Raw genomic sequence first — 50,220 nt, forward strand, 5'->3', positions numbered from 1 at the left:
GTTCCCCTCGCACCTGCGTAAGGCGATCATCATCCGCGACACCTGCTGCATCAAATGCGGGACCCGCGCCGGCTACACCCACGTACACCACATCAACTTCTGGGCTGAGGGTGGTCCCACCGATCTGGACAACGGATGCCTGCTGTGCCCGGCCTGTCACACCCAAATCCACCACGGCGACTGGCAGATCATCCTGGGCGCCGACCGCCACCCCTGGCTCATCCCACCAGCCTCGATCGACCCGACACGCACACCGCTACCCGCCTACAACCGACGCACCCTGACCCTCGACGACCGCATCGCCGCATGACCCAAACGCGGGCCGGGCGGAAGGCTTCGCCACGCCCCGGCGCTCAGCATACGAGGATGCGAGTGCGCCGAACGGCACCCAGCGGTCGGCGCGGCCCGGCCGACACGGCTCAACCAGCGCACACCCGCGGCCCGCCCGAACCTGTCGGTACCCGGTGATACAACAGCCTCAGCCAATGAAGCAGAGTCAGCCACCCAAACCTGTGTAACCCACTGACGCGCAGCACATTCCAGCGAAGCACATTTCCCGCGCACCCGACCCGTCGGGACCGCGCACGCACCTTGAGAACTCCATAGTGTGAACTGTGGGCCGACGCCAGTGGTTGCCTGCCGGGACAACAACTTCCGGCAGGCAACCCCAGCGGGCCGCGCCCCTCGCTCAGCCGGCGGAAGCGGTGCGCACCACCATCTTTCCGGTGTTGTCGCCGCGCATCAGGCCCAGGAACGCATCTACCGCGTGATCGATGCCATCGACGACGGTTTCGTCATGGACCACATCGCCATTCGCGATCCACTGCGCCATCTCGCCGGTGAACTGCGGCAGCTGGTCGAAGTGGTGACCGACGGTGAAGCCCCGGAGTGTCAGGCCGCGCGTGATGATGTTCGCCATGTTCGACGGCCCCGGAGTGCGTTCGGTGCTGTTGTACTGGGCGATGGCACCGCACAGCGCCGCGCGGCCGCCGTCGTTGAACGAGTCCAGAGCGGCCTCGAGGTGCTCACCGCCCACGTTGTCGAAGTAGACGTCGATCCCGTCCGGCGCGGCGGCCCGAAGTTGTTTACGCACCGACGGCTCGTCCTTGTAGTTGAACGCGGCGTCGTAGCCGTACCGCTCGGTCAACAGCGCGACCTTCTCGGCGGACCCGGCGGAACCGATCACCCGCTTGGCGCCCTTGAGCCGTGCGATCTGCCCGGCCGCGGTACCCACGGCGCCGGCCGCGCCCGAGATGAACACGGTGTCGCCGGCCGTCATCTCGGCGATGGTGAGCAAGCCGACATAGGCGGTGAGTCCCGTCATGCCGAGCATGCCGAGATACACCGACGACGAAAAGCCCTGGGGTGGTTCGGGAATGGCGCGGAACCCCGATGCATCCTCCTGCGCCACATCGCGCCAGCCATACTGGTGCGACACCAGGGTTCCCGGCGGAAGCGACTCCACAGTGGACGCGATCACCCGGCCCACCGCACCGCCGGTCATCGTTTCATCGAGCTTGAACGGCGGGATGTAGCTGCGGGTGTCGATCATTCGACCACGCATGTACGGGTCCACGGAGATGAACTCGTTGGCCACCCGGACCTGGCCCGGCTGGAGGTCGCCGTATTCGACGCTCACCGTGCGGAAATCGTCGTCGCTCGGCCACCCGACTGGGCGGTTGACGAGTTGGATCTGAGTGCTGTTGTGGGACATGGGAATCACCTTTCGATGGGGTGTGGGGTGTCAGAATGCGGCGCCCGCCAGGGCGAGCAGAGCGAGGCCCGGTGCCGATATCTGGATCAATGCCGGGCGGGTCTTGCTGCGGTCGGCGGCCATCAGCACGATGCCCGCCAACGTCATCGACCCGCATCCGGCCACGATCAGAGCGACTCCGACGGACGATTGGCCGAGGAGTAGCGCTACGGCACCGACGAGCGACATCGCCGCGAGGAACAGGTTGTAGAAACCCTGATTGAAGGCCAGTTGCCGGGTTGCCATGGCCTCCGACTCGGTGGTGCCGAAGACGGCACGACCGCGCGGTGTGGTCCACCACAGCGATTCGAGCACGAAGATGTACACGTGGATGGCGGCAGCCACGCAAGCGAGCACTGCGGCAAGAACGGTCACGACAACTCCAGTCATTTTTTTGAACTGACCGTTACACAATAGGGGTAGAGTGGGTCGCAGGCAAGTGCCGAGGACAGGTGTACGAGAGGAGTGGCGATGGGCAGAACGCAGGCGTACGACACCGCGGAGGTCGTGGCGGCAGCACGGAATCTGTTCTGGCGGAGAGGTTTCGACGCAGTATCGGTCAGCGATGTGGAACGCGCGACCAGTCTCTCGCGATCGAGTGTCTACCACGCCTTTGGCAGCATGCGGGGACTGTTCGACGCCGCGGTGCAGGACTACCTGGTCACTGTCGTGCGTCCGCAACTCGGTGCGCTACGCGGTCCCGACGTCACCCCAGATGCTCTCGAAACCTATCTGCACCGGATGTCCACCGCGATCGCCCGTCTCGACGACACGACAGGTCCCACCGGCTGTCTGCTCGTCGCGACCACCGGCACGACCCTCGGCGACGACCCGGCTGTGCGAGAGGTCATCGCCGCCTACCACGCCGAACTCCTCGCCGCGGTCAGCGCCGGCGTGCGGGCCCGATACCCGGACATGGACGGGGCGATCACCGCCGATCGCGCGACCATCATCACCGGAGCACTCGTCGCGGCGCAGACTCTGGCGCGCGTCAACGCACCCGAGGCGGTGCGACTCCTCGACGTGACCGCGGCCACGCTCGCCCGACCCTTGCCCTGACGGCCGCTGCGATAGGGTCACCAAGACATTCGGATGAGGCGGGGAACCGCGAGGAGTGAAGGGACTTCGATGACGGTTTCATACGGGGGCCGCGACTACCAGCTGGTGATGTTCGACCTCGACGACACACTCGCGCCGTCGAAGAGTCCGCTGCCCGATGAGATCGTCGCCGTCTTGACCCGCATGCTGGCGACGACCAAGGGGTGCATCATCTCCGGCGGACAATTCGGCCAGTTCGAGAAGCAGGTCATCGACCGCCTCGGCACGGTCGACGGACTCGCCAATCTGCACCTGATGCCGACCTGTGGCACGCAATATGTCCGGTACTCGGATGACACCTGGGAGACCGTCTACGCGGAATATCTCACCGACGACGAGAAGAAGCGGACCATGGATGTCCTCGAGGCCGGTGCAAAGGAACTCGGCCTGTGGGAGACCGACACGTGGGGCCCGATCCTCGAAGACCGCGGTAGCCAGATCACCTTCAGCGCGCTCGGGCAATCCGCACCCGTCGACGCCAAGGCGACATGGGACCCGGACGGCCGCAAGAAAGAATCTCTCCGCGCCTACGGTGCGGAGAGACTCCCGGATCTCGAGGTGCGCAGCGGCGGCTCCACATCGGTCGACGTCACCAAGAAGGGCATCGACAAGGCCTACGGCGCGCGGAAACTGATGGACATCCTCGGCCTGGGCATCGGCGACATCCTGTTCTTCGGCGATCGGCTCGACGAGGGCGGCAACGACCGCCCCGTCAAGGACCTCGGCATCGAGTCGATCGCCGTCGAGGGCTGGCCGGACACGTACGCCAAGCTGTCGGCGATCGTCGACAACTGACCCGGGCGCCGCATCAGCGCTGCGGCGTGTACATGACGTTGCCGTGGTCGACGAGGAGTGCCTTCTTCAGTCCGGCGATGTCGGCTGCCGTCAGGCGAAGGCCCGTGCGCACATAGTTGTCGAAGCTGCCGTAGACCTGATCTGCGGTGGTGAACGACGCGTTGAGCAGTGAGATGTTCACGCCGTTGATGGGATCGTTCGGGCTCGCGTGCCGGAAGGTGTTGCTGGCCAGGTAGTCGGAATTGATCGTGGCCCGGTCCACGCCCAGGATGGTCAGCAATACGGCCGAGGCCCAGCCGGTCCGGTCTTTGCCGGCCGTGCAGTGGAACAGAGTGGTGTTGCCCGTGGCAGCCGTGTTCTTGATGTCGAGCAGCGTGTTGCGGAACGCGAGGCGGGCGTTGGGATCGGTGACGAACGCGCGGTAGGCCGCCTGCAGGTCGATGAGTGTGGTGGGGGGCGTGGTCCCGAGCACGTCGAAGTTGTGCATGGTGGCACCCGGGACGGGTCGATCCGGCTGAAGTACCTTCTCGATGCCGGTCCGCAGGTCGATGACCGACGTGACCTTCATCGACGCCAGCTTCTTCTGGTCGGCGGGGGTGATACGCGACAGGTTGTCGCTGCGAATCACGTTGTTGCGGATCGATTTTCCGTCGGTGGTTCGATACATCGAGAAGGTGCGGGTGTTGTCGGTGCCCTGCAGTGGGATCAGTTGACGTGTCGCGGTCGGCGACGGCGCGGGAGCAGGGGCGGCCACGGCAACGGTGGGTGCGATGAGTGCCGGCGCAGCGACGATGGCCGCCGCGACCAGTGTTCCGGCGAGTCGTCGACGGACCGCAGTGTGGTGGGCGATCATCTCGTCTTCCTTCCGCCGACCACGAGTCGGCCATCGGTTGGGTGCGCCGGGTCGTGGCCAGGCGTCGTCCGGCGTCACGTTAGTCGAAGGCTCCCCGGGGCCATCACGGCCGCCAGAAACCTGGATGCAACCACTGACCGACGCGCAGAATATGGGTGTGGCGATCGCACTGGATCAGGCGTGGATGTCCCAGCTCCCCGAGCTCCGGTGGTGCTCGATGCGCCGACGTGTTCGAGCCAAGATCGGCGACGCCACCGTCGTCGACTCGCGTGATTCGCGACAGGTGTGGGAGCCACACCGCGTGGTCGGTTCGTACGCGGTACCGGTCACCGACATCGTGCCCGCACCCGATCATCCGACGACGGTGACGGCTCTGGCCGAACATCCGCGGATCATGACACCCGATCACCGATTCGAGATGCACACGATCGGCGGGGTCCAGTGGCGCATCCCGTTTCCCGGGCGACCTCTCGAAGCGGTGGCCTTCACGCCCGACGACCCCGATCTCGACGGCTACGTCGTACTCGACTGGGCGGCGTTCGATGAGTGGTGGGAGGAGGAGCAGGTCGTCGTCGGGCATCCGCACGACCCGTTCGCGCGCATCGACACGCTGACCACCACCAGACACGTCGTCATCAGGGCAGGGGACACGGTCTTGGCGGAAAGTCGGCGGCCCACGTTGCTGCTGGAAACACAGCTGCCGCCCCGGCACTACCTTCCGCGCGAGGACGTGCGGATGGACCGGCTCGTACCCAGTGAGACGCGCACGACCTGCGCATACAAAGGGGAGGCCGAGTACTGGTCGGTCGCGGCCGACGGTCGGGAGATCGCGGATGTCGCCTGGACCTACCGCGACCCGTTGCACGACGGTCTGCCGATTCGCGACCTGATCTGTTTCTACGACCATCTGGTGGAGGTCGTCGTCGACGGAACTCCGGGGCGGTGACCCGCCGATTCTGCGATGATTGACGCCCGACGGCCCGATCGGGGAGCCGGCGTGGGGGAGGGGCGGATGAGGATGACGGTCGGGCACCCGAATGGCGTCGGCGCATCGCGCGGTCGACGCCACAGCATCGCCGTGATCGTCGCCCTGCTCCTGATGGCGACGGTCCTCGGGGCCCTGCCCGCACACGCCACCCCGGCAGGTGCGCTCCCGATGTGCTCGGGCGTGGGTGCGCCGCGGATCCTGGTCGACCGCCCGGGGAGCACATTCGAGGCCGCCGCCTTCGACAACCGGGGACGGCTCCTCCTCAGCGACTGGATCGGCAATCGCCTCGCCGTGCTGGATCACCCCGGCGCTGCTGCCGGCACCCTGGCCGCCGTCGACTCGCCCGGCGGACTCGCGCCCGAGCCGGGCGGAGGTGTGCTGGTCGGATCGGGGGTGACCGCGACAACCCTGGGACCCGGCACCGCGGCTGCCCGGCTCCTGAAGATCGATCCCGCGACCGGGAAGACCACTGTGCGTGCCGCGGGACTGTCGGGCGCCAACGGCGTCGCCCGTGCACCCGACGGAACCGTGTACATGTCGAGCGGCGCGGCGGCCGGTATCGACCGGGTCCGTCCGGACGGACACGTCGACCGCGGCTGGTATCGGGCCACGCCGGCCAACGGTCTGGCGGTGTCGGCAGACGGGAAAACGTTGTACGCCAACGTGTCCCTGGGTGATGCCCGGATCCTCGCCATCGACACGAAGACCGGGGCGGCCCACACATGGTTCCGGCCGCCGTCGAGCCTGTCCTGGGCGTTCCTCGACGATCTCGACATCGATCGCGCGGGCCGGCTCTACGTCGCGGCCTACCTCGCCGGACAGGTCTGGCGGATCGACCCGAACCGAACCGGATGTGCGCTGGCCACCGGGCTGCTCGTCCCCGCAGGCATCAGTGTCGGCGCCGACGGCGGCAGGGTCGACGTCGCCGGGTTCTCGCACCGCAACGTCTATGTCACCACCCACGCGGGCCGCGTCCTCGAGATCCCCCGAGCGGTCCCCGGCAACTGATCGATCCGCAGCCGGGTGATCCCGGCCATGGCGAACACCCTTCGACAGGGTGATGATGAGGTCTTCCTCGCGTTCGTGGACAATCGACCGGGTCACTTCCGGAGACGAGGCGGTGGCGAACGTGATCGGGTGAGGAGGAGACGTGTCCGAGATGGTGCCGCTGAAGGTGCAGATGGTCGCCGCCACCGCGTTCACCGCGCCTCCCGACGTCGACTGGGCCACCGATGCCGACGGCGGCGAGGCGCTCGTCGAGTTCGCCGGCCGAGCCTGCTACCAGAGCTGGGACAAGCCGAACCCGCGGACCGCGAGCAACGCCGGCTATCTGCGGCACATCCTCGAGGTCGGTCACCTGTCGCTGCTGGAACACGCGTCGGTCACCTTCTACATCACCGGCATCTCCCGCTCCTGCACCCACGAACTGATCCGCCACCGTCACTTCTCGTACTCGCAGCTGTCGCAGCGGTTCGTCCCCGAGCACGACTCCAACGTCGTGGCACCACCGGCCATCCTCGGCGACCCCGAACTCGAGGCCCTGTTCACCGAGGCCACCGACGCCAGCCGCAAGGCCTACACCGAACTCCTCGACGCGCTCGAGGCCAAGTTCGCGGACGTTCCGAACGCGATCCTGCGCCGCAAACAGGCCCGGCAGGCCGCGCGGTCGGTGCTGCCGAACGCCACCGAGACCAAGATCGTCGTCACCGGCAACTACCGGGCCTGGCGGCACTTCGTCGGGATGCGCGCCACCGAGCATGCCGACGTGGAGATCCGGCAACTCGCCGTCGAGTGTCTGCGGCAACTGATGCGGGTCGCGCCGACCGTGTTCGGTGACTTCGAGATCGGCACCCTCGCCGACGGCACCGAGGTGGCGACCTCGCCGTTTGTCCTCGAGGGGTGACCTCGATCCCGACCCGCGTGTCCGATCCGCCCGCACGCGTGGGTCGTGCCGCGAGAAGGTAGCCTTGAGCACCATGAACGCAGGCGCGGAGCAGCTGCAGACGCATCCCTTCGGGACCATCGGAGTGGCGATGGTGACCCCGTTCAAGCCGGACGGTTCCATCGACCTCGACAAGGCCGCGGAACTGGCCGAACACCTCGTCGCCAAGGGCTGTGACGGCCTCGTCGTCTCCGGCACCACCGGCGAATCGCCGACGACCACCGTGGCCGAGAAGCTGGACCTGTTGCGCGTCGTGCTCGACGCCGTCGGCGACCGCGCCCGGATCACCCAGGGCGCGGGCAGCTACGACACCGCCGAGAGCGTCCGCTTCGCCATCGAGTCCGAGAAGGTCGGCGCGCACGCCCTGCTCGTCGTCACCCCGTACTACTCCAAGCCGCCACAGGCCGGTCTGCTGGCACACTTCCGGGCAGTCGCCGACGCCACCGAACTGCCGGTGCTGCTCTACGACATCCCGCCACGCTCGGTGGTGCCCATCGCCGACGAGACGATGCTCGCACTGGCCGAACACCCCAAGATCAAGGGCGTCAAGGACGCGAAGGGTGACCTGCACTCGGCGGCTCGGCTGATCGCGAGTACCGACCTCGAGTATCTGTCCGGAGAAGATGCCCTGAACCTCCCGTGGCTGTCGATCGGTGCCACCGGTTTCGTCAGCGTGATCGGGCACCTCGTCGCAGATCGCTTGCGCGACATGCAGATCGCGGTGGAGAAGGGCGACCTGAAGACCGCTCGCGAGCTGAATCAGTCGATGGCGCCGCTCGTGGACGCGATGGGCCGCCTCGGCGGCGTCACCATGGTGAAGGCATCGCTGCGCATCCTCGGTCTCGACGTCGGCGATCCACGGCTGCCTCAGGTGCCGGCCGACGGCCCGCAGATCGAGGCGCTGATCGCGGACCTCCGTGCGTCGGGTGTGCTCGCCTGATGACCGGACCTGGCCGCCGACGCCGGACCGCGAGCCGTAAGGCCGGACCGCCGACACCCGACACCGAATCGACCCGCCCTCCGAAACAGGAACCACGACAATCGGATTCGGAGCCACAAGAGTCGCAGTCAAATAGCGGGCGGCCGCCCCGACACTCGGCCGAGGCCGACGACGGTCGCCGCCAGCAGGGCCGGCGAGGCGCGAACCGGTCGAGTGGTCGGCACGAGCGCCGCGACAATCGGGACCGGCGCGGCGACACGCGCGAATCGTCGGCCCCCTCCGGAACGCAGGCCGCGGTCGATCGCCTCGGTACACCGAGACGTGCCCCCCGCAACGGGTTGCGGGTGGTGGCGCTCGGCGGTATCGGCGAGATCGGCCGCAACATGACCGTGTTCGAGTACGGCGGACGACTCCTGATCGTCGACTGCGGTGTGCTCTTCCCCGAGGACGCCCAACCCGGTGTCGACCTGATCCTGCCGGACTTCACCTACATCGAAGACCGCATGGACGACGTGGACGCGATCGTCCTGACCCACGGTCACGAGGACCACATCGGCGCGGTGCCGTTTCTGCTCCGACTGCGCAGCGACATCCCGGTCATCGGCTCCAAGTTCACCCTCGCCCTCGTCGAAGCGAAATGCCGGGAACATCGGTTGCGGCCCAAGCTGATTCAGGTCACCGAAGGTGAACGCACCACCCACGGACCGTTCGACTGCGAATACTTCGCCGTCAATCACTCCATCCCGGACGCGATCGCGGTCGCCATCCGCACCGGGGCCGGCGTGGCCCTGCACACCGGTGACATCAAGCTCGACCAGTTGCCGCTCGATGGTCGCCTCACCGACCTCGCCGGATTCAGCAGACTCGGCGACGATGGCGTCGACCTGTTTCTCGTCGACTCCACCAACGCCGAGGTGCCCGGTTTCGTCACCCCGGAACGGGAGATCGGTTCCGTCCTCGACCAGGTGATCGGGCGTGCCCGGCAGCGGGTGATCGTCGCGTCGTTCGCCAGCCACGTGCACCGCATCCAGCAGATCGTCGACGTCGCGCACGCCCACAACCGTCGGGTCACCTTCGTCGGGCGCTCGATGGTGCGCAACATGCAGATCGCGCAGGATCTCGGCTACCTGTCGATACCCGAGGGTGTCGAGGTCGACCTCGACACCGCGGCCACCCTGCCCGACAACCGCCTCGTCCTCATCTCCACCGGCTCACAGGGCGAACCGCTCTCCGCGCTGTCGCGGATGGCGCGTGGAGAACATCGGCAGATCAACATCCGCGCCGACGACCTCGTCGTCCTCGCCTCGTCGCTGATCCCGGGCAACGAGAACTCGGTGTTCGCGGTGGTCAACGGTCTGGCCAGGCGCGGAGCAACGGTGATCACCCAGCAGAACGCCAAGGTGCACGTGTCCGGGCACGCGTCGGCGGGGGAGTTGCTCTACCTGTACAACGCAGTGCGCCCGACCAACGTCATGCCGGTGCACGGCGAGTGGCGGCATCTGCGCGCGAACGCCGCCCTCGCCGTGGCGACCGGCGTCCCCGAGGAGCGGGTGGTGCTCGCCGAGGACGGCGTGGTGGTCGACCTCGTCGACGGCCGCGCCGAGATCGTCGGACGGGTGCCGGTCGGCCACGTCTACGTCGATGGCCTGTCCGTCGGCGATGTCGGCGAATCCACACTCTCGGAGCGGTTGGTCCTCGGCGAAGGCGGCTTCATCGCGATCACGGTCGCGGTCGACCCCGAGACGGGCCGAGCGGTGAGCTCACCGGAGATCTCGGGCCGCGGTTTCTCCGACGACCCTGACGCCCTCAAGGCCGCCGCCGACCTCGTCGATCAGGCCCTCGACGCGCTGGCCGCCGAGGGCGTGACGGATCTGCACCGGATCGCCCAGGTGATCCGCCGCACGGTCGGCCGCTGGGTGGCCGATACCTACCGTCGTCGCCCGATGATCGTGCCGACCGTGCTCGCCGTCGAATCCTGAGCGGTCGCATCCTGGGCCGTCGTATCCTCAGCGGCCACGTCTCGGCCGTCGTCCGTCGGCGCGCGTGGTTACTGTGAGGGTCGTGACACTCGCCCAAACCGAACGTGCTGCGCTCGTCGAGTCGCTGCGGGAAGCCGGCCCCGACGCGCCCACCCTCTGCCACGGCTGGACCACCCGCGATCTGGCCGCCCATCTCGTGGTCCGCGAACGCCGCCCCGACACCATGCCGGGCATCATGATCAAACAGCTCGCCGGCCACACCGAGAAGGTCCGCAAGCAGGCCGCCGAGCAGCCATGGGAGTCCCTGCTCGACGACCTTGCCGCCGGGCCGCCGCTGTGGTCGCCGTTCTGGGCGGTCGACCGGTGGGCCAACCTCGCCGAGATGTTCGTCCACCACGAGGACGTCCTGCGTGGCAGCGCCGCCCCGGGTTCGGACTGGACACCGCGCACGCTGTCGGACGAGATGCAGAAGGCGCTGCTGACACCCGCGAAGTCGATGGGGAAGATGGCGCTGCGCAACGCGCCCGCCGCGACGACGCTGCAGACCGTCGGCGGGGACGTCGTCGCCTCGGGTGGATCCGGTGATCCGGTCACCGTTGTCGGCACGCCGGGCGAACTGGTGATGTTCGCGTTCGGCAGGGCCCCGCTCAGCGTCACGTACTCGGGTGACGACGCCGCGGTCGCAGCTGTGATGTCGGCCAAGCGAGGTGTCTGAGCCGGCCCCCGATTCCTTAGCCGCCGCCAGCCCCGATTCCTGAGCCCGCCCCGATTCCTGAGCCGCCCCCGATCCCTGAGCCGCCCCCGATCCCTGAGCCGCCCCCGATCCCTGAGCCTGTCGAAGGGTTACGAATTCGACACACAACCCCGTTACCCCTGTTGCCCATGTTTCTGATGTGACGGGAGCCGACTAGGCTGTCGGCATGGCTTCGAAATCGACCTCGGGTGCGCGGAAGACGTCTGCACGACAGACCCCTTCGCGCGCGACCGCCGGCACGGTGAAGTCGGGAAGCCGGGGGGCACGCAGCACGAGTACCCGCACGTCCTCGTCACGGACGACCGGTGGTTCCCGCAGTACGTCGGCCACACGGAAGTCGGGCACCACGAAGCGTCGCGACACGCGCGCACAGGATGCCTCGGCCGACATCCACCGGCGCTCGGTCGCCGCGACCGGCGCCTCGGCGGTCGGTCGCGGACTCGGCGCCGGATGGTCGTTGATGGCGCGCGGGGTCGGTGGCCTGGCGCGGGCGGGCGGCGGCCGTGCCGAGACCTTCGACGAGACCCACGACGACCCCGACGACGGGTTCGACATCGACGGGCCGCTGCTCGACGACCCGCTCGGCGAGGACGACGACCCGATCGACCGGCCGCGGGCCCGCACGACCGCACCGCGCCGCGATCTGAGCGGACACACCCACCGGCGGGACGGGACCGCACTCGCGGTGCTCGCGAGCGCGCTGCTCGTCGCGGCCGCCGTCTGGTTCGAGGCCGGTGGCCCGGCCGGCGCGTTCATCGATGCACTGATCCGCGCGATCATCGGGTCGGTCGCGGTCCTGATGCCGCTCGTGTTGCTCGCCTGGGCCATCGTCCTGATGCGACGTCCACCGAACCCGGAGCACCGCGCCCGCTACCTCGGTGCCGGCCTGCTGATCGTCCTTCCGGTCCTCGGCCTGATCCACCTCGTCGCCGGCGCGCCGGTCGACCTGCCGGGCCGCTCACACGCGGCCGGGTTCATCGGCTTCGCGATCGGCACCCCGCTCACCGCGGGCGTCACCGCGTGGATCTCGGTGCCGATCCTGTTGCTCTGCATCGCCTTCGGCGTGCTGATCATCAGCGGCAAGACGGTTCGCGAGGTCGTCGACGCGACCTCCGGATATCTGGGTCTGGGCATCGGTTCGGCCGCCGCCGACACCGCCTCCTGGGACGACTACGACGACGAGGACTACGACGACGCGCTGGTCGAACCCTCCGACGACGATCAGGTCACCGAGGTGCTCGGCGAACGCAGCGGCTACTCGCCCGACCCGTACGACAACTACCCACCGGACGCCGCACCCGTGCGCAGGGCGCGACGGTCTCGGCGACCGGTCGACCCCGACGTCGATGCGGCCGATTTCGCGGCCGCCCCCACGGTGTCGTTCGACGACGAGGTCACCGAGCCACTCGGTGAGCCCGAGGACGTTCCGGCACCACGATCCCGCACGACCAAGCGGACGAAGGCCCGGTCCACGCCGGCCACCGAGACCACCGATGTCGCCGACGCGCCACCGATGCCGTCGCCCGCCGTCCCGAGTGCCGACGGCGACTACCAGCTGCCCCCGTCGACGCTGCTCGTCGACGGCGAGCCGCCCAAGCAGGGTGGACGGTCCAACGACGAGATGATCGAGCGGATCACCGAGGTGCTCCAGCAGTTCAAGATCGACGCCGCGGTCACCGGCTACACCCGCGGCCCGACGGTCACCCGCTACGAGGTGGAACTCGGGCCGGGCGTGAAGGTGGAGAAGATCACCGCGCTGCAGCGCAACATCGCCTATGCCGTCGCCACCGACAACGTGCGGCTGCTCGCGCCCATCCCCGGCAAGTCCGCGGTCGGCATCGAGGTACCCAACAGTGACCGCGAGATGGTCCGGCTCGCCGACGTGCTCAACGCACCCAAGACCCGTAAGGACACCCATCCGCTGGTCATCGGCCTGGGCAAGGACATCGAGGGCGACTTCGTCAGCGCGAACCTGGCCAAGATGCCGCACCTGCTGGTCGCGGGCTCGACCGGCTCGGGTAAGTCCAGCTTCGTCAACTCGATGCTCGTGTCGCTGCTCACGCGCGCGACCCCCGACGACGTCAGGATGATCCTCATCGACCCGAAGATGGTGGAACTGACGCCGTACGAGGGCATCCCGCATCTGATCACCCCGATCATCACGCAACCGAAGAAGGCTGCCGCCGCACTCGCGTGGCTGGTCGAGGAGATGGAACAGCGTTATCAGGACATGAAGGCGTCGCGGGTGCGGCACATCGACGACTTCAACACCAAGGTGCGCTCCGGCGAGATCACCACCCCGCTCGGCAGTGAACGGGTCTACACGCCGTACCCGTACATCCTCGCCATCGTCGACGAGCTCGCCGACCTGATGATGACCGCGCCCCGCGACGTGGAGGACGCGATCGTGCGGATCACCCAGAAGGCACGTGCCGCCGGCATCCACCTGGTGCTGGCGACCCAGCGTCCGTCCGTCGACGTCGTCACCGGCCTGATCAAGACCAACGTGCCCTCGCGACTGGCGTTCGCGACGTCGTCGCTGACCGACTCGCGGGTCATCCTCGATCAGCCCGGCGCCGAGAAGCTCATCGGTATGGGCGACGGTCTGTTCCTGCCGATGGGCGCGAGCAGACCGATCCGCATGCAGGGCGCCTACATCACCGACGAGGAGATCGCGGCCGTCGTCGACTTCACCCGCGTTCAGGGTGAACCCGAGTACACCGAGGGTGTGACGACGGCCAAGGCCGGCGACAAGAAGGAGATCGACGGCGACATCGGCAACGACCTCGACGACCTGTTGCAGGCCATCGAGCTCGTCGTCTCCAGCCAGTTCGGGTCGACCTCGATGCTGCAGCGCAAACTCCGCGTCGGCTTCGCCAAGGCGGGCCGCCTGATGGACCTGATGGAGACGCGCGGGGTCGTCGGGCCCAGCGAGGGGTCCAAGGCGCGCGACGTGCTGGTCAAACCCGAGGATCTCGCCGGGGTGATCGCCTCGATCACCGGTGGCGGCGACGATTCCGGGAATCCCGAATAGCGTTGTTGCTCAATCCAATCCGTGCTCATCGAGCCATTGCCGGGCGCGTCGGGCCGACGCACGCGACAGCCATGCGTCGCTGATGACCTCGGCCAGCTCGTCGTAGGAGATCTCGCCCACCCGCGAGGTGCGGAGCAGGACCGACAGGTGACCGTCGAAGTGCGGGGTGGTGAAGAACGGTGAGTCCTCGTCGCCCACAAGCGCGAGCTTGTCGGCTTCCGACGGCACCCAGAAGACCACGACGTCGTCATACCGTTCGCCGGTGTCGGGATCGACGGCGTCCGGACGTGGTGTGCGGAAGAACACGAACGACTTGCCGCCGACCTGATAGATCGGTCGGCTGCGGTCGTCGTTCCAGATCGTGACGTGTGGCATCGCGAGCGCGAGGTCACCGATGTCGGAGACTCTCGCGGGTCGTCGCCGAGCCATGGGTGCCAGAGTAGGCGCCGATGAGTTAGGCTGTCCGAAGATCGAAGAGGGGAGTATCCCCGACCTCGCGGCGTGTTCGTCAATACGGCCGTCCGGATGTCACGGTGCCGATCATCGTGACGCCGCCGGCCCGGGCACGTCGGTCGACACCCACGGGTGATCGGCGGGAGAGACCTCTGGCATCGCAACCTTGTGCTGCTTGCTGGAGGAACTCGTCATCATGCATGTTTCAACGACCGTCTGGATCATCACCTGTCTGGTGATCCTGGGTCTGTTCGTCTTCGACTTCTTCGCGCACGTCCGCGTGCCGCACGCCCCTTCGCTGAAGGAATCGGGGTTCTGGTCGGCCGTCTACATCGGCATCGCCATCCTGTTCGGGCTGTTCGTGTGGTGGAACTGGGGCCACACCTACGGCGGTGAGTACTTCGCCGGCTACGTCACCGAGAAGGCCCTCTCGGTCGACAACCTGTTCGTCTTCGTCATCATCATGTCGAAGTTCGCCGTACCCCGGGAGTATCAGCAGAAGGTGCTGCTGCTGGGCATCGTGATGGCGCTCGTCATGCGCGGCATCTTCATCGCGGTCGGCGCCGCGGCGATCAACGCCTACGCGTGGGTCTTCTACCTGTTCGGCGCGTTCCTGATCTTCACCGCGATCAAGCTGCTGCGGGAGAGCGACGATCCGGTCGAGCACGAAGAGGAGCGCGAGACGCGACTGGAACGCTTCGTCAAGAAGTACCTGCGCACCACCGACACCTACGACAGCGACAAGCTGTTCACCAAGGTCAACGGCAAGCGTCTGGCCACCCCGATGCTGATGGTTCTCATCGTCATCGGCTTCACCGACGTGCTGTTCGCGCTGGACTCGATCCCGGCGATCTACGGACTCACCCAGGAGCCCTACCTGGTGTTCACCGCCAACGCGTTCGCGCTGATGGGTCTGCGTCAGCTCTACTTCCTGCTCGGTGGACTGCTCGACCGCCTGGTCTATCTGTCCTACGGGCTTTCCTTCATCCTGGCCTTCATCGGTGTGAAGCTGGTGCTGCACGCCCTGCACGAGAACACACTGCCGTTCATCAACGGCGGCGAGCATGTCCCGGTGCCGGAGATCTCCACGGTTGCCTCGCTGGGCGTCATCGTCGGCACGTTGGTGATCACCACGGTCGCGAGCCTGATGAGCTCGAAGGGCCGCGACAGATCGGAAACCTGACCTCGAGGGCCGGGCCGGCTCAGGCCGCGCCCGGCTCGCCGAGGAAGTGCCACCCCAGCCACCACCACAGGATGACGATCGCGAGGCGTGCCGGCCGGTCGGCCATCAGATTGTCGAACATCGCCGTCGGTGTCGCCTCCCGGTCACGCGCGGCGACCACCAATGCGCTGATCAGCAACGCGACGGCACAGCCCACATATATGGCGATGCTGACGGTTCTCATGTGCGGGCCCGGGTCAGCAGGAACCACCCGACCGCCACCCACACGAGGGTGCCCACGATTCGGCCGGGTGTGGTCGCCATCGTCGGCCCGAGCAACGCGCTCAGCGTGAACGTCGGCAGGCGCGGGTCGAGCCGTCCCGCGAAGAACTCCAGCAGCTCCCACATGCAGCCGGCGCCGAGGATGACCGCCCACGAGACTCCGAGCACCCGCAGCGCCGGAGACCACGACCTCGGTCTCGATTCCGGGGGCTGCGGCCATACCGCGACGAGGGTGGCGGCCAGCACCGCGAGCAGGGCGCATGTCATCACGATGCTCGAACGCGGGACCGCACACAGGGTGACGGCAACCGCGGTCGCCACACCCGCCAGCGTGTATCTGCTCACCGGCCCGCGAACCGGGGCGGGCGGGAGAAGGCCCAGGCCGTCCGCACCGATCACGAGGGCGCCCGCGCCGCAGACCGCCGCGCCGATCACCTGTTCCCGCACGATCTGAACGACGCAGAAACCGACCACCACGCCCATCCAGACGAACGCGCTCGGCCGCCGGCGGCGGGCGGCCATCAGTCGCCGAACGGCCCGTAGATCTCGGTCCACTCGACGATCCGCACCTGATCGACCGCCCGATGCGCGATGAACGGGTCATTGTTCTGAAACGCCTCGGCGCCGTCGAGGCTGTCGGCGCGGATGAAGATGAGCGCGCCCGATCCGTCCGGGTACGGGCCGGAGGCCAGGACGTTGCCGGCGTTGAACTCCTCGAGCAGCCATTCACGGTGCAGCGAGCGGTACTCGTCGCGGATCGCGGCCTTGGCCGGGCCATAGGAGTAGTGCACTGCGAAGATCGCCATCGTCGGCTCCTGTTCGGTGTTGGATTCGAGGTCTGTCAGAGGTTGGCGAGCATGCGGGTGTTGCCGAGGGTGTTCGGCTTCACATAGCTGAGGTCGAGGAACTCGGCGACGCCGGTGTCGTAGGAGCGGCACATCTCCTCGAACACCTCGCGGGTGACCGGAGTGCCCTCGATCTCCACGAATCCGTGGCGGCCGAAGAACGCGGTCTCGAAGGTCAGCACAAACACCCGCGACAACTGGAGTTCGCGTGCGACGTCCATCAGCCGGGCCACCAGCCGATGCCCGATCCCGTGTCCGGCGTGTCCGCGCTCGACGGCCACCGTACGAACCTCACCGAGGTCGGCCCACAGCACGTGCAGGGCACCGCAGCCGACGACCACCTCGTCGAGTTCGGCCACCCAGAACTCCTGGACGGCCTCGTAGAGGGTGACGAGATTCTTCTCCAGCAGAATGCGGCCGGCGTATTGATCGATCAGATCCTTGATGCGGGGCACATCGGATGTTCGCGCCCGGCGGATCACCACGCCCGACTGCGACGGGGTCTCCGAGGCCGGTTCGGGGGCGACAGGGGGCATGAATGATCACAGTAGTCGGGCGGTCCGACACGGCACACGGTGGTTTCGCCAGGACCGCGGGCAGGCGCGCCGAACTCGGCAGATAGGCTGGAAGGGTGCGTGGGGAGTATCGCCGGACGACGGTCCGGGCAGAGGCGATCGGGACATCATGACCGATCGCATGCGACGCGCCGTCGAGGAGCACGGACTCGCCAACGCCGGCCGCGTCCCGGACCACATCACCGATCCGGTTCATCACGTCCCGGTGCTCAACATCGCCAACGTGCTCACCGTCTTCCGCATCCTGCTCGTGCCCGTGTTCGTCGTCGTGCTCTTCGCGGCCGGCGGCCACGACACCGGGTGGCGGATCGCGGCGGCGGTGGTCTTCGCGGTCGCCGCCATCACCGACCGCTACGACGGCAAACTGGCACGGCAGCGCGGCCTGATCACCGACTTCGGCAAGCTGGCCGATCCGATCGCCGACAAGGCGCTGATGGGCGCCGCGCTGGTCGGGCTATCGATTCTCGGCGATCTCTCCTGGTGGGTCACCGCGGTGATCCTGGTACGCGAACTCGGCGTCACCGCACTGCGGTTCTGGGTACTGCGCCACGGCGTGATCCCCGCCAGTCGCGGCGGCAAACTCAAGACGCTGCTGCAGGCGGTGGCGATCGGTCTCTACCTGCTCCCACTGGCCGGTGCGTGGCACGTCGCCGCCGCCGTGGTCATGGGTGTGGCGCTGGTGGTGACCGTGGTGACCGGATTCGACTACATCTGGCAGGCGGCCGCTCTCCGGAGTCGGGCCGGCTCGAAACGCGGTACCGCGACGCCGGCCGACGGCAGTCGATCCGACGTCGGCCGGACCTGATCCCCACCGGAATCCGCCCGGCCGTGTTCGCCCTCGGCGCAACTGCGTGACGCGCGCGGCCCAGCGCGGCACCCGGCCTGATCTTCGACTACTGTCGTCGGCACAGGATCGGACATCGACCCTGAGTGTGGACGTCGGAGATGGAACTCGACGCCATGCGCGTACGTTGACTACGCGGCCGCGCATCGTAACGGGCGACGCCGTGACGCGACACAGAGCAGTGAGGAGGACGCTCGATGGCAGTGCTACTACGGGAGGCGCTCGGCGAGCGCCTGCGCCGGGTTCGTACGCAGCAGGGGCGCACGCTGCGCGAGGTGTCCACCGACGCACGCGTGAGTCTCGGATATCTGTCCGAGGTGGAGCGTGGACAGAAGGAAGCGTCGTCGGAACTGCTCGCGTCCATCTGTGATGCCCTCGACGTGGAGATCGCCGACCTTCTGCTCGACGTCGGCCACGCCATGCGGCCGGCCGGCGACGATTCGCCGGCCACGGTGGATGCCGGTGTCACCGAGGCCGACATGGCCGTTCTGGACACCAAGGTGGTCATCCCCGCACCAACCGGGCACTCCGAGCCCGCCGCACTCGCCGCCGCCTGACTTTTCGCCGCCGACTGTCGGTGAGAACGGCTAGATTGGTGGCAGACCCTGCCCGAAACACCGCAATTGGGAGTTGACGAAAAGCATGGCCAATCCGTTCGTGAAGTTGTGGCGCTACCTGATGGCACTCGGCAACGCGAAGATCGATGAGAACGCCGACCCGAAGGTGCAGATCCAACAGGCGATCGAGGACGCTCAGCGTCAGCACCAGGCGCTGTCGCAGCAAGCCGCGTCGGTCATCGGCAACCAGCGTCAGCTGGAGATGAAGCTCAACCGGCAGCTCGAAGAGGTCGAGAAGCTGCAGTCGAACACACGCCAGGCGCTGACCCTCGCCGATCAGGCGTCGGCCGCCGGGGACGTTGCCAAGGCACAGGAGTACACCAACGCCGCCGAGGCGTTCGCCGCGCAGCTGGTCACCGCCGAGCAGAGCGTGGAAGACCTCAAGTCGCTGCATGACCAGTCGCTGCAGGCCGCCCAGCAGGCCAAGCAGGCCGTCGAACGCAACGCGATGATGTTGCAGCAGAAGCTGGCCGAGCGCTCAAAGCTGCTGAGTCAGCTCGAGCAGGCGAAGATGCAGGAGCAGGTGAGCGCCTCTCTCAACCAGATGAGCGAGCTCGCCGTGCCCGGCAACACCCCGAACCTCGACCAGGTGCGCGACAAGATCGAGCGTCGCTACGCCAATGCCCTCGGCCAGGCCGAACTCGCCAAGAACTCGGTGCAGGGCCGCATGGCGGAGGTCGAACAGGCCGGCGTGCAGATGGCCGGACATGCCCGCCTCGAGCAGATCCGCGCGAGCATGAACGGCGGCGCCCTGCCGTCCGCGGGAAGTGCCGCCCCGGCCGCGCAGCCGTCGGCCGCCCCCGCTCAACCGACGGTCGAGCCGCCGCAGACCGGAAACTGACCGGCCTCCACACCGGTTGATGGCACGTGTCGCGCTGGTCGCGGGACCCGATGCGGGACATGCCTTTCCGGCGATAGCGCTGGCCAGCAGGCTGGCCCGCGCGGGTATGCGGGCCACCGTCTTCACCGGTTCGCGATGGCGTGATGCCCGGGTGCCCGACGGTGTCGAGATCGCCGATCTGCCCGGTCTCGCCGTCGTGGACGGCGACGACGACGCGGACGCCGGAGCGAAACTGAGCCGCCGCGCCGCCCGGATCGCCGTGGCACTGGCCCCGGTGCTCGGTGAGCGTGGCATCGACGCGCTGATCTCCGACGTCATCACCGTCGGCGGTGGGTGGGCCGCCGAGCTCACCGGTATCCCGTGGATCGAACTGTCGCCACATCCGCTCTATCTGCCGTCGCGGGGCCTGCCGCCGATCGGCTCCGGACTCGCGCCCGGCGTCGGGTGGCGCGGCCGACTCCGCGACACGGTGATGCGCGCCGCGACCGCCCGCTCGCTGCGGCGCGGTGAGCGGCAACGCGCGCAGGCCCGCTCCACGATCTGCCTGCCCGGACCCGCCGCGCCGGCCGCACGTCTGGTCGCGACACTGCCCGCGCTCGAGGTGCGCAGGCCCGACTGGCCGTCCGACACCCACGTCATCGGGCCGCTGTTCTGGGAACCGACCGACGCGCTGTTCGATCGGCCGCCCGGCGCCGATCCGCTCGTGCTCGTCGCCCCGTCCACCGCGGCGACCGGCGTGGACCTGGCCGCCGCCGCCCTCTCGGCGCTGTCCGAAGAGCATCTGGGAATGCCTGTGCGCGTAGTGGTTTCGGCGCTGGACCGACCACACGGGGTGGAGTGTGCGGAACGTGTCGTGGTCGGTACCGGACGCCAGGACGAGATCCTGCGGCACGCGCGCGCGGTCATCTGCGGCGGCGGTCACGGCATGCTGGCCAAGGCGCTGGCCGCCGGGGTGCCGGTGGTGACCGTGCCCGGCGGTGGCGACCAGTGGGAGCTGGCGAACCGGGTCCGGCGACAGGGGAGTGGCCTGCTGGTGCGGCCGCTGGAGCCCGCGGCATTGGCCGAGGCGACGCGGCAGATTCTCGTCGACCCGGCGTTCACCGCTGCCGCCGAGCGCGCGGCGCTGACCGTGTCGGAGGTCACCGATCCGGTACCGATCGTCGAGAAGCTGCTGACCCGAGGGCACCAGTAGGCTGGCGGGCGTGCGTCTGACCGAGTTCACCGAACTGATCAACACCGAGTTCGGCGTGCTGTCGGCGGATTCGATGCTCGCCGACCATGTCCTGACCGAACTCGGCGGTCGCACGGGCGCGCAGGCCATCGAGGACGGGGTCGATCCCCGCGACGTCTGGGTGGCGATCTGCCGCGACTTCGACGTCCCGCGCGAACGCTGGTGATCTGCCGGCGGCACATCCGCGTGTCGCGCTTGCCATCGAACACATGTTCGTTCATTGTGGGTGGGGAACGGAACCGCACACGCATCGTGCGCGTCCAATCACTACAGGAAACCGACGCCCGAGCCGAGCCAACGAGACTTGTCAGACCCCGCGGCTAACGTGCAACACACATCAGCCACCACAATCCACCCGACCGGAGCACCGGCGGAGAGTTCGGAGGAGAATCCCATGGCAGCAGCGCCCCAGGACCGTGAGAAGGCCCTCGATCTCGCCCTCGCGCAGATCGACAAGAACTTCGGCAAGGGCTCGGTCATGCGCCTCGGCGAGGAGACCCGGCAGCCGATCGAGGTGATCCCGACCGGGTCCATCGCCCTCGACGTCGCACTCGGCATCGGCGGGCTTCCGCGTGGCCGCGTCGTCGAGATCTACGGTCCGGAGTCGTCGGGTAAGACCACCGTCGCCCTGCATGCGGTGGCGAACGCCCAGGCGGCCGGCGGCATCGCGGCGTTCATCGACGCCGAGCACGCCCTCGATCCGGACTATGCGGCGAAGCTCGGTGTGGATTGCGACGCTCTGCTGGTGTCGCAGCCGGACACCGGTGAGCAGGCGCTCGAGATCGCCGACATGCTGATCCGGTCCGGCGCGCTGGACATCCTGGTGATCGACTCGGTCGCCGCGCTCGTGCCGAAGGCCGAGATCGAGGGCGAGATGGGCGACAGCCACGTCGGCCTGCAGGCCCGCCTGATGAGCCAGGCGCTGCGCAAGATGACCGGCGCGATGAACAACTCCAAGACCACCGCGATCTTCATCAACCAGCTGCGCGAGAAGATCGGCGTGATGTTCGGTTCCCCGGAGACCACCACCGGTGGTAAGGCGCTCAAGTTCTATTCGTCTGTGCGCCTTGATGTCCGACGCATCGAGACCCTCAAGGACGGCACCGATGCGGTGGGTAACCGCACCCGGGTCAAGGTCGTCAAGAACAAGGTGGCACCGCCGTTCAAGCAGGCCGAATTCGACATCCTCTACGGTCAGGGCATCAGCAAGGAGGGCTCGCTGATCGACATGGGTGTGGCGGAGGGCTTCATCCGTAAGTCCGGCTCGTGGTTCACCTACGAGGGTGATCAGCTCGGCCAGGGCAAGGAGAACGCCCGCAAGTTCCTGCTGGAGAACACCGACATCCGCGACGAGATCGAGAAGAAGATCAAGGAGAAGCTGGGGATCGGCGCCGTCCTCGACGCCGACGACGTGGCCCCGGCCCCGGTCGAATTCTGACGTGAGCACCACGCAGGACCCCGAGGAACGCACCGGCCCCAGCGCGTGGGACGCCGCCCTGCGACTTCTCGGGGTTCGCGCGCGCTCCCGCCACGAGATGGTACAGCGGTTGTCGCGCAAGGGCTTTGACGAAGAGACGATCGACGATGTGCTGGGTCGTCTGGACAAGCACAAACTCATCGACGACTCCGAGTTCGCCGCCGACTGGGTGCGGGCACGGCAGGCCAATTCCGGTCGCGGACGCATCGCGTTACGTCAGGAACTGAAGGCCAAGGGCGTCGGCGCGTCGGACATCGAGGCGGCCCTCGACGTCGTCGATCCGGACGATGAACGTGCGGCCGCCGCCGGACTCGTCGCGAAGAAGCTCTCACCGTCGCAGACCGAGCAGCTCCGCGAGGATCCCGCCATGCGGGACAAGCTGTTTCGACGACTGGTGGGAATGCTGCTGCGGCGCGGCTATCCGCAGGCGATGGCCATCGACGTGGTCACCGAGGGTCTGGACGCGGCGGCGCCCGACCTGCCCTGACGCGGGATCACCGCTGGCCCGGCATGTTCTCCATCGCGGCGATGTCCACCTCGTCGGCGTCGGGCACGACGGTCTTGCGCCGCCCCTGGCGGAGTCGACGCTCGAGGTAGGTGGCGAACCACGACAGGGCGAAGTTGATCGCGATCATCACCGCGGCGACCACCACCAGCGCGGGCAGATAGTTGCCGTAGTACGACGCGGACTGGATGCCCGAGCGGACCACCTCGATGTAGCCGATGGCATAGCCGAGGGCGCTGTCCTTCAGTGCCACGACCATCTGCGCGACCAGTGCCGGGAGCATGGCGGTGATCGCCTGGGGCAGCAGGATCGAGGTCATCATCTGGCTCTTGCGCAGACCGAGCGCCAGTGACGCCTCGGTCTGTCCCTTGGGCAGCGAGTTGATGCCGGCGCGCAGGATCTCGGCGATGACCGAGCCGTTGTACAGCGTCAGGCCGGTGACCACTGCGGCGAACGCTAATTGCGACGAGGGGACCACCGCGTACTCGGCGAACAGGTAGTAGGTGAAGATCATCAGGATCAGCACCGGGACGGCGCGGAAGACTTCGACGAACAGCCCGGTCAGTCCGCGCACCCAGGTGTGCTCGGACAGTCGGCCGATGCCGAGGACGGCACCCAGGATCAGCGCGAGGATGATCGAGAGGAACGCCGCCTTCAGGGTGCCCCACAGCCCGGGAAAGACATAGGTGGTCCACGTGGTGGATGTGCCGAACGGACTCCACTTGTCCGAGGTGAGCTGGTCGTTGCCGGCCAGCACATAGATGACCCACGCGATGATCGCGATGATCAGCGCGATGAAGACCACCGCGATGATGTTGTTGCGCAGCCGAGCCTTGGGGCCGGGTGCGTCGTAGAGGACGGTTGCGTTGCCACTCATCGTTTCACCGCCAGTCGCTTGGCCAGGTAGCCGAAGGCGAAGCCCTCGGCCAGCGTGATGATCATGAAGCCGGCCGCGATGATCACGAACACCGCGATGATCTGGTCGGCGTGATTCTCGATCTGTTCCTTCATCAGCAGCGAGGCCTCCGCGACGCCGATGACCGAGGCGATGGTCGTGTTCTTGGTGAGCGCGATCAGCACGCTGCCGAGCGGTGCGATCACCGCCCGCAGCGCCTGCGGCAGAACGATGATCGAGAACACCTGTATGAAGCCCAGGCCCAGGGATCGGGCCGCCTCCGCCTGGCCGATGGGCACCGTGTTGAAGCCGGACCGCAGGGTCTCGCAGACGAACGTGGCCGTGTACAGGACGAACGCCAGCACCGCGAGCCAGAAGTTGTTGTTCTTGATGAAGTTCTCGTTGTCGGGGGCCAGCGCGAGCCCCAGATTCTGGTAGAGACCGACCGAGCAGAACAGCACGATCAGCGTGAGCGGCGTGTTCCGCACGATGTTGACGTAGACGGTGCCGAAGCCGCGCATCACCGGAATCGGCGACACCCGCATGCCCGCCAGCACGACGCCCCAGATCAGCGCGCCGATCGCGGAGAAGAACGTCAGCTTGATGGTCACCCAGAACGCCGGCCACAACAGCGGCCCCATGTCCGACCAGAGATCACCCATGGATCAGATCCCCCTGTGGTGTGTGTTGGAAATAGGTGTTCGGTGTCCGGTGGAGCGATCGGCGATCTGGCAGGGCGGAGGAGGGAGCGATGGCGGCGCCACCGTGACCGACGACAACGCAGCCAGTCGTCGATCGAACGCCGGAGACCGGTCGCTTGTTCTCAACACGCACCGCTAGCTCAATCCCGGTGGACACGGCGTCGGTTCGGAATCGAGGAACGTCAGGTTCCCGGGTTCCGGCGTGAACTTGTACTTGGAATCCGGCGCGTCGGCGCGGGCGATCATCGAGTCGACCTCCTCGTTTCCGAGTGCGTCCCGCAGCGCCTTGTCCCAGGCCGATTGGCCGCCGCCGGATGCCGGCGCGAGCATGGCGGTCAGGGCCTCGTTGATCTTGGTCACCGCATCCGGGAACTCCTTGGCCACACCGATGCCGTAGTACTCGGTGGAGAACGGGGTGCCCGCCTTCTTCAATGCGTCCTTCACGCAGGCGTCCTTCGGGTAGGCCATCCCGACGAGCTTGAACTCGCCCGGGAAGAACGCCGAGTATCCGGCCAGGATGACCTCGTCGGTGGTCAGCGCGTCGACCTTGTTGCGGCGCAGCGCCTCCACACACGACGAGTACGAGTCGTATTCCTGCAACTGCACCGACGGCAACTGCGCCTTCACGTTCTGCGCCGGCGTGGAGCCGGTCACCGAACACAGCTTCTTGCCCTTGGACAGGTCGGTCAGCTCGCTGATCGAGTTGTCGTCCTTGCGGACGAGCAGTCCCTGGTAGTTGATGAGATACGGTCCCGCGAAGTCGACCTTCTTCTTGCGGGCCGACGTGATCGAGTACGTGGCGGCGATCATGTCGACCTCACCGTTGTTGATCAGCGTCTCGCGCTGTGCCGAGGGTGTCTCGCGCCAGCGGATCGTCGGATGCCGCACCCCCAGGTCGTCGGCGATGTGGTTGACGACGTAGGTGGCGACCGACGGGTCGAAGCCGGTCACGGACCGATCGGGGTTGCGGATGCCGAGCCCGGGCTGGTCGTACTTGGTGCCGAGAACGACGGTTCCACTCTCGATCGAGTCGATCAGATTGCGGGGTTCGCTACTGCCGCACGCCGACACGGTGGCGGCGAGCAGCGTTATCAGCAGGGCGACGACGCCGACGCTCGTTGTCGGTCGGTTCATGATCAGTGACCCAGGATCTTGCTGAGGAAGTCGCGGGCGCGTTCGGACTCCGGATGGTCGAAGAAGCTGTCCGGATCGGTGTCCTCGACGACGGCGCCGTCGGCCATGAAGATGACCCGGTCGGCCGCCTTGCGGGCGAATCCCATCTCGTGGGTGACCACGAGCATCGTCATGCCCTCCTTGGCCAGCGAGACCATCACGTCGAGCACCTCGTTGACCATCTCGGGGTCGAGCGCGGAGGTCGGCTCGTCGAACAGCATGATCTTCGGGTTCATCGCGAGTGAGCGGGCGATCGCCACACGCTGCTGCTGGCCGCCCGAGAGCTGGGCGGGATACTTGTCCTTCTGTGCGGCGATGCCGACCCGCTCCAGCAGCTCGATCGCCCGTTTCTCGGCGTCGGCCTTGTTCTGCTTGCGGACCTTGATCGGTGCGAGGGTGACGTTCTGGAGGATCGTCTTGTGCGCGAACAGGTTGAACGACTGGAAGACCATTCCGACGTCGGCGCGCAGCGCGGCGAGGTCCTTGCCCTCGGCGGGAAGCGGGTTGCCCTCGATGGAGATCTCACCGCCGTCGATGGGCTCGAGACGATTGATGGTCCGGCACAGCGTCGACTTGCCCGATCCGGACGGTCCGAGCACCACCACCACCTGTCCGGTGGGGACCTCCAGATTGATGTCGCGCAGGACGTGCAGGGAGCCGAAGTGTTTCTGGACGTCGCGCATGGCGATCATCGGTGTCGACCCGACGGTCGCAAGTGTTTCGCTCGGCGAATCGGTCATAGACGACTACCCTAACCCCGGACCGTTGCCTCGTCCTGTTCAGTGCGCACGGGAGTGTCGCGGGCACGGCCATTCGCCGTGCGGAGGCGATTTGCGCTGGCCAGTACCCTGGATCCAGTGAGTATCGAGTTGTCGCAGCGGCGTGATGCGCCGTCGCAAGAGGCGGTCGAACCGGCCGTGTCCGGTCGTAGCTACCAGGTCCGCACGTACGGCTGCCAGATGAACGTGCACGATTCCGAGCGGATCTCCGGGCTGCTCGAGGACGCCGGCTATGTGAAGGCCGGCGACGACGCGGAGCCCGACCTGGTGGTGTTCAACACGTGCGCCATCCGGGAGAACGCGGACAACAAGCTCTACGGCAACCTGTCGCATCTGGCGCCGGTGAAGTCGACCAGGCCGGGCATGCAGATCGCCGTGGGTGGTTGTCTGGCGCAGAAGGACAAGGACACCGTCCTGGCCAAGGCGCCGTGGGTCGACGTCGTGTTCGGTACCCACAACATCGGATCGCTGCCCGCCCTGCTCGACCGCGCCCGCCACAACGAGAGCGCACAGGTGGAGATCCTCGACTCGCTCGAGCGGTTCCCATCGACACTGCCCGCCAAGCGTGAATCCGCGTACTCGGGCTGGGTCTCGGTGTCGGTCGGGTGCAACAACACCTGCACGTTCTGCATCGTGCCGTCGTTGCGCGGCAAGGAGGTCGACCGCCGTCCGGGCGACGTGCTCGCCGAGGTACAGGCGCTCGTCGATCAGGGCGTCCTCGAGGTGACCCTGCTGGGCCAGAACGTCAACGCCTACGGCATGTCGTTCGCCGATCCGGCGCAGCCCCGCAACCGTGGCGCGTTCGCCGAACTGCTCCGCGCCTGCGGGGACATCGACGGCCTGGAGCGGGTGCGGTTCACCTCGCCGCATCCGGCCGAGTTCACCGACGACGTCATCGAGGCGATGGCGCGCACCCCGAATGTCTGCCCGCAGTTGCACATGCCGTTGCAGTCGGGATCGGACCGGATTCTGCGTGCCATGCGGCGCAGCTATCGCACCACCAAGTTCCTGGGCATCCTCGACAAGGTCCGCGCGGCCATGCCGCACGCCGCGATCACCACCGACATCATCGTCGGGTTCCCCGGTGAGACCGAGGAAGACTTCCAGGCGACGCTGGATGTGGTTGCCGCAGCCCGGTTTTCGAGTGCCTTCACGTTCCAGTACTCGCCGCGCCCGGGAACGCCGGCCGCCTCGATGGACGACCAGGTGCCGCCGGAAGTGGTCAGCGAACGCTATCAGCGCCTGATCGCCCTGCAGGAACGGATCTGCCTCACCGAGAACGAAGCTCTGATCGGCTCGGAGGTCGAACTGCTGGTCGTCGCCGACGACGGTCGCAAGTCCGCACACACCCGGCGCATGACCGGACGTGCCCGCGACGGACGGCTGGTGCATTTCGCCGCCGGCGAGCGAGCGGGACTGGACGTGATCCGGCCGGGCGACGTGGTGACGACGACGGTGACCGAGGCCGCGCCCCACCACCTGATCGCCGACGCCGGGGTCGCCACGCACCGCCGGACACGGGCCGGCGACGCCCACGAGGCCAGCCGCATGCCGACGACGCCGCCGGTCGGCGTCGGACTCGGCATGCCGACGATCGGTGCCGCGCCATTAGCGCCGGCCGCCACCGGATGCGCAACAGGAGGATGTAGCTGATGAGTGAGAACAGCAGGTCGGATGCCGAACGCCTCGCCGCCTACGAGGGCGACCTCCGCAAGGCCGAGCGCAAGGTGGCCGGCGAGATCGATCCCGGTATGCGCGCGATGGTCGTCGCCGTCGCCGTGCTGCTCGCGATGCTGTCACTGGTGTTGCCCCACACCGGTGCGGCCAGCGGGCTCGAGGTACTGACATCGGCGCCGGACGCCGACGCCGAACGCGTCACCATCACCTCCAAGGTCTTCGTCTACCTCCTGACCATCTTCGGGATCGGCTTCTCGGTCCTCGCGCTGCTCACGCGGCGCTGGGTCGTCGCGTGGATCGCCCTGTGCGGCAGCGCGGTCGCGTGTGTCGCCGGCGTGCTCGCGTGGTGGTCGCGCAACACCCCCGGCGTCGGGGGTGTGCAACCGCCGCACGGTGTCGGCATCGGACTGATCCTCGGCCTGATCGCCGCCCTCGTCCTGACCTTCCACTGGTCGCGGGTCGTGTGGGCGCGCAGCACCTACCACCTGGCGCTCGAAGAGGAACGCCGCAAGGAAGCCGCGGCGCGCGAGGAGATCGCGCGGTCGTTGCAGCGCAAACCGGAGCAGGATTCGTAACGGCAGCCGTGCGCGAACCGTCAGGTGTCCGTGCGCACATCGTCAACAACTGAGCCGCCCGTGACCTGATCCTGGTGATCGACATCACAACGTCGATCAGGAGGATCTGCAGATGACACTAGTGACCGAAGCCGGTACGGACACCAGGCTCCCCGAGGGTGCGGCGACGTCGCTGTTCGTCGCCGGTGAATGGCGTGCGGCGGACGGCGGTGCGGAGTTCACCAACCTCAACCCGGCCACGGCCAAGCCGCTGACCACGGTGTCGGCCGCATCGGCCACCGACGTCGACGCCGCCGTACGGGCCGCCCGCGGGCAACTCGAGGGCGAGTGGGGTGCCACGTCCGGTCCGGCTCGTGCGCGGCTGCTCAACGCCATCGCCGATCTCATCGACCGCGACGCCGAACTGCTCGCGACCCTCGAGGCACTCGATGTCGGCAAGCCCATCGGTCAGCCGGCCATGCTCGACATCCCGAACGCAGCCGCCACCTTCCGGCATTTCGCCGGCTGGGCCGACAAGGTCACCGGCCGCTCAATCCCGACCGCCGGCTACTTCGGTCGCCCGACCCACTCCTACACGGTCCGCGAGCCGGTCGGCGTGATCGGTGCGATCATCCCATGGAACACACCGCTGATGATCGCGGCGTGGAAGCTGGCGCCGGCGCTGGCCACCGGCAACACCATCGTCGTCAAGCCGCCGGAGGATGCCCCGCTGTCGATCCTGCATCTCGCACGGCTCATCGAGGAGGCCGGTGTCCCCGCGGGCGTTGTCAGTGTGTTACCCGGCCTCGGCGAGGTGACCGGTGAGGCACTCATCCAGCACGACGATGTCGACAAGATCAGCTTCACCGGCAGCCCGCGCGTCGGCCGCCACATCGGAGTCGTCGCCGCGGAGAAGTTCCGCCGGGTCACCCTCGAACTGGGCGGCAAATCACCGCAGATCATCCTGCCCGACGCCGACCTCGAGGCCGCGATCAACGGCACCGCCATGGGGTTGTTCTTCAACCAGGGCGAGGTCTGCGCCGCCGGCACCCGGGTCCTGGTGCACCGATCCCTCTACTCGCAGGTTGTCGACGGTCTCGCGCAGGCGGCTGCTGCGCAGGTGCTCGGCGATCCGCTCGACCCGGCCACCACCATGGGTGCGCTGGTCAACGCCCGTCAGCGCGACAGCGTGCTCGGCTACATCGACGCCGGCCGGCGCGACGGTGCGACGGTCGTGGCCGGTGGTGCGGCCGGCGAGGGTCCCGGCTTCTTCGTGCAGCCGACGATCTTCGCCGACGCCACCAACGACATGACCATCGCGCGCGAGGAGATCTTCGGGCCCGTCGGCACCGTGATCGCCTACGACGACGTCGACGACGCGATGCGGATGGCGAATGACTCGGCATACGGATTGGCCGCAAGTATCTGGACTCGTGATGTGGCGCAGGCTCATTCGTTGGCCGGTCAGGTGCGGGCCGGCGCGGTCTGGATCAACGGCTGGGCCGCCATCGATCCCGCACTGCCGTGGGGCGGCATGAAGACCAGTGGCATCGGCCGTGAACTCGGATGGTCGGGAATCGAGGCCAATACCGAGGAGAAAGTGGTTACCGTCGTCATGTGACGGCTGTCACCCGCGGATCGAATGCATCAGCATCACCCGTCACCGATATCGAGGAGAACACCATGAAGACGCAAGCCGCTGTCCTGTGGGGAGCCGGAGAACCCTGGAAGATCGAAGAGGTCGACCTCGACGCGCCCAAGAACGGCGAGGTGAAGGTCGAACTCGCTGCCTCGGGCATGTGCCATTCCGACGAGCACGTTCGCGACGGCAGCATTCCGGTCGCCTATCCGTTCATCGGCGGCCACGAGGGCGCCGGGGTGGTCACCGAGATCGGTCCCGGCGTCACCAGCCTGGAGGTGGGCGACCATGTCGCACTGGGGTTCATCCCCGCGTGCGGTAAGTGCCCGTCGTGTGCGCGAGGCATGTCGAGCATCTGTGATCTGGGTGCCGAGCTTCTGGCGGGCCGGCAGATCTCCGACGGCACGTCGCGCCACCACGTCAAGGGCCAGGACGCCGGACTCATGTGCCTGCTGGGGACGTTCTCACCGGTGACGGTGGTCAACGAGGCGTCCTGCGTGAAGCTCACTAACGACATCCCGCTCGACAAGGCCGCGCTGGTCGGTTGCGGTGTCACCACCGGTTGGGGATCGGCGGTCTACGCCGCCGGCGTCCAGGCCGGTGAGACCGTCGTCGTGCTCGGTATGGGCGGCGTCGGCTGTGGCGCCGTGCAGGGCGCGGCGCTGGCCGGTGCCCGTCACGTGGTCCTGGTGGACCCGTCGGAGTTCAAGCGGGAGCAGGCCAAGATCTTCGGGGCCACCCACGCGGTCGCCTCGATCGAGGAGGCCACGGTGCTGCTCAACGAACTGACCTGGGGCCGGCTCGCGGACAAGGTGATCATCACGGTCGCCGTCGCTAGTGGACAGCTCGTCGCCCCGGCGATGAGTCTTGTCGCCAAAGGCGGTGTCTGCGTGCAGGTTTCGGTGGGCAACATTGCCGAGACCGAGGTGTCGATGAGTCTGTTCGACCTGACCGCGCTGCGCAAGACCTTCAAGGGTGCGTGGTTCGGCAACGCCAACATCCGCTACGACATCCCGCACCTGCTCCGGCTGTACATGGAGGGTGACCTGAAGCTCGACGAGATGATCACGCGCACATACAGTCTCGATCAGGTCAACGACGGCTACGACGCGATGCTGCGCGCGGAGAACGTGCGCGGCGTGATCATGTACTGAGCGTTGGCGGCTCACAAGGTCGAGGGAATCCGAGACCTTGTGAGCCCTGCCGCCGGTCGCTCACTCGATCAGCGAGGGCTGGGAAGCGTCATCCCTTCGCTGGTCGAATAAGGCTCCGAGCGCAGCGAGGCGCCGCATCGAGACCACTGGCAGTAGATCTCGATGCGCGGGCTCGCAAGCTCGCTCGCTTACTCGATCAGCGGGAGGGAACCTTCGAGTAAGGCTCCGAGCGCAGCGAGGCGCCGCATCGAGACCACTGGCAGGGAGATCTCGATGCGCGGGCTCGCAAGCTCGCTCGCTTACTCGATCAGCGGGAGGGAACCTTCGAGTAAGGCCCCGAGCTTGCGAGGGTCCGCATCGAGATCTCGTTCACCGTTGATCTCGATGCGCTCGCTCGCAAGCTCGCGCGCTTACTCGATCAGCGGGGAGGGACTCTTCGCGAGCCCGGTCGCTTACCCGGTCAGCGGGAAGGGTGGTCGTCACCTGCGTGGCCGGCCACCGAGGGCGGGACAGACTGTCGGAAGTCCCTGGGGGACAGGCCGTATTCGGCGTGGAACAGCCGGGAGAAGTGGGAGCCGTCGACGAATCCGTGGGCGGCACTGATCGCCGTTATGGGGCGGTGCGCGAGACCGGGGTCGGCGAGGTCGCGGCGGCAGCGTTCGAGGCGTCGTCGGCGGATGAAGGCGGCCACCGATTCGCCGTCGGCGGCGAACAGCTTCTGAAGGTAGCGCACCGAGATCCGCAGATGCGCCGCGACCGTGGTCGTCGTCAGTCCGGGTTCGGCGAGATTCTTCTCGATGTGGTCGCGCGCCGCCAGGTAGACCGCGTCGCCGGCCGCCGCGGGGGTGCTGCCGCCGTCACGCAGGGCGGCCGCGATCAGGTCGACGAGCGCAGAAGAGACGAGCCCGGCCGAGTGCGCAAGACCGGGCATCGGGTGCACGGGATGCAGCGCCATCATCGCCGGCCGCAGGATGGTGCCGATGCCACCGGCACCGGAGATCGTGCGGGCGGTACCGTCGCCGAGTTCGCGCCCGGCCACCGGGAGCCGTCGTCGGTCGATGACGGTCACCAGCATGTCGAAGTCGTCGGACAGGGCGAGGCGATACGGGACGCTCGTGTCGTAGACCACGACATCACCCGGCTGCAGATGCGCGGCCCGATCATGTTGGTGCACAGTCGATGTCCCGTTGACGGCGAGCGCCACCTTGATCACCCCGGGATCTGACCGCCGGATCGTGGCGGTCGAGCGGCGGATCTCCGCGCCCTCGCCGCGGACCCGGGTGACCTGCAGACCGGCGACGTCATGGCTGTCGACGCCACCGCGGAACCGCTCGGCGGGCACTCGCGGCGACGCCGACAGCGGTACGAAGGCCGACGACACGGCCGCACGCCACTCCTCGAATCCGAGGGTGCGCGTGCCGGCCGCGACGTCGGCAGTCGCCAATTCCTCAGCCCTTCGGCCGGTTGTCCACCAGTCGCTTCGCCTTGCCGGTCGACCGTTGCAGGGTGCCGGGCTCGGCGATCATCACGTCGACCGTCACACCGATGCGGTCCTTGATCAGCTTCTGGAGATTCGCGGTGGCCGGCTCGTACTGGTCGGCGGGCGCCTCGGGGCGGTACTCGACGCGCACCGTCAGGGTGTCCATCCGGCCCGGCCGTTCCAGCACGCACTGGAACTGCGGGGCGAGCGCGGGTTGGGTCAGGATCAGTTCCTCGATCTGCGTGGGGAACAGGTTGACACCGCGAAGGATGATCATGTCGTCGGTGCGGCCGGTGACCTTCTGCATGCGCCGCATGGTGCGGGCGGTGCCGGGCAGCAGGCGGGTGAGATCGCGGGTGCGGTACCGGATGATCGGCATCGCCTCCTTGGTCAGCGAGGTGAACACGAGTTCGCCCTCCTCGCCGTCGGGCAGCACCTCACCGGTCATCGGGTCGATGATCTCCGGGTAGAAGTGATCCTCCCAGATGTGCAGTCCGTCCTTGGTCTCCACACACTCCTGTGCCACGCCGGGACCCATGACCTCGGACAGCCCGTAGATGTCCACGGCATCCATGTCCAGCGTCTGCTCGAGCTCGCGGCGCATCTGCTCGGTCCACGGTTCGGCGCCGAAGACTCCGGTGCGCAACGAGGTCTTGGCCGGGTCGAGGCCCTTGGCGACCATGGCGTCGACGATCGTCAGCATGTACGACGGCGTGACCATGATGGCATCCGGCTCGAAGTCCTCGATGAGCTGGATCTGCCGCTCGGTCATGCCGCCCGACATCGGGATCACGGTGCAGCCCAGGCGTTCTGCACCGTAGTGGGCGCCCAGCCCGCCGGTGAACAGGCCGTAACCGTAGGCGACGTGCACCTTGTCGGACGGCTTGACGCCGGCGGCGCGCAGGCTGCGGGCCACGAGGTCGGCCCAGTTGTTCAGGTCGCCCGCGGTGTAGCCGACCACCGTCGGTCGACCGGTGGTGCCCGACGAGGCGTGCAGCCGCGAGATCTTGTCCTGCGGCACCGCGAACATCCCGAACGGATAGTTGTTGCGCAGGTCGGCCTTCGCGGTGAACGGGAACAGTGCGAGGTCGCTCAGTTGCTTCAGGTCGGAGGGGTGGACACCCTTCTCGTCGAAGGCCTGTCGGTAGTGCGGCACATTGTCGTACGCGTGCTGCAGCGACCACTTGAGCCGGTCGAGTTGCAGGGCGCTGATCTCGTCGCGGCTGGCGTTCTCGATGCCGCTGCCGGACTGTGGCGTGGGAGCGGGTGCGGAGGTGGTTGCGGTCATGGTGGCGGGCTCCATTCGTGGACCGTGGTCGGGTGTGTGGGGCGGGGTCAGGCGTCGAAGTCGACGGTCACGTCGTCGCTGACCGGGAAGGTCTGGCAGGTGAGGACGAATCCGTCGGCGACCTCGGAGTCCTCGAGGGCGTAGTTGCGGCGCATGTCGACCTCGCCGCAGGTGACCTTGGCGCGGCAGGTGCCGCACACGCCGCCCTTGCAGGCGAACGGGAGGTCGGCGCGGATCTTCTCGGCGGCGTCGAGGATCGTCTCGTCTTGCGGCAGGGCCGCGGTGGTGGACTTGCCGTCGAGTACGACGGTGACTTGGCTGCTGGCGACGCCGTCGCCGACGATCGAGGTGCGCGGTCGCGGTGCGGGCGGCGGGCCGTCGACGAAGAACAGTTCGCGGTGCACGTTCTCGGCCGGCATGCCGTGCTCGAGGAGCGTTGCGCGGACCTGTTCCACCATCTCGAGCGGGCCGCACAGCCAGGCGTGGTCGATCTGGTCGGCCCGGATCAGGTCGTCGAGGATCGCGGCCATGTGGTCGGTGTCCACGCGGCCGGTGAACATCTCGACATCGCGCGGCTCGCGGGAGAGTAGATGCATGATCGAAAGACGTTCGCGGTGAGCATCTTTCAGGTCGGCGACCTCCTCGGCGAACATCACCGAGCCGGTGTTGCGGTTGCCGTAGACCAGGGTGACCCGGCTCTCCGGGTTGGCCAGGACCGACGCGGCGATGGAGAGCACCGGGGTGATGCCGGAGCCGGCGGCGACCAGCAGGTGGTGGCCGGGTTCGGTCGGGTCGGCGACGAAGTTGCCCGACGGGGTGGCGACGTCGATCTCGTCGCCCGCGCTGACCTCGCGGACCAGCCATTCGGAGAACAGGCCGCCGGGCACCTCGCGAACGCCGACGCGGGGCGCGGCACCGACCGGGTTGCAGATCGAGTAGGAACGACGATGCTCGACCCCGTCTACGGTCCGGCGCAGCACCAGGGTCTGGCCGGGTGCGAAGGCGTAGTCGTCGGCGAGGGTGTCGGGGACGGCGAAGGTGACCGCGACCGCGTCGTCGCAGAGCTGTTCGACGTCGGCGACGCGCAGCGTGTTGAACTCGGACCCAGGGACCTTACGGGAGGTGGCTGATGGATCGGACACAGCGGTGGTCATGTCAGATCTCCTTGATGTGTTCGAAGGGTTCACGGCAGTCGGCGCACTGGTAAGCGGCCTTGCAGAGGGTGGCGCCGAACTCCGAGACCTGCGCGATCGCGGTGGAACCGCAACGCGGGCAGGTCAATCGGCGGGGGCGCGGGATCAGGGTCAGGGGGATCGGGCCGGTCGGTGTGGTGGGCGCCGGGCCGGGCGTGGAGTAGCCGTTGTCGGCCAGTGCGCGTCGGCCGGCGTCGGTGATCCAGTCCGTCGACCATGCCGGCTGCAGTTGTGTCTCGATGCGGACCTGCGCGACGCCGTCGTCGAGCAGGGTGCGTTCGATGTCGTCGCGGATGGTCTTCATGGCCGGGCAGCCGGCGTAGGTGGGGGTGATGGTGACCACCACCTCGTCGGCGTCGATACGGACGTCCCGAAGCACCCCGAGGTCGCGCAGCGACAGGAACGGCATCTCGGGGTCGGGCACGGACTCGAGCAGCCGGGTGATGCGGGTGGGATCGAGCGGGGTACGGGTCATGATCGCGGTCACCAGCTCGCCTCCGGATGTGCGCGGGCCACCGACTGCATCTCGCCCAACAGGTGACCGAGCGCCTCGGTGTGCACTCCGCCGCGTCCGGTGCGGCCGGCGATCGCGCCCGAGGTGTGCACCTGCGGCCGCTCGAGTTCCGCGGCATGCAGGACCTGGTCGATGACCGCGTCGAACTCGCCGCGCGTGTCGGCGGGATCGACGCCGACGCCCGCCGCGGCCAGGGTGGTCTCGATCTCGGTGGTGGCGAACAGCTCGTCGACGAACGGCCACACGTCGGTGAGGCCGGCGATGATCCGCCGTCGGGACTCGTCGGTGCCGCAGCCGAAGGTGACCACCCAGCGCGCCGCGTAGTCGCGGTGGTAGGTGAGTTCCTTGACTCCCTTGGCGGCGACCGCGGCGAGCACCGGGTCGCGCGACGTGCGCAGCGCCGAGAAGATCGCCAGGCGCCAGGTGACGAAGATCAGCAGCCGGGCCATGGTGCGGGCGAAGTCGCCGTTCTCCTGTTCGGCCAGACGCACATTGGTGAAGGTGCGGTCGTCGCGGAAGAAGGCGAGTGCGTCCTCGGCGGGCACCGGGGAGGTCTCGGAGATGACCGGGACGACCGACGGATCGGCGTCGGCGGCCCGGGCCAGCAGCAGCCGGGCCTGTCCGAGGAGGTCGAGCCCGGTGTTGGCCATGGCCAGCTCTTCTTCGAGTTCCGGTGCGCGCGAGTTCCATTCGGAGATGCGCTGGGCGACGATGAGCGCGTCGTCGCCGAGCGCCAGGCAGTAGCGGGCCAGCGCGGCGCGGTCGACGTCGTCGGGCACGGTGGTGTCCACGCCGGCGAGCGGGTCGTCGAAGCTGGTGCCGAAGGCCCACTGGCCGTGGCTGTCGCCGTCGAGCAGGCCGGAGAAAGCGGTGTCGTGATCAGTCATTTCTGTCGGCCTCGGCTCACATGTGGGGGACGTTGTCGGGGATCTCGTAGAACGTCGGGTGGCGGTACACCTTGTCGCCGCTCGGTGCGAAGAACGGATCCTTCTCCGACGGGCTCGACGCGAAGATGTCCGCGGACGCGACGACCCAGATGCTGACGCCCTCGTTACGGCGGGTGTAGAGGTCGCGGGCGCGGTGCAGTGCCATCTCGCGGTCGGCGGCGTGCAGCGAACCGACGTGCACATGGTTCAGGCCGCGCTTGCCGCGGACGAAGACCTCGTACAGCGGCCAGTTGACATCGGTGGTGGGGCTCATCGGGCGTTCTCCTCGCGGTGACGGTTGGCGAAGGCGGTGGCGGCTTCCCGGACCCACGCGCCGTCGGTGTGTGCTTGCCGGCGGTGGGCGAGCCGCCGGGTGTTCTCGGGGCCGTTGCCGGACACGACGGTCATGAACTCGTCCCAGTCCGGCGACCCGAAGTCGTGGTGGTCGCGCTCGGCGTTCCAGCGCAGCTCCGGATCGGGGAACCTGACACCGAGGGCGTCGGCCTGCGGCACGCTCATGTCGACGAATCGCTGGCGCAGTTCGTCGTTCGTGTGGCGCTTGATCCGCCAGCGCATCGACTGCTCGGTGTTGGGGGACTGGTCGTCGGGCGGGCCGAACATCATCAGGGCCGGCCACCACCAGCGGTCGACGGCGTCTTGCACCATCGCGCGCTGTTCGGCGGTGCCGCGCATCATCGTCATCAGCAGCTCGTAGCCCTGTCGCTGGTGGAAGGACTCCTCCTTGCAGACGCGGATCATCGCGCGGCCGTACGGTCCGAACGAGCTGCGGCACAGTGGCACCTGGTTGCAGATGGCGGCGCCGTCGACGAGCCAGCCGATCACGCCGACGTCGGCGAAGGTCAGGGTCGGGTAGTTGAAGATCGACGAGTACTTCTGCCGGCCGTCGATGAGCTTCTCGGTCATCTCGGTGCGGTCGGCGCCCAACGTCTCGGCGGCCGAGTAGAGGTAGAGGCCGTGGCCGGCCTCGTCCTGGATCTTGGCCATCAGGATCGACTTGCGGCGCAGCGAGGGCGCGCGGGTGAGCCAGTTGCCCTCGGGCTGCATGCCGATGATCTCCGAGTGCGCGTGCTGGGCGATCTGGCGGATCAGGGTGGCCCGGTACTTGTCGGGCATCCAGTCGCGAGGCTCGATGCGCTGATCGTGGGCGATGGTGGCCTCGAACTCGGCGGTGAGTTCGGCCGGGAGTTCATGGGGGGCTGACTCGGTGGCGGGGCTGGCCATTCGACTTCCTTTCATAACCGAATATTCGGTCGGTAATTAGATTATGCCTGTGCCGACGGTCACGTGCAAGGGGCTATGTGATCGTTCTGGCTCAGGAGCCGGTGAACACCGGCTTGGTCTTGGCCAGGAAGGCCTCGACGGCCGCACTGTGGTCGGCGGTGGCGCCCAGGGTCTCCTGCGCTGCGCGTTCACCCTCCAGCGCGTCGTCGAGCGTCGCGGCGGGCAGGTTCAGGAGTGCCTTGACCTCCCGATATGCCGCCGTCGGCCCGGCCGCGAGTTTCGTCGCCACGGTCGTGGCCTGCGCACGCAGCTCGGCGTCGGGCACCACGCGATGGACGATGCCCCAGGCGAGCGCGTCGGCGGCCCCGAAGCGGTCGCCGAGCATGAGCAGGCCGGCAGCACGCGACGGCCCGACGGCGGCGGACAGGGTGTGGGAGAGACCGCTGTCGGCGGCGAGTCCGATCCCGGTGAACGCGGTCGCGTAGGTCGACGATTCGGCGGCGACGCGGATGTCGGCGACCAGCGCGATGCCGAGGCCGGCGCCGACGCAGGCGCCGTTGATGGCGGCGACCACCGGGACACGTAGGCCGGCAAGTGCCCGGATCAGCGGGTTGTAGTGCTCGCCGACCGTCGCCATGGCGGTCGACGGGTCGGCGCGCAGGCCCTCGACGTGCTCGCCGAGGTCCTGGCCGACGCAGAAGTTCTTGCCCTCGGCCACCAGCAGGACGGCGCGGACCGAGTCGTCCTCGTCGATCCGGCGGACCAGCGTCAGGAGTTCGTTCTTGAGTTCGCGGTTGAGCGCGTTGGCGGCGCCGGCCCGGTCGAGAGTGAGAGTGGCCAGCCCGTCGACGACGTCGAGGGTTGCGGGCGCGGTGGTGGTGTCACTCATGAGGTGCCTTTCTTCTCGGAATCCCAGGTGTAGAAGCCCTGTCCGGTCTTGCGGCCGAGGTGGCCGCGGGCGACCATGTCCCGCATCAATTGTGGCGGTTCGAAACGCGGCCCGAGGGTGTTCGCGAGGTGTTCGGCGACGGCGAGGCGGATGTCGAGGCCGACCAGGTCGGTGGATCGCAGTGGGCCCATCGGGTGGCGGTAGCCGAGTTCCATGGCGCGGTCGATCGATTCGGCGTCGGCGACGCCTTCTTCCAGCATCCGGATGGCCTCGAGGCCGAGGTGCACGCCGAGGCGGCTGGTGGCGAAGCCGGGGGAGTCGTTGACGACGATCGCGGTCTTGCCGAGTGCGTCGACCCACGCCCGGGCCTGCGCGATGGTCTCCTCGGCGGTTTCCTTCCCCCGGATCAGTTCGACGAGGGTGGACGCCGGGACCGGATTGAAGAAGTGCATACCCAGGAAGCGTTCCGGCGATCCCACGGCGGCCGACAGTTCGCCGATCGGCAGGGAGCTGGTGTTGCTGGCGATCACCGCGTCGGCCGACACGCGGTCGGCGACCTCGGTGAGGACGGCGAGCTTGAGCTCGACCTTCTCCGGCACGGCCTCGACGACGAGGTCGGCGTCGGCGGGGATCTTGCCGGGAAGGTCCACGGTCGACACCCGGGCGAGCACCGCGGCCGGGTCGTCGTCGAGCTTGCCGCGTTCGGCGGCGCGGTCGAGTCCGGTGCGGACGCGGTCGAGTGCGGCAGCTGCGTCATGGGTTTCGGCGATCGTCACCTGCGAGCCGAGGGCGGCGAAGGACTGTGCGATGCCGGCGCCCATGCGCCCGCCGCCGATCACGGCGACGGTCCTCGGGTACGGGACGGTGGTGTCGGAGGTGTTCACTTTTTCCTCTCCAGAAATGCGGTCATCCGGTCGTGTTTGTCGGCGGTCTCGAACAGCACCGCCTGGATGATGTCTTCGGCGTGCGCGTGTCGTGACTGACTTGCCAAGGCGGTCTTGGTCATTCGCAGCGCCAGCGGGGACGAGGCGACGATGCGGTCGACGACGGTGTGGGCGGTCGGCAGCAGGGCGTCTGCCTCGACGATCTCGGCGACAAGGCCGTGTCGCAGCGCCTCGTCGGCGTCGAGGATGCGTGCGCCGAGCAGGACCTGCCGCGCAACCGAACCGCCGACCAGATCCGGGAGCCGGTAGGTCGCGCCGGCCGCGGCCAGGATGCCGAGGCCCGGTTCGGGGTTGCCGAATCGTGCGGTGGGCGTGGCGATCCGGATGTCGCAGGCGTACGAGAGTTCGGCGCCACCGCCGAGCGCGTAGCCGTTCACCGCGGCCACCGTCGGCATCGGCAGGGCGGCGATGCGGTCGAACAGGCTGCGGTTGATGCCGGCCAGGGCATCCTCGCGACGACGGTCCCGCAGTTGCCCGATGTCGGCTCCGCCGGCGAAATGGTCGCCGGCGCCGGTCAGCAGCAGTGGCTGCGGGTCGCGTTCGAGGATGCCGCACACGTCGTGCAGTTCGGCGATCATCTCGGCGGTGATGGCGTTGCGGGCGTGGGCGCGATCGAGAGTGACCACCACGCGATCGGAGCGACGGTCGACGGCGATCGTCTCCATGCGGATTCTCCTCAGGGCTGGCAAATACCGAACATTCAGTCGGTAACTGTAGCCGACTCGGGACCTTTTGCCTAGTCGCTCGGCGACCGGATCTGTCAGGATTGAGTAATGACCACCGCCCGTACCACCCGACGCCCCGGCCAGCCCGGGCGTCCCGGCTACGACCTCGACTCGCTGCTCGCCGTCGCGGTGAAGGTCTTCAACGAACGCGGCTACGACGGCACCAGCATGGAGGTGCTCGCCGAACGGTTGGGCCTCTCGAAGTCGTCGATCTATCACCACGTGTCGGGCAAGACCGAGCTCCTCGAACTCGCGCTCGGCCGCGCGCTCAATGCGCTCTTCGCCATCACCACCGAGCCGCAGACCACCGAGGGGCGGGCCATCGATCGCCTCGAACACCTGGTCAGGCGCAGTATCGACGTGCTCACGTCCGAGCTGCCCTACGTCACCCTGCTGCTGCGGGTGCGCGGCAACTCCAAGGTGGAACGCGATGCGCTCGCGCGGCGCCGGCAATTCGACGACATCGTCGCCGGACTCGTCGCCGCGGCCGCGGCCGAAGGGGATCTGACCCCCGGTATCGATCCCGATCTCACCGCGCGGCTCCTGTTCGGCACGGTGAACTCGATCATCGAGTGGTATCGACCGCGCTCCGGGCAGACCGCCGAGGACATCGCCGACGCCGTCGTCGCCCTCACGTTCGCGGGTATGCGCGCCGTTCGCTGAGCCGGCTCGGCGGCGGCGAGCCTTGACATATCCGTGCCCTGGAGTCCATGGTAATTACTGACCGAACGGTTGGTTGGACGGAGATGATGTGAGTTCCCTTCTGCAAAGCTATGTCGCCGGCGAGTGGGTCAGCGCCGCTGACGCCGGTGCCCCCTTGGTGAGTGCCGTCGACGGCCACGAGGTCGCCCGGATCTCGGCGACCGGGATCGACCGCGCCGCGATGGTGCGCCATGCCCGTGAGGTCGGCGTGCCGGCCTTGGCCACCATGACCTTTCACGAGCGCGCCCTGGCGCTCAAGGCGCTGGCCCTCGCGCTGATGGAGCACAAGGACGAGTTCTACGCGCTCTCGGCCGACACCGGAGCCACCGCCCGCGACTCGGGGATCGACATCGACGGCGGCTTCGGCACGCTGCTGAGCTATGCCAGCAAGGCGCGTCGTGAATTGCCCAACGACACCGTGCATCTCGACGGGGACGTGGAACCGCTGGGCAAGCGCGGCACGTTCGTGGCCCAGCACATCCACACCTCGCGACGCGGGGTGGCCGTGCAGATCAACGCCTTCAACTTCCCGGTCTGGGGCTTCCTGGAGAAACTGGCCCCGGCCTTCCTCGCGGGCGTGCCGTCGATCGTCAAGCCGGCCAGCGCCACCGCCTACCTCACCGAACTCGTGTTCCGGCGGATCATCGAATCCGGTGTTCTCCCAGCGGGTTCCGTGCAGTTGCTGTGTGGCGGTGCCGGCGACCTCCTCGACCATCTCGACGGTCAGGACTCGGTGGCGTTCACCGGTTCCGCCGACACCGCCGCCCGTTTGCGTGCGCATCCGGTGATCGTCGGCCGCGCCGTGCACTTCACCGCCGAGGCCGACTCGCTCAACGCCTCGGTTCTCGGTCCCGACGCAACGCCGGACACCGACGAATTCGGTTTGTACATCAAGCAGTTGGTCACCGAGATGACGGCGAAGGCCGGCCAGAAGTGCACCGCCATCCGGCGTGCCCTGGTGCCGGCGGCGCTCGTCGACGACGTCGTCGCCGCCGCATCGCAACGGCTGTCGTCGGTCGTCGTCGGGGATCCCCGCGACGAGTCGACCCGGATGGGCGCGCTGGCCAGTGTCGAGCAGCGCGACGAGGTGCTGCGTGCGGTACGCGGTCTGACCAAGACGTCGAGCATCGTGTTCGGCAGCGTCGAGCCGATCGCCGGAGAGGGTGCCTTCCTCGGACCGATCCTGCTGCGCTGCGACGATCCCGACGCGGCCGAACCGCACGAGATCGAGGCGTTCGGCCCGGTCGCGACGGTCATCGGCTACCGCGACACCGCCGAGCTCATCGACCTGGTCGCGCGCGGCGAGGGCAGCCTGGTCGCGTCGGTGGTCACCGCGGACAACGACTTCGCCCGCGACGTGGTCCTCGGCATCGCGCCGTTCCACGGACGCGTGCTGGTGCTCAACCGTGACGACGCCAAGGAATCCACCGGGCACGGGTCACCGCTGCCGGTGCTGGTCCACGGCGGACCCGGCCGCGCCGGGGGCGGCGAGGAGATGGGCGGCATCCGGGGCGTGCTGCACCACATGCAGCGCACCGCCGTGCAGGGCACCCCCGAGGTGCTCAGCATCATCGGCAACCGCTGGATCAACGGCGCGCCGCGCACCGTCGATGCGGTGCACCCGTTCCGAAAAGACCTGGGGCAGTTGCGTCTCGGCGACACCATCGTCGCCGGGCCGCGGCAGGTGACGCGCGCCGACATCGAGCACTTCGCCGAGTTCACCGGCGACACCTTCTACGCGCATACCGACGAGGCCGCGGCCGCGGCCAACCCGCTGTTCGGCGGCATCGTCGCGCACGGGTATCTGGTGGTGTCGCTGGCCGCCGGGTTGTTCGTCGATCCGGCCCCGGGACCGGTCCTCGCCAACTTCGGCGTCGACAACCTGCGGTTCCTCACCCCGGTGAAGGCCGACGACTCGTTGACCGTGACGTTGACTGCGAAGCAGATCACACCGCGTAGCTCCGCGGATTACGGTGAGGTGCGGTGGGACGCGCTGGTCGTCAATCAGGACGAGCAGCCCGTCGCCACCTACGACGTGCTGACGCTCGTCGCCAAACCCGAGAAGGAGAACGCCTGATGTCAACCCGCGTGATCGTCTGCTACGGACAGCCCGACGACCCGGAAGCCTTCGACAAGTACTACGAGACGGTGCACATCCCGCTGGCCAGCAAGCTGCCCGGCCTGCTCGACTACACCTGGGGCAAGTGCGCCGGGCTGGGTGACGACGCACCGTACTACGGTGTGGCGCAACTGGAATTCGAGTCACCGGAGGCGCTGCAGGCCGCGCTGGGCTCGGCAGAGATGCAGGCGGCCGCGGCCGACGTGCCGAACTTTGCGAGCGGGGGAGCGACGCTGTTCACCGCCGAACAATCCTCGGTGCTGACGTGACCGTGTCCGTCGACGGCTCGGCCGGTGACTGCCGCATCGCCCGCGAGATGCTCGCGGGCGATGCGGCGACCACCGCGCTCGGCATCGAACTGCTCGAACTGGAGCCGGGGCGTGCGGTCATGGCGATGACCGTCTCCGAGACGATGGTCAACGGCCACGACATCACCCACGGTGGCTACGTTTTCCTGTTGGCCGACACGGCCTTTGCCGCGGCGTGCAACAGTCGCGACGACGCCGCGGTCGCCGCCCGCGCCGACATCCGTTTCATCGCGTCGACAAAACTCGGGGACCGCCTGATCGCGACCGCGTTCGAGCGGGAACGCTTCGGCCGCAACGGGATCACCGACGTTACGGTACGGCGGGAAGCCGACGACGCGGTGATCGCCGAGTTCCGCGGTGACAGTCGGACGATCCGCCGGGATTAGGGCAGTTCAGCGGTCGGCGACCGCGTTCTTCGCCGCGTCCGCCCACTCTTTCCACTGCGCTGCCTGCTCGCGCAGCTTGGCGGCATCCTTGGCCTTGCCCCGTTCGTCGGCCTTGCGGGCCTGTTCCTCCAATTGCGCTGCGCGGTCGGAGAACTGGGCTGCGCGGGCCTCCGCCTCGGGATCGCTGCTCTTCCACTGGGCGTCCTCGGCGTCGCGGATGCGCTTCTCCAGCGCGCGTGCGCGGCCCTCCAGGGAGCCCATCTGCTCGCGGGGCACCTTGCCGATCTCGTCCCACTTGTCGCGGAACGCCCGGAACTCGCGCCGGGCCCCGTCGAGGTCGGTGGCCGGGTTGATCGTCTTCTCGGCGTCGTCGAGCAGCGCGATCTTGGCCGCCGCATTGGCCGCGAACTCGTTGTCCCGCTCCGAGGTGACCGCGTTCCGTGCCGCGAAGAACACGTCCTGGGCGGCCTTGAAGCGTTGCCACAGCGCGTCGTCGGCGTCGCGGGGGGCGCGGCCGGCCGCCTTCCACTCGGCGAGCAGTTCACGGAACTTGGCCGCCGTCGGACCCCAGTCCGTGGAGTTGGAGAGCTCCTCGGCGCGCGCGATGAGTTCCTCTTTGCGCGCCTTGGCGCCGGCCCGTTCGCGATCGAGCTCGGCGAAGTGGGCGCCGCGGCGACGGTTGAACGCGTCGCGGGCCTTGGCGTAGCGCTTCCACAACTGGTCGTCGGTCTTGCGGTCGACGCCCTTGATCGTCTTCCACTCGTCCAGGATGGCGCGCAGCCGATCGCCGGCGCCCTTCCACTGGGTCGATTCCGCGCCGATCTGCTCGGCCTCCGTGGCGAGTTCCTCCTTGCGGGCGATCGCCGCCTGACGCGTCTGCTCGCGTTCGGCCTTGATGGAGTCGGCGACGTCGTCGGCACTGCCGACGATGACGGTCAGTCGCTCCTCCAGCGCGGAGACGTCGCCGATGATCGCGGCGTTGGGCAGGTCGTCGAGCAGATGTTTCGCAGCGGCCTGCGCCTTGCGGGGGTCGCCCGACCGCGCGGCGAGGCGCTCCTCGAGGATCTCCACCTCGGTGGCGAGGTCGTCGAACTTGCGGGCGAAATGAGCGAGTCCGTCGTCGATGGTGCCCGCCTGCCACGACCCGATCTGCCGTTCGCCGTCGGCGGTCTTGAGCCAGACGATTCCCTCGGTGTCGATACGGCCGAATTGGTGCGGGTCGCCGTGCGGCACGTAGGTCGGGATCGGCGCCACGTCGACCGGCCGGGGACCGGGACGCGGACCCGGCCGGGGTCCCGGTTTGGGGCCGGGCCGCGGGCCCGGACGGGGTGCCGGGACGCTCGATGTGGCGGTGTCTGCGGTGGCCGGGGTGGTGGTGGGGTCGGCCGGGGTGGCGGTGTCTGCGGCGGCCGCCGCGGTGGTGGGGTCGGCCGGGGTGGCGGTGTCTGCGTCGGCTGGGGTCGTCGGGGTGACGGCCGGGGTCGCTTCGTCGGCGGTCGTCGGATCGGTCGGATTCGTCATGTGCAGGTGCCCTCTCCCGCAGGTGTGCTGCCGCGCGTCACGGCTGCCGGTCACTCGGTTCCGGTGATCTCCTCCGCGTCGGTACGGCACCGGTCTTCCCATTCAAGCAGGTCAGGATCAGCCGTGGGGCCGCTGCGAGCACATTGCGCCAAGCGTCGGCTAGCGTCGGGGTCGTGTTGGCGTCTGTGGTGTTCGTTCCGAGTGCTCCGCTGCTGGTCCCGGAGCTCAGCGGACCGATGGCGCACGACGCGGAGCCGGTGCGGGCCGCCACCCTGGCCCTCGTCCGTGATCTGGCGGAGGTGTCGACGTGGGTGGCCGTCGGTGCCGCCGACGAATCGGGACAGGTCGTCGGGCCGGGGGCGACCGGGACGTTCGCGCGCTATGGGGTGGATGTCGGGGTGAGCCTGGATGGTGAGACTCTTCGTGGCTCGGCCGGCGCCTCGCACCTCGGGCAGCGGCGACACGACGGGTCGCTTCCGCTCTCGATGCTCATCGCCGCTTGGCTGCGTGAGCAGGGGGGTGCCGACGTGGTGCGGCCGGTCCTGGTCGACCCGGACGCGACGCCCGCCGAGTGCGCCCGTATCGGCACCGATCTCGCCGCGGAGATCGACGCGGACGCCGAGCCGGTCGGGGTCCTCGTCGTCGGCGACGGTGCGATCTCCCTGTCGGCCAGAGCGCCCGGCGGCGGGCTGCGTCCCGAGGCGGTCGAGCTGCAGGCCCGGCTCGACGAGGCCGTCGGTGCGGGCGACTGCGGCGCCATGGCCGGAATCGACCCGGTGGCTTGCGCCGCGGAGGGCGTGGGGGGCCGGCCCGCGTGGCAGGTGGCCGCGGCACTGTGTGCAGACCGGGAAATCAAGGCCGAAATGCATTATGCGGGAGCACCTTTCGGTGTCGGATACGTCGTCGCGGCATGGACCCCGCAGTGACGGGACACCGACCCGTCGCGATCGTCGGACCCACCGCGAGCGGCAAGTCCGATCTCGCCCTCGATCTCGCCGAGCGGCTCGGCGGCGAGATCGTCAACCTCGACGCGATGCAGCAGTACCGGGGGATGGACATCGGCACCGCGAAGCTCCCGGTCGCCGAGCGACGCGGCATCCCGCATCATCAGATCGACGTCCTCGACGTCACCGAGACGGCAACCGTCGCGCGCTATCAGGAGGCGGCGAGCGCCGATGTCGAACGCCTGCTGACCGCCGGGCGCACCCCGGTCCTCGTCGGCGGATCGATGATGTACATCCAGGGGCTGCTCGACGACTGGCGGTTCCCCGCCACCGATCCCGAGGTCCGGGCCCGCTACGAGACGATGCTCGACGAGATCGGGGTGGCGGCGCTGCATCGTCGGCTCGCCGAGGTCGACCCGGCGGCCGCGGCATCCATCCTCGACACCGACGGCCGGCGCATCGTGCGTGCACTGGAGGTCGTCGAGCTGACCGGGCAGCCGTTCGCGGCGTCCGCGCCGGTCATCGGCGAACCACGGTGGGGTACCCGCATCATCGCGCTCGACCGCGACACCCCCGAACTCGACGAACGCATCCGGCTGCGCACCCGGCTGATGTTCGCCGGCGGACTCGTCGACGAGGTCCGCCGGCTGCTGGGTCTGGGCCTGCGCGACGGCGTGACCGCACCGCGGGCGATCGGGTACGCGCAGGTGCTGGCGGCGCTCGACGGTGCCTACGACCTCGCGCAGGCCGAGGAACTGACCTTCATCGGGACCCGCCGCTATGTGCGGCGACAACGGTCGTGGTTTCGCCGCGACCATCGGATCGTGTGGCTCGACGCGGCCGACGCCGACGTGACCGCGCACGCGCTGCGCGTCGTCGGGCAGTGAGCCCGACGTAGGCTGGGACCGTGGAACGGCAGCGCTTCGTCAAGGGTCACGGCACCCAGAACGACTTCGTCATCCTCACCGACCCCGCCGCCGACCTCGACCTGACCGACTCGTACGTCTCGGCGCTGTGCGACCGACGGCGCGGGGTCGGCGCCGACGGGCTGCTGCGGGTGGTCCGCTCGGCGGCACTCGTCGAACGCGGTCTGCTGCCACATCTGCCCGCCGGGGTCGCACCCGACGACTGGTTCATGGACTATCGCAACGCCGACGGCTCGATCGCCGAGATGTGCGGCAACGGCGTCCGCGTCTTCGCCCACTACCTGCGCGCGACCGAGCTCATACTCGACGACGAGTTCACCGTGGGCTCGCGGGCCGGCGGACGGCCGGTCACCGTGCACTCACACGATGCCGTGCACGCCGACGTCACCGTGCAGATGGGGGCGGTGCGGATCGACGGCGAGTCGACCGTCCGCATCGGCGACGACCTCTACCGCGGACTGATGATCGACGTCGGCAATCCGCATCTGGCCTGCGTCGTCGCCGACCTGACCGGCGACGATCTGGCCGCGGTCGACTTCGCGCTCGGCGTCGAGCTGGACGCCGACGCGTTTCCGCACGGCGCGAATGTGGAGATCGTGACGCCGCCCGGTCCCGCCGACGCCGCCGGCCGGTTGCCGTCGGCGATGCGGGTGTTCGAGCGCGGCGTGGGGGAGACCCGCAGCTGCGGCACCGGACTCGTCGCGGCCGGCGCCGCGATCCTCGCCGCGGCCGACCAGACGACGGGCACACTGCAGATCACCGTGCCCGGCGGTCGGGTCGAGGTCGGGATCACCCCTGCCGGCGCCACCCTGCGCGGACCGTCGATGCTCGTGGCCGACGGCACCCTGCGGCCGGGCTGGGAAGAGCCCGCGCAATAACCATGTGCCTCGTGGTGGCCGGACGTGCCATCATGGATCGCGTATGACCGAATCAGCATCAGCACCCATCATCGATCCCGACGGCTTCGAGACCGTGCCCGACGAGGACGCCGCGCCGAGTGGCCCCCGTATCCGTGGCCTGGCCGATCCCACCACGGGCGAACTGCAGCTCTCCGAACGCGCGTCTCTGCAACGCGTCGCCGGGCTGTCCACCGAACTCACCGACGTCACCGAGGTCGAATACCGCCAACTGCGGCTCGAACGCGTCGTCCTCGTCGGCGTGTGGACCGAGGGCACCGCGGCGCAGGCGCGCGCGAGCATGACCGAACTGGCCGCGCTCGCCGAGACCGCCGGCTCCCAGGTCCTCGAGGCCCTCATCCAGCGACGATCCAAACCGGACTCATCCACCTACATCGGGTCGGGCAAGGCCGAGGAACTGCGCGAGGCGGTGCTGGCGACGGGTGCCGACACGGTCATCTGCGACGGCGAGCTGACCCCGGCGCAGCTGACCGCGCTGGAGAAGGTGGTCAAGGTCAAGGTCATCGACCGAACCGCACTGATCCTCGACATCTTCGCCCAGCACGCGACGTCGCGCGAGGGCAAGGCGCAGGTCTCCCTCGCCCAGATGGAGTACATGCTGCCGCGCCTGCGCGGTTGGGGTGAGTCGATGTCGCGGCAGGCCGGTGGTCGTGCCGGCTCCAACGGCGGCGTCGGCCTGCGTGGTCCCGGTGAGACCAAGATCGAGACCGACCGGCGCCGCATCCGCGAGCGAATGGCCAAGTTGCGCCGCGAGATCCGCGAGATGAAGAAGTCCCGCACGGTGATGCGCGCGGCCCGCGAACGCAACGCCATCCCGCGACTGACCGTCGCCGGCTACACCAACGCCGGCAAGTCGAGTCTCGTGAACGCGATGACCGGGTCCGGGGTGTTGGTCCAGGACGCGTTGTTCGCGACCCTGGACCCGACAACCCGCCGCGCAACCCTCGACGACGGCCGGGCCGTGGTGTTCACCGACACCGTCGGCTTCGTCCGGCACCTGCCCACCCAGCTGGTCGAGGCCTTCCGGTCCACGCTCGAGGAGGTCGTCGACGCCGACCTGCTGCTGCACGTCGTCGACGGCTCGGATCCGTTTCCGGCCGAACAGATCTCGGCGGTGCGCAAGGTGATCAACGAGGTGGTCGCCGACGAGGGTGCACATCCGCCGCCGGAGTTGTTGGTGATCAACAAGATCGACGCGATCGACGGCCACCGGATGACCGAGCTGCGGGCCGCGTTCCCCGGCGCGGTGTTCGTGTCGGCGCGCACCGGCGAGGGACTGCCGGAACTCTTCGACCGCATCCGCGAGTTCATCGGACAGTCCGATGTGGAGCTCACCATCGACGTGCCCTACACCCGTGGCGATCTGGTGTCGCGGATCCACGAGGAGGGCGAAGTGCTGTCGGCCGACCACACCGCCGACGGCACCCGGATGACGGTGCGTGTGCCGCGGTCGTTCGCCGGGCAGTTGGAGGGGCTGGCGGTTGCCCTCTGAGCGACTCGCCGGGACCACCACAGACACCGCGGACCCACCAGCAGCAGGGCTGGTGGGTCCGCGGTGTCTGTGGATTTCCCGTGCCTAGTAGGCGAAGAGTTCGGTTACGACCAGTCCGGCGAACTTGTCGAGCGGCGGCAGGTCCACGGCGGGGACGGCGGCCG

At 68.2% G+C, this 50,220-nt stretch carries 53 protein-coding genes; 30 read left to right on the forward strand and 23 right to left on the reverse strand.

What is annotated here, in order from left to right; translation table 11 throughout:
• Nucleotides 1–310, forward strand: a 310-nt coding sequence (locus ACWDTI_RS26070; protein ID WP_449741037.1) for an HNH endonuclease, incomplete at its 5' end; no start/stop codon positions are given.
• A gap of 378 nt (nt 311–688) precedes the next feature.
• On the opposite strand, the gene ACWDTI_RS26075 is transcribed toward ACWDTI_RS26070, so the two are convergent.
• Together ACWDTI_RS26075 and ACWDTI_RS26080 are read right to left on the reverse strand one after the other, a co-directional pair.
• Entirely contained in the window at nt 689–1,714 is a 1,026-nt protein-coding gene (locus tag ACWDTI_RS26075) for an NADP-dependent oxidoreductase (RefSeq protein ID WP_449741038.1), read from the reverse strand.
• Nucleotides 1,715–1,744: 30 nt separating this feature from the next.
• Nucleotides 1,745–2,143: a DUF1304 domain-containing protein gene (locus ACWDTI_RS26080; protein WP_449741039.1), complete on the reverse strand. Its 399-nt coding sequence runs from the start codon at nt 2,141–2,143 to the stop codon at nt 1,745–1,747.
• A gap of 81 nt (nt 2,144–2,224) precedes the next feature.
• On the opposite strand from ACWDTI_RS26080, the gene ACWDTI_RS26085 reads away from it, so the two are divergent.
• Together ACWDTI_RS26085 and ACWDTI_RS26090 are read left to right on the forward strand one after the other, a co-directional pair.
• Complete coding sequence (locus ACWDTI_RS26085; RefSeq protein ID WP_449741040.1) at nt 2,225–2,812, forward strand: TetR/AcrR family transcriptional regulator; 588 nt, start codon at nt 2,225–2,227, stop codon at nt 2,810–2,812.
• Nucleotides 2,813–2,881: 69 nt separating this feature from the next.
• Entirely contained in the window at nt 2,882–3,646 is a 765-nt protein-coding gene (locus ACWDTI_RS26090; protein WP_449741041.1) for an HAD-IIB family hydrolase, read from the forward strand.
• A gap of 13 nt (nt 3,647–3,659) precedes the next feature.
• Here the strand turns inward: ACWDTI_RS26090 and ACWDTI_RS26095 are convergent, their stop codons facing one another.
• Nucleotides 3,660–4,499, reverse strand: a complete 840-nt coding sequence (locus ACWDTI_RS26095; RefSeq protein WP_449741042.1) for a tyrosine-protein phosphatase — start codon at nt 4,497–4,499, stop codon at nt 3,660–3,662.
• 157 nt (nt 4,500–4,656) lie between these two features.
• Between ACWDTI_RS26095 and ACWDTI_RS26100 the strand changes: the two genes are divergently transcribed.
• From ACWDTI_RS26100 to ACWDTI_RS26130, 7 genes are all read left to right on the forward strand, one after another.
• Nucleotides 4,657–5,445, forward strand: coding sequence for a DUF427 domain-containing protein (locus ACWDTI_RS26100; protein ID WP_449741043.1), 789 nt, complete (start codon nt 4,657–4,659; stop codon nt 5,443–5,445).
• Nucleotides 5,446–5,511: 66 nt separating this feature from the next.
• A complete protein-coding gene (locus ACWDTI_RS26105; RefSeq protein WP_449741044.1) occupies nt 5,512–6,495 on the forward strand; it encodes an SMP-30/gluconolactonase/LRE family protein in 984 nt (327 codons plus the stop codon).
• A gap of 142 nt (nt 6,496–6,637) precedes the next feature.
• Complete coding sequence (gene thyX, locus ACWDTI_RS26110) at nt 6,638–7,390, forward strand: FAD-dependent thymidylate synthase (protein WP_449741045.1); 753 nt, start codon at nt 6,638–6,640, stop codon at nt 7,388–7,390.
• A gap of 73 nt (nt 7,391–7,463) precedes the next feature.
• Nucleotides 7,464–8,369: a 4-hydroxy-tetrahydrodipicolinate synthase gene (gene dapA / locus ACWDTI_RS26115; RefSeq protein ID WP_449741046.1), complete on the forward strand. Its 906-nt coding sequence runs from the start codon at nt 7,464–7,466 to the stop codon at nt 8,367–8,369.
• The gene (locus ACWDTI_RS26120) at nt 8,369–10,348 is read left to right on the forward strand and encodes a ribonuclease J (protein ID WP_449741047.1); all 1,980 of its coding nucleotides are present in this window, start codon (nt 8,369–8,371) and stop codon (nt 10,346–10,348) included. Before dapA ends, ACWDTI_RS26120 begins: the two co-directional genes overlap by 1 nt.
• Before the next feature lie 82 nt (nt 10,349–10,430).
• On the forward strand, nt 10,431–11,063 hold the full coding sequence (locus tag ACWDTI_RS26125; protein ID WP_449741048.1) for a TIGR03085 family metal-binding protein: 633 nt from the start codon (nt 10,431–10,433) through the stop codon (nt 11,061–11,063).
• A gap of 205 nt (nt 11,064–11,268) precedes the next feature.
• Nucleotides 11,269–14,136: a DNA translocase FtsK 4TM domain-containing protein gene (locus tag ACWDTI_RS26130; protein WP_449741049.1), complete on the forward strand. Its 2,868-nt coding sequence runs from the start codon at nt 11,269–11,271 to the stop codon at nt 14,134–14,136.
• A 9-nt stretch (nt 14,137–14,145) separates the two neighbouring features.
• Here ACWDTI_RS26130 and ACWDTI_RS26135 read toward each other — a convergent pair whose 3' ends face one another.
• Complete coding sequence (locus ACWDTI_RS26135) at nt 14,146–14,565, reverse strand: MmcQ/YjbR family DNA-binding protein (RefSeq protein ID WP_449741050.1); 420 nt, start codon at nt 14,563–14,565, stop codon at nt 14,146–14,148.
• Between the two features lie 220 nt (nt 14,566–14,785).
• On the opposite strand from ACWDTI_RS26135, the gene ACWDTI_RS26140 reads away from it, so the two are divergent.
• Nucleotides 14,786–15,772: a TerC family protein gene (locus tag ACWDTI_RS26140; protein WP_449741051.1), complete on the forward strand. Its 987-nt coding sequence runs from the start codon at nt 14,786–14,788 to the stop codon at nt 15,770–15,772.
• 19 nt (nt 15,773–15,791) lie between these two features.
• Here the strand turns inward: ACWDTI_RS26140 and ACWDTI_RS26145 are convergent, their stop codons facing one another.
• Genes ACWDTI_RS26145 through ACWDTI_RS26160 form a run of 4 tightly spaced genes read right to left on the reverse strand, consistent with a single transcriptional unit; the run spans nt 15,792 to nt 17,414 of the window.
• On the reverse strand, nt 15,792–15,995 hold the full coding sequence (locus tag ACWDTI_RS26145; protein ID WP_449741052.1) for a DUF6186 family protein: 204 nt from the start codon (nt 15,993–15,995) through the stop codon (nt 15,792–15,794).
• Nucleotides 15,992–16,588 carry a hypothetical protein gene (locus ACWDTI_RS26150; RefSeq protein WP_449741053.1) on the reverse strand — a complete coding sequence of 199 codons (597 nt, stop codon included), beginning with the start codon at nt 16,586–16,588 and terminating at the stop codon, nt 15,992–15,994. The genes ACWDTI_RS26145 and ACWDTI_RS26150 overlap by 4 nt, the downstream gene beginning before the upstream one ends.
• On the reverse strand, nt 16,555–16,839 hold the full coding sequence (locus ACWDTI_RS26155) for a YciI family protein (RefSeq protein WP_449741054.1): 285 nt from the start codon (nt 16,837–16,839) through the stop codon (nt 16,555–16,557). The genes ACWDTI_RS26150 and ACWDTI_RS26155 overlap by 34 nt, the downstream gene beginning before the upstream one ends.
• A 35-nt stretch (nt 16,840–16,874) precedes the next feature.
• Nucleotides 16,875–17,414: an amino-acid N-acetyltransferase gene (locus ACWDTI_RS26160; protein ID WP_449741055.1), complete on the reverse strand. Its 540-nt coding sequence runs from the start codon at nt 17,412–17,414 to the stop codon at nt 16,875–16,877.
• Between the two features lie 148 nt (nt 17,415–17,562).
• Here ACWDTI_RS26160 and pgsA point away from each other — a divergent pair, with 148 nt between their 5' ends.
• The 7 genes from pgsA (at nt 17,563) to ACWDTI_RS26195 (ending at nt 22,950) form a co-directional block, all read left to right on the forward strand.
• Nucleotides 17,563–18,258 carry a CDP-diacylglycerol--glycerol-3-phosphate 3-phosphatidyltransferase gene (pgsA, locus tag ACWDTI_RS26165; protein ID WP_449741056.1) on the forward strand — a complete coding sequence of 232 codons (696 nt, stop codon included), beginning with the start codon at nt 17,563–17,565 and terminating at the stop codon, nt 18,256–18,258.
• Between the two features lie 236 nt (nt 18,259–18,494).
• A complete protein-coding gene (locus ACWDTI_RS26170; RefSeq protein ID WP_449741057.1) occupies nt 18,495–18,854 on the forward strand; it encodes a helix-turn-helix domain-containing protein in 360 nt (119 codons plus the stop codon).
• 85 nt (nt 18,855–18,939) lie between these two features.
• A complete protein-coding gene (locus ACWDTI_RS26175) occupies nt 18,940–19,755 on the forward strand; it encodes a PspA/IM30 family protein (protein ID WP_449741058.1) in 816 nt (271 codons plus the stop codon).
• A 19-nt stretch (nt 19,756–19,774) separates the two neighbouring features.
• Complete coding sequence (locus tag ACWDTI_RS26180) at nt 19,775–20,947, forward strand: glycosyltransferase (protein ID WP_449741059.1); 1,173 nt, start codon at nt 19,775–19,777, stop codon at nt 20,945–20,947.
• 10 nt (nt 20,948–20,957) lie between these two features.
• Entirely contained in the window at nt 20,958–21,152 is a 195-nt protein-coding gene (locus ACWDTI_RS26185) for a DUF3046 domain-containing protein (RefSeq protein WP_449741060.1), read from the forward strand.
• A gap of 228 nt (nt 21,153–21,380) precedes the next feature.
• Nucleotides 21,381–22,424: a recombinase RecA gene (gene recA / locus ACWDTI_RS26190; protein ID WP_449741061.1), complete on the forward strand. Its 1,044-nt coding sequence runs from the start codon at nt 21,381–21,383 to the stop codon at nt 22,422–22,424.
• Nucleotide 22,425: 1 nt separating this feature from the next.
• Entirely contained in the window at nt 22,426–22,950 is a 525-nt protein-coding gene (locus ACWDTI_RS26195) for a regulatory protein RecX (protein WP_449741062.1), read from the forward strand.
• 7 nt (nt 22,951–22,957) lie between these two features.
• On the opposite strand, the gene ACWDTI_RS26200 is transcribed toward ACWDTI_RS26195, so the two are convergent.
• The 4 genes from ACWDTI_RS26200 to ACWDTI_RS26215 form a co-directional block, all read right to left on the reverse strand.
• Nucleotides 22,958–23,845: an amino acid ABC transporter permease gene (locus tag ACWDTI_RS26200; protein ID WP_449741063.1), complete on the reverse strand. Its 888-nt coding sequence runs from the start codon at nt 23,843–23,845 to the stop codon at nt 22,958–22,960.
• The gene (locus tag ACWDTI_RS26205) at nt 23,842–24,525 is read right to left on the reverse strand and encodes an amino acid ABC transporter permease (protein WP_449741064.1); all 684 of its coding nucleotides are present in this window, start codon (nt 24,523–24,525) and stop codon (nt 23,842–23,844) included. The genes ACWDTI_RS26200 and ACWDTI_RS26205 overlap by 4 nt, the downstream gene beginning before the upstream one ends.
• A 174-nt stretch (nt 24,526–24,699) precedes the next feature.
• Entirely contained in the window at nt 24,700–25,698 is a 999-nt protein-coding gene (locus ACWDTI_RS26210; RefSeq protein WP_449741065.1) for a glutamate ABC transporter substrate-binding protein, read from the reverse strand.
• 2 nt (nt 25,699–25,700) lie between these two features.
• Nucleotides 25,701–26,429, reverse strand: coding sequence for an amino acid ABC transporter ATP-binding protein (locus ACWDTI_RS26215; protein ID WP_449741086.1), 729 nt, complete (start codon nt 26,427–26,429; stop codon nt 25,701–25,703).
• Nucleotides 26,430–26,600: 171 nt separating this feature from the next.
• Here ACWDTI_RS26215 and miaB point away from each other — a divergent pair, with 171 nt between their 5' ends.
• From miaB to ACWDTI_RS26235, 4 genes are all read left to right on the forward strand, one after another.
• Entirely contained in the window at nt 26,601–28,169 is a 1,569-nt protein-coding gene (gene miaB, locus ACWDTI_RS26220; protein ID WP_449741087.1) for a tRNA (N6-isopentenyl adenosine(37)-C2)-methylthiotransferase MiaB, read from the forward strand.
• Nucleotides 28,169–28,768 (forward strand): Rv2732c family membrane protein, encoded by a 600-nt coding sequence (locus tag ACWDTI_RS26225; RefSeq protein ID WP_449741066.1) that lies wholly within the window; start codon nt 28,169–28,171, stop codon nt 28,766–28,768. The genes miaB and ACWDTI_RS26225 overlap by 1 nt, the downstream gene beginning before the upstream one ends.
• A 112-nt stretch (nt 28,769–28,880) precedes the next feature.
• Complete coding sequence (styD, locus tag ACWDTI_RS26230; protein WP_449741067.1) at nt 28,881–30,368, forward strand: phenylacetaldehyde dehydrogenase StyD; 1,488 nt, start codon at nt 28,881–28,883, stop codon at nt 30,366–30,368.
• A gap of 62 nt (nt 30,369–30,430) precedes the next feature.
• The gene (locus tag ACWDTI_RS26235; RefSeq protein WP_449741068.1) at nt 30,431–31,540 is read left to right on the forward strand and encodes an NDMA-dependent alcohol dehydrogenase; all 1,110 of its coding nucleotides are present in this window, start codon (nt 30,431–30,433) and stop codon (nt 31,538–31,540) included.
• Between the two features lie 460 nt (nt 31,541–32,000).
• Here ACWDTI_RS26235 and ACWDTI_RS26240 read toward each other — a convergent pair whose 3' ends face one another.
• From ACWDTI_RS26240 to ACWDTI_RS26285, 10 genes are all read right to left on the reverse strand, one after another.
• Nucleotides 32,001–32,984: an AraC-like ligand-binding domain-containing protein gene (locus ACWDTI_RS26240; protein WP_449741069.1), complete on the reverse strand. Its 984-nt coding sequence runs from the start codon at nt 32,982–32,984 to the stop codon at nt 32,001–32,003.
• 4 nt (nt 32,985–32,988) lie between these two features.
• Nucleotides 32,989–34,308 (reverse strand): phenylacetate--CoA ligase PaaK, encoded by a 1,320-nt coding sequence (paaK, locus tag ACWDTI_RS26245; protein WP_449741070.1) that lies wholly within the window; start codon nt 34,306–34,308, stop codon nt 32,989–32,991.
• A 47-nt stretch (nt 34,309–34,355) separates the two neighbouring features.
• Complete coding sequence (gene paaE / locus ACWDTI_RS26250; RefSeq protein ID WP_449741071.1) at nt 34,356–35,462, reverse strand: 1,2-phenylacetyl-CoA epoxidase subunit PaaE; 1,107 nt, start codon at nt 35,460–35,462, stop codon at nt 34,356–34,358.
• A gap of 1 nt (nt 35,463) precedes the next feature.
• Entirely contained in the window at nt 35,464–35,976 is a 513-nt protein-coding gene (gene paaD, locus ACWDTI_RS26255) for a 1,2-phenylacetyl-CoA epoxidase subunit PaaD (protein ID WP_449741088.1), read from the reverse strand.
• A gap of 8 nt (nt 35,977–35,984) precedes the next feature.
• Nucleotides 35,985–36,902 (reverse strand): 1,2-phenylacetyl-CoA epoxidase subunit PaaC, encoded by a 918-nt coding sequence (gene paaC, locus ACWDTI_RS26260; RefSeq protein WP_449741072.1) that lies wholly within the window; start codon nt 36,900–36,902, stop codon nt 35,985–35,987.
• A 16-nt stretch (nt 36,903–36,918) separates the two neighbouring features.
• The gene (gene paaB / locus ACWDTI_RS26265) at nt 36,919–37,215 is read right to left on the reverse strand and encodes a 1,2-phenylacetyl-CoA epoxidase subunit PaaB (protein WP_449741073.1); all 297 of its coding nucleotides are present in this window, start codon (nt 37,213–37,215) and stop codon (nt 36,919–36,921) included.
• Nucleotides 37,212–38,183: a 1,2-phenylacetyl-CoA epoxidase subunit PaaA gene (paaA, locus tag ACWDTI_RS26270; RefSeq protein WP_449741074.1), complete on the reverse strand. Its 972-nt coding sequence runs from the start codon at nt 38,181–38,183 to the stop codon at nt 37,212–37,214. Before paaA ends, paaB begins: the two co-directional genes overlap by 4 nt.
• Before the next feature lie 91 nt (nt 38,184–38,274).
• Nucleotides 38,275–39,072, reverse strand: a complete 798-nt coding sequence (locus ACWDTI_RS26275) for an enoyl-CoA hydratase/isomerase family protein (RefSeq protein ID WP_449741075.1) — start codon at nt 39,070–39,072, stop codon at nt 38,275–38,277.
• Nucleotides 39,069–39,956 (reverse strand): 3-hydroxyacyl-CoA dehydrogenase family protein, encoded by an 888-nt coding sequence (locus ACWDTI_RS26280; protein WP_449741076.1) that lies wholly within the window; start codon nt 39,954–39,956, stop codon nt 39,069–39,071. Before ACWDTI_RS26280 ends, ACWDTI_RS26275 begins: the two co-directional genes overlap by 4 nt.
• Nucleotides 39,953–40,681: an enoyl-CoA hydratase/isomerase family protein gene (locus tag ACWDTI_RS26285; RefSeq protein WP_449741077.1), complete on the reverse strand. Its 729-nt coding sequence runs from the start codon at nt 40,679–40,681 to the stop codon at nt 39,953–39,955. The genes ACWDTI_RS26280 and ACWDTI_RS26285 overlap by 4 nt, the downstream gene beginning before the upstream one ends.
• Nucleotides 40,682–40,789: 108 nt before the next feature.
• Here ACWDTI_RS26285 and ACWDTI_RS26290 point away from each other — a divergent pair, with 108 nt between their 5' ends.
• The 4 genes from ACWDTI_RS26290 to paaI all read left to right on the forward strand — a co-directional run bounded on the left by ACWDTI_RS26290 (nt 40,790) and on the right by paaI (nt 44,256).
• Nucleotides 40,790–41,404 (forward strand): TetR/AcrR family transcriptional regulator, encoded by a 615-nt coding sequence (locus ACWDTI_RS26290; RefSeq protein ID WP_449741078.1) that lies wholly within the window; start codon nt 40,790–40,792, stop codon nt 41,402–41,404.
• 88 nt (nt 41,405–41,492) lie between these two features.
• Entirely contained in the window at nt 41,493–43,520 is a 2,028-nt protein-coding gene (gene paaZ / locus ACWDTI_RS26295; RefSeq protein WP_449741079.1) for a phenylacetic acid degradation bifunctional protein PaaZ, read from the forward strand.
• On the forward strand, nt 43,520–43,831 hold the full coding sequence (locus ACWDTI_RS26300; protein ID WP_449741080.1) for an EthD family reductase: 312 nt from the start codon (nt 43,520–43,522) through the stop codon (nt 43,829–43,831). The genes paaZ and ACWDTI_RS26300 overlap by 1 nt, the downstream gene beginning before the upstream one ends.
• 2 nt (nt 43,832–43,833) lie before the next feature.
• Nucleotides 43,834–44,256, forward strand: a complete 423-nt coding sequence (gene paaI, locus ACWDTI_RS26305) for a hydroxyphenylacetyl-CoA thioesterase PaaI (RefSeq protein ID WP_449741089.1) — start codon at nt 43,834–43,836, stop codon at nt 44,254–44,256.
• A gap of 6 nt (nt 44,257–44,262) precedes the next feature.
• On the opposite strand, the gene ACWDTI_RS26310 is transcribed toward paaI, so the two are convergent.
• The gene (locus tag ACWDTI_RS26310) at nt 44,263–45,777 is read right to left on the reverse strand and encodes a DUF349 domain-containing protein (protein ID WP_449741081.1); all 1,515 of its coding nucleotides are present in this window, start codon (nt 45,775–45,777) and stop codon (nt 44,263–44,265) included.
• A 173-nt stretch (nt 45,778–45,950) separates the two neighbouring features.
• Here ACWDTI_RS26310 and ACWDTI_RS26315 point away from each other — a divergent pair, with 173 nt between their 5' ends.
• The 4 genes from ACWDTI_RS26315 to hflX are packed head-to-tail and all read left to right on the forward strand — an operon-like array spanning nt 45,951 to nt 50,056.
• Entirely contained in the window at nt 45,951–46,703 is a 753-nt protein-coding gene (locus ACWDTI_RS26315; protein WP_449741082.1) for a hypothetical protein, read from the forward strand.
• The gene (gene miaA, locus ACWDTI_RS26320; protein ID WP_449741083.1) at nt 46,700–47,608 is read left to right on the forward strand and encodes a tRNA (adenosine(37)-N6)-dimethylallyltransferase MiaA; all 909 of its coding nucleotides are present in this window, start codon (nt 46,700–46,702) and stop codon (nt 47,606–47,608) included. Before ACWDTI_RS26315 ends, miaA begins: the two co-directional genes overlap by 4 nt.
• Before the next feature lie 20 nt (nt 47,609–47,628).
• On the forward strand, nt 47,629–48,525 hold the full coding sequence (gene dapF / locus ACWDTI_RS26325; protein WP_449741084.1) for a diaminopimelate epimerase: 897 nt from the start codon (nt 47,629–47,631) through the stop codon (nt 48,523–48,525).
• Nucleotides 48,526–48,568: 43 nt separating this feature from the next.
• Complete coding sequence (gene hflX / locus ACWDTI_RS26330; protein WP_449741085.1) at nt 48,569–50,056, forward strand: GTPase HflX; 1,488 nt, start codon at nt 48,569–48,571, stop codon at nt 50,054–50,056.
• Nucleotides 50,057–50,220: the final 164 nt, after the last annotated feature.

The sequence above is a fragment of the Gordonia sp. NPDC003424 genome, from assembly GCF_053588655.1.

Coding starts and splice junctions, on each gene's coding strand:
- paaK (WP_449741070.1), bottom strand. CDS start 34,308: ATGACCGCAACCACCTCCGCACCCGCTCCCACGCCACAGTCCGGCAGC.
- paaB (WP_449741073.1), bottom strand. CDS start 37,215: ATGAGCCCCACCACCGATGTCAACTGGCCGCTGTACGAGGTCTTCGTC.
- hflX (WP_449741085.1), top strand. CDS start 48,569: ATGACCGAATCAGCATCAGCACCCATCATCGATCCCGACGGCTTCGAG.
- ACWDTI_RS26275 (WP_449741075.1), bottom strand. CDS start 39,072: ATGAGTGACACCACCACCGCGCCCGCAACCCTCGACGTCGTCGACGGG.
- styD (WP_449741067.1), top strand. CDS start 28,881: ATGACACTAGTGACCGAAGCCGGTACGGACACCAGGCTCCCCGAGGGT.
- ACWDTI_RS26300 (WP_449741080.1), top strand. CDS start 43,520: ATGTCAACCCGCGTGATCGTCTGCTACGGACAGCCCGACGACCCGGAA.
- ACWDTI_RS26175 (WP_449741058.1), top strand. CDS start 18,940: ATGGCCAATCCGTTCGTGAAGTTGTGGCGCTACCTGATGGCACTCGGC.
- recA (WP_449741061.1), top strand. CDS start 21,381: ATGGCAGCAGCGCCCCAGGACCGTGAGAAGGCCCTCGATCTCGCCCTC.
- ACWDTI_RS26235 (WP_449741068.1), top strand. CDS start 30,431: ATGAAGACGCAAGCCGCTGTCCTGTGGGGAGCCGGAGAACCCTGGAAG.
- ACWDTI_RS26290 (WP_449741078.1), top strand. CDS start 40,790: ATGACCACCGCCCGTACCACCCGACGCCCCGGCCAGCCCGGGCGTCCC.
- dapA (WP_449741046.1), top strand. CDS start 7,464: ATGAACGCAGGCGCGGAGCAGCTGCAGACGCATCCCTTCGGGACCATC.
- ACWDTI_RS26170 (WP_449741057.1), top strand. CDS start 18,495: ATGGCAGTGCTACTACGGGAGGCGCTCGGCGAGCGCCTGCGCCGGGTT.
- ACWDTI_RS26215 (WP_449741086.1), bottom strand. CDS start 26,429: ATGATCGCCATGCGCGACGTCCAGAAACACTTCGGCTCCCTGCACGTC.
- ACWDTI_RS26095 (WP_449741042.1), bottom strand. CDS start 4,499: ATGATCGCCCACCACACTGCGGTCCGTCGACGACTCGCCGGAACACTG.
- paaC (WP_449741072.1), bottom strand. CDS start 36,902: ATGACTGATCACGACACCGCTTTCTCCGGCCTGCTCGACGGCGACAGC.
- ACWDTI_RS26225 (WP_449741066.1), top strand. CDS start 28,169: ATGAGTGAGAACAGCAGGTCGGATGCCGAACGCCTCGCCGCCTACGAG.
- ACWDTI_RS26140 (WP_449741051.1), top strand. CDS start 14,786: ATGCATGTTTCAACGACCGTCTGGATCATCACCTGTCTGGTGATCCTG.
- paaE (WP_449741071.1), bottom strand. CDS start 35,462: ATGACCACCGCTGTGTCCGATCCATCAGCCACCTCCCGTAAGGTCCCT.
- pgsA (WP_449741056.1), top strand. CDS start 17,563: ATGACCGATCGCATGCGACGCGCCGTCGAGGAGCACGGACTCGCCAAC.
- paaA (WP_449741074.1), bottom strand. CDS start 38,183: ATGGCCAGCCCCGCCACCGAGTCAGCCCCCCATGAACTCCCGGCCGAA.
- ACWDTI_RS26120 (WP_449741047.1), top strand. CDS start 8,369: ATGACCGGACCTGGCCGCCGACGCCGGACCGCGAGCCGTAAGGCCGGA.
- ACWDTI_RS26135 (WP_449741050.1), bottom strand. CDS start 14,565: ATGGCTCGGCGACGACCCGCGAGAGTCTCCGACATCGGTGACCTCGCG.
- ACWDTI_RS26145 (WP_449741052.1), bottom strand. CDS start 15,995: ATGAGAACCGTCAGCATCGCCATATATGTGGGCTGTGCCGTCGCGTTG.
- paaD (WP_449741088.1), bottom strand. CDS start 35,976: ATGACCCGTACCCCGCTCGATCCCACCCGCATCACCCGGCTGCTCGAG.
- ACWDTI_RS26310 (WP_449741081.1), bottom strand. CDS start 45,777: ATGACGAATCCGACCGATCCGACGACCGCCGACGAAGCGACCCCGGCC.
- ACWDTI_RS26105 (WP_449741044.1), top strand. CDS start 5,512: ATGAGGATGACGGTCGGGCACCCGAATGGCGTCGGCGCATCGCGCGGT.
- ACWDTI_RS26080 (WP_449741039.1), bottom strand. CDS start 2,143: ATGACTGGAGTTGTCGTGACCGTTCTTGCCGCAGTGCTCGCTTGCGTG.
- ACWDTI_RS26130 (WP_449741049.1), top strand. CDS start 11,269: ATGGCTTCGAAATCGACCTCGGGTGCGCGGAAGACGTCTGCACGACAG.
- ACWDTI_RS26210 (WP_449741065.1), bottom strand. CDS start 25,698: ATGAACCGACCGACAACGAGCGTCGGCGTCGTCGCCCTGCTGATAACG.
- ACWDTI_RS26085 (WP_449741040.1), top strand. CDS start 2,225: ATGGGCAGAACGCAGGCGTACGACACCGCGGAGGTCGTGGCGGCAGCA.
- ACWDTI_RS26200 (WP_449741063.1), bottom strand. CDS start 23,845: ATGAGTGGCAACGCAACCGTCCTCTACGACGCACCCGGCCCCAAGGCT.
- ACWDTI_RS26285 (WP_449741077.1), bottom strand. CDS start 40,681: ATGGAGACGATCGCCGTCGACCGTCGCTCCGATCGCGTGGTGGTCACT.
- ACWDTI_RS26160 (WP_449741055.1), bottom strand. CDS start 17,414: ATGCCCCCTGTCGCCCCCGAACCGGCCTCGGAGACCCCGTCGCAGTCG.
- ACWDTI_RS26090 (WP_449741041.1), top strand. CDS start 2,882: ATGACGGTTTCATACGGGGGCCGCGACTACCAGCTGGTGATGTTCGAC.
- ACWDTI_RS26075 (WP_449741038.1), bottom strand. CDS start 1,714: ATGTCCCACAACAGCACTCAGATCCAACTCGTCAACCGCCCAGTCGGG.
- ACWDTI_RS26180 (WP_449741059.1), top strand. CDS start 19,775: ATGGCACGTGTCGCGCTGGTCGCGGGACCCGATGCGGGACATGCCTTT.
- ACWDTI_RS26205 (WP_449741064.1), bottom strand. CDS start 24,525: ATGGGTGATCTCTGGTCGGACATGGGGCCGCTGTTGTGGCCGGCGTTC.
- ACWDTI_RS26155 (WP_449741054.1), bottom strand. CDS start 16,839: ATGGCGATCTTCGCAGTGCACTACTCCTATGGCCCGGCCAAGGCCGCG.